52 protein-coding genes, 1 rRNA gene and 1 pseudogene (1 of these 54 only partly in view) are annotated in these 56,922 nt (G+C 72.2%); 21 read left to right on the top strand and 33 right to left on the bottom strand.

Annotated elements, in window-relative coordinates:
- From ADL15_RS22610 to ADL15_RS22595, 5 genes are all read left to right on the top strand, one after another.
- Window positions 1-343: the 3' portion of a LysR family transcriptional regulator gene (locus ADL15_RS22610; RefSeq protein ID WP_067694589.1), read on the top strand. It extends 551 nt beyond the left edge of the window; 343 of the gene's 894 nt are visible here — the last part of the coding sequence; its start codon lies off the left edge, out of view; the stop codon is at window positions 341-343.
- 71 nt (window positions 344-414) lie between these two features.
- Entirely contained in the window at window positions 415-1,644 is a 1,230-nt protein-coding gene (locus ADL15_RS22605; RefSeq protein ID WP_067694586.1) for an alpha/beta hydrolase family protein, read from the top strand.
- 144 nt (window positions 1,645-1,788) lie between these two features.
- A complete protein-coding gene (locus ADL15_RS53170) occupies window positions 1,789-1,935 on the top strand; it encodes a hypothetical protein (RefSeq protein ID WP_157441539.1) in 147 nt (48 codons plus the stop codon).
- A gap of 35 nt (window positions 1,936-1,970) precedes the next feature.
- A complete protein-coding gene (locus ADL15_RS22600) occupies window positions 1,971-2,627 on the top strand; it encodes a hypothetical protein (protein ID WP_067694583.1) in 657 nt (218 codons plus the stop codon).
- Between the two features lie 644 nt (window positions 2,628-3,271).
- Entirely contained in the window at window positions 3,272-3,949 is a 678-nt protein-coding gene (locus ADL15_RS22595) for a hypothetical protein (protein WP_067694580.1), read from the top strand.
- 48 nt (window positions 3,950-3,997) lie between these two features.
- Here the strand turns inward: ADL15_RS22595 and prfH are convergent, their stop codons facing one another.
- Together prfH and ADL15_RS22585 are read right to left on the bottom strand one after the other, a co-directional pair.
- Window positions 3,998-4,606 carry a peptide chain release factor H gene (prfH, locus tag ADL15_RS22590; RefSeq protein ID WP_067694576.1) on the bottom strand — a complete coding sequence of 203 codons (609 nt, stop codon included), beginning with the start codon at window positions 4,604-4,606 and terminating at the stop codon, window positions 3,998-4,000.
- Between the two features lie 119 nt (window positions 4,607-4,725).
- Window positions 4,726-5,844, bottom strand: a pseudogene (locus tag ADL15_RS22585) (RNA ligase RtcB family protein); the annotation flags it as partial.
- 162 nt (window positions 5,845-6,006) lie between these two features.
- Here ADL15_RS22585 and ADL15_RS22580 point away from each other — a divergent pair.
- From ADL15_RS22580 to ADL15_RS22560, 5 genes are all read left to right on the top strand, one after another.
- Window positions 6,007-6,495, top strand: coding sequence for a hypothetical protein (locus ADL15_RS22580; protein ID WP_067694572.1), 489 nt, complete (start codon window positions 6,007-6,009; stop codon window positions 6,493-6,495).
- 42 nt (window positions 6,496-6,537) lie between these two features.
- Entirely contained in the window at window positions 6,538-7,932 is a 1,395-nt protein-coding gene (locus ADL15_RS22575) for an AMP-binding protein (RefSeq protein ID WP_067694569.1), read from the top strand.
- 10 nt (window positions 7,933-7,942) lie between these two features.
- Window positions 7,943-9,862: a metallophosphoesterase gene (locus ADL15_RS22570; RefSeq protein WP_067694566.1), complete on the top strand. Its 1,920-nt coding sequence runs from the start codon at window positions 7,943-7,945 to the stop codon at window positions 9,860-9,862.
- A gap of 109 nt (window positions 9,863-9,971) precedes the next feature.
- Complete coding sequence (locus tag ADL15_RS22565) at window positions 9,972-10,769, top strand: alpha/beta fold hydrolase (protein ID WP_067694563.1); 798 nt, start codon at window positions 9,972-9,974, stop codon at window positions 10,767-10,769.
- 18 nt (window positions 10,770-10,787) lie between these two features.
- Window positions 10,788-11,276: a permease-like cell division protein FtsX gene (locus tag ADL15_RS22560; RefSeq protein WP_157441538.1), complete on the top strand. Its 489-nt coding sequence runs from the start codon at window positions 10,788-10,790 to the stop codon at window positions 11,274-11,276.
- A 55-nt stretch (window positions 11,277-11,331) separates the two neighbouring features.
- Here the strand turns inward: ADL15_RS22560 and ADL15_RS22555 are convergent, their stop codons facing one another.
- The 5 genes from ADL15_RS22555 to ADL15_RS22535 all read right to left on the bottom strand — a co-directional run bounded on the left by ADL15_RS22555 (window position 11,332) and on the right by ADL15_RS22535 (window position 17,443).
- The gene (locus ADL15_RS22555; RefSeq protein WP_067694558.1) at window positions 11,332-12,093 is read right to left on the bottom strand and encodes a pseudouridine synthase; all 762 of its coding nucleotides are present in this window, start codon (window positions 12,091-12,093) and stop codon (window positions 11,332-11,334) included.
- Window positions 12,062-13,096, bottom strand: a complete 1,035-nt coding sequence (gene scpB, locus ADL15_RS22550) for an SMC-Scp complex subunit ScpB (RefSeq protein WP_394326950.1) — start codon at window positions 13,094-13,096, stop codon at window positions 12,062-12,064. Before scpB ends, ADL15_RS22555 begins: the two co-directional genes overlap by 32 nt.
- A 32-nt stretch (window positions 13,097-13,128) precedes the next feature.
- Window positions 13,129-14,160: a segregation and condensation protein A gene (locus ADL15_RS22545; RefSeq protein WP_067694552.1), complete on the bottom strand. Its 1,032-nt coding sequence runs from the start codon at window positions 14,158-14,160 to the stop codon at window positions 13,129-13,131.
- A gap of 929 nt (window positions 14,161-15,089) precedes the next feature.
- The gene (locus ADL15_RS22540) at window positions 15,090-16,301 is read right to left on the bottom strand and encodes an adhesin (protein ID WP_157441537.1); all 1,212 of its coding nucleotides are present in this window, start codon (window positions 16,299-16,301) and stop codon (window positions 15,090-15,092) included.
- 17 nt (window positions 16,302-16,318) lie between these two features.
- On the bottom strand, window positions 16,319-17,443 hold the full coding sequence (locus tag ADL15_RS22535) for a zinc ribbon domain-containing protein (RefSeq protein ID WP_157441536.1): 1,125 nt from the start codon (window positions 17,441-17,443) through the stop codon (window positions 16,319-16,321).
- Window positions 17,444-17,566: 123 nt separating this feature from the next.
- On the opposite strand from ADL15_RS22535, the gene ADL15_RS22530 reads away from it, so the two are divergent.
- A complete protein-coding gene (locus ADL15_RS22530; RefSeq protein WP_067694543.1) occupies window positions 17,567-18,559 on the top strand; it encodes a GlxA family transcriptional regulator in 993 nt (330 codons plus the stop codon).
- 40 nt (window positions 18,560-18,599) lie between these two features.
- Window positions 18,600-19,280, top strand: coding sequence for a DJ-1/PfpI family protein (locus tag ADL15_RS22525; RefSeq protein WP_083971597.1), 681 nt, complete (start codon window positions 18,600-18,602; stop codon window positions 19,278-19,280).
- Here ADL15_RS22525 and ADL15_RS22520 read toward each other — a convergent pair.
- From ADL15_RS22520 to ald, 4 genes are all read right to left on the bottom strand, one after another.
- Window positions 19,228-19,902, bottom strand: coding sequence for a zinc metalloprotease (locus ADL15_RS22520; protein ID WP_067694541.1), 675 nt, complete (start codon window positions 19,900-19,902; stop codon window positions 19,228-19,230). The genes ADL15_RS22525 and ADL15_RS22520 overlap by 53 nt on opposite strands.
- A gap of 11 nt (window positions 19,903-19,913) precedes the next feature.
- Complete coding sequence (locus ADL15_RS22515) at window positions 19,914-20,846, bottom strand: ParA family protein (protein ID WP_067694538.1); 933 nt, start codon at window positions 20,844-20,846, stop codon at window positions 19,914-19,916.
- 113 nt (window positions 20,847-20,959) lie between these two features.
- Window positions 20,960-21,895 (bottom strand): site-specific tyrosine recombinase XerD, encoded by a 936-nt coding sequence (xerD, locus tag ADL15_RS22510; protein WP_067694535.1) that lies wholly within the window; start codon window positions 21,893-21,895, stop codon window positions 20,960-20,962.
- Entirely contained in the window at window positions 21,871-22,986 is a 1,116-nt protein-coding gene (gene ald / locus ADL15_RS22505; RefSeq protein ID WP_067694532.1) for an alanine dehydrogenase, read from the bottom strand. Before ald ends, xerD begins: the two co-directional genes overlap by 25 nt.
- 148 nt (window positions 22,987-23,134) lie before the next feature.
- Between ald and ADL15_RS22500 the strand changes: the two genes are divergently transcribed.
- Window positions 23,135-24,340, top strand: coding sequence for a barstar family protein (locus tag ADL15_RS22500; protein WP_067694692.1), 1,206 nt, complete (start codon window positions 23,135-23,137; stop codon window positions 24,338-24,340).
- Between the two features lie 21 nt (window positions 24,341-24,361).
- Complete coding sequence (locus ADL15_RS22495; RefSeq protein ID WP_083971595.1) at window positions 24,362-25,147, top strand: SAM-dependent methyltransferase; 786 nt, start codon at window positions 24,362-24,364, stop codon at window positions 25,145-25,147.
- A 387-nt stretch (window positions 25,148-25,534) separates the two neighbouring features.
- Here ADL15_RS22495 and ADL15_RS22490 read toward each other — a convergent pair whose 3' ends face one another.
- The 3 genes from ADL15_RS22490 to ADL15_RS22480 form a co-directional block, all read right to left on the bottom strand.
- Window positions 25,535-27,055 (bottom strand): cellulose binding domain-containing protein, encoded by a 1,521-nt coding sequence (locus ADL15_RS22490; protein WP_232344283.1) that lies wholly within the window; start codon window positions 27,053-27,055, stop codon window positions 25,535-25,537.
- 81 nt (window positions 27,056-27,136) lie between these two features.
- A complete protein-coding gene (locus ADL15_RS22485; protein ID WP_067694526.1) occupies window positions 27,137-27,766 on the bottom strand; it encodes a maleylpyruvate isomerase family mycothiol-dependent enzyme in 630 nt (209 codons plus the stop codon).
- 37 nt (window positions 27,767-27,803) lie between these two features.
- Entirely contained in the window at window positions 27,804-28,640 is an 837-nt protein-coding gene (locus tag ADL15_RS22480; protein ID WP_067694523.1) for an SDR family oxidoreductase, read from the bottom strand.
- A gap of 103 nt (window positions 28,641-28,743) precedes the next feature.
- Here ADL15_RS22480 and ADL15_RS22475 point away from each other — a divergent pair, with 103 nt between their 5' ends.
- The gene (locus ADL15_RS22475; RefSeq protein WP_198170962.1) at window positions 28,744-29,109 is read left to right on the top strand and encodes a winged helix-turn-helix transcriptional regulator; all 366 of its coding nucleotides are present in this window, start codon (window positions 28,744-28,746) and stop codon (window positions 29,107-29,109) included.
- Here ADL15_RS22475 and ADL15_RS22470 read toward each other — a convergent pair.
- Window positions 29,079-29,495, bottom strand: coding sequence for a VOC family protein (locus ADL15_RS22470; RefSeq protein WP_067694516.1), 417 nt, complete (start codon window positions 29,493-29,495; stop codon window positions 29,079-29,081). The two genes, ADL15_RS22475 and ADL15_RS22470, sit on opposite strands and share 31 nt — an antisense overlap.
- 62 nt (window positions 29,496-29,557) lie before the next feature.
- On the opposite strand from ADL15_RS22470, the gene ADL15_RS22465 reads away from it, so the two are divergent.
- A complete protein-coding gene (locus ADL15_RS22465) occupies window positions 29,558-30,046 on the top strand; it encodes a YdbC family protein (protein WP_067694514.1) in 489 nt (162 codons plus the stop codon).
- 6 nt (window positions 30,047-30,052) lie between these two features.
- On the opposite strand, the gene ADL15_RS22460 is transcribed toward ADL15_RS22465, so the two are convergent.
- The gene (locus ADL15_RS22460) at window positions 30,053-31,303 is read right to left on the bottom strand and encodes an MFS transporter (protein ID WP_198170961.1); all 1,251 of its coding nucleotides are present in this window, start codon (window positions 31,301-31,303) and stop codon (window positions 30,053-30,055) included.
- Window positions 31,304-31,489: 186 nt separating this feature from the next.
- Between ADL15_RS22460 and ADL15_RS22455 the strand changes: the two genes are divergently transcribed.
- A complete protein-coding gene (locus ADL15_RS22455) occupies window positions 31,490-33,271 on the top strand; it encodes a hypothetical protein (RefSeq protein WP_067694507.1) in 1,782 nt (593 codons plus the stop codon).
- Window positions 33,272-33,364: 93 nt separating this feature from the next.
- Here the strand turns inward: ADL15_RS22455 and ADL15_RS22450 are convergent, their stop codons facing one another.
- From ADL15_RS22450 to ADL15_RS56500, 13 genes are all read right to left on the bottom strand, one after another.
- Complete coding sequence (locus ADL15_RS22450) at window positions 33,365-33,922, bottom strand: NUDIX domain-containing protein (protein WP_067694504.1); 558 nt, start codon at window positions 33,920-33,922, stop codon at window positions 33,365-33,367.
- Window positions 33,922-35,610, bottom strand: a complete 1,689-nt coding sequence (locus ADL15_RS22445) for a CTP synthase (RefSeq protein WP_067694501.1) — start codon at window positions 35,608-35,610, stop codon at window positions 33,922-33,924. Before ADL15_RS22445 ends, ADL15_RS22450 begins: the two co-directional genes overlap by 1 nt.
- A 121-nt stretch (window positions 35,611-35,731) precedes the next feature.
- Complete coding sequence (locus tag ADL15_RS22440) at window positions 35,732-37,969, bottom strand: hypothetical protein (RefSeq protein ID WP_083971592.1); 2,238 nt, start codon at window positions 37,967-37,969, stop codon at window positions 35,732-35,734.
- Window positions 37,966-39,081, bottom strand: coding sequence for a glycosyltransferase family 4 protein (locus ADL15_RS22435; protein WP_067694498.1), 1,116 nt, complete (start codon window positions 39,079-39,081; stop codon window positions 37,966-37,968). The genes ADL15_RS22440 and ADL15_RS22435 overlap by 4 nt, the downstream gene beginning before the upstream one ends.
- A gap of 235 nt (window positions 39,082-39,316) precedes the next feature.
- A complete protein-coding gene (gene murJ, locus ADL15_RS22430) occupies window positions 39,317-40,990 on the bottom strand; it encodes a murein biosynthesis integral membrane protein MurJ (protein WP_083971590.1) in 1,674 nt (557 codons plus the stop codon).
- Window positions 40,987-41,820: a hypothetical protein gene (locus tag ADL15_RS22425; protein WP_067694495.1), complete on the bottom strand. Its 834-nt coding sequence runs from the start codon at window positions 41,818-41,820 to the stop codon at window positions 40,987-40,989. The genes murJ and ADL15_RS22425 overlap by 4 nt, the downstream gene beginning before the upstream one ends.
- A gap of 15 nt (window positions 41,821-41,835) precedes the next feature.
- Complete coding sequence (locus tag ADL15_RS22420) at window positions 41,836-42,777, bottom strand: copper transporter (protein ID WP_067694492.1); 942 nt, start codon at window positions 42,775-42,777, stop codon at window positions 41,836-41,838.
- Between the two features lie 7 nt (window positions 42,778-42,784).
- The gene (steA, locus tag ADL15_RS22415) at window positions 42,785-43,963 is read right to left on the bottom strand and encodes a putative cytokinetic ring protein SteA (RefSeq protein ID WP_067694489.1); all 1,179 of its coding nucleotides are present in this window, start codon (window positions 43,961-43,963) and stop codon (window positions 42,785-42,787) included.
- A 73-nt stretch (window positions 43,964-44,036) separates the two neighbouring features.
- Entirely contained in the window at window positions 44,037-45,794 is a 1,758-nt protein-coding gene (gene recN / locus ADL15_RS22410) for a DNA repair protein RecN (RefSeq protein WP_067694485.1), read from the bottom strand.
- A 53-nt stretch (window positions 45,795-45,847) separates the two neighbouring features.
- A complete protein-coding gene (locus ADL15_RS22405; RefSeq protein ID WP_067694482.1) occupies window positions 45,848-46,735 on the bottom strand; it encodes an NAD kinase in 888 nt (295 codons plus the stop codon).
- Between the two features lie 112 nt (window positions 46,736-46,847).
- Entirely contained in the window at window positions 46,848-47,783 is a 936-nt protein-coding gene (locus tag ADL15_RS22400) for a TlyA family RNA methyltransferase (protein ID WP_232344282.1), read from the bottom strand.
- 24 nt (window positions 47,784-47,807) lie between these two features.
- Window positions 47,808-48,017 (bottom strand): hypothetical protein, encoded by a 210-nt coding sequence (locus ADL15_RS54320; protein WP_198170960.1) that lies wholly within the window; start codon window positions 48,015-48,017, stop codon window positions 47,808-47,810.
- 220 nt (window positions 48,018-48,237) lie between these two features.
- Window positions 48,238-49,533: a hypothetical protein gene (locus ADL15_RS56500; RefSeq protein WP_198170959.1), complete on the bottom strand. Its 1,296-nt coding sequence runs from the start codon at window positions 49,531-49,533 to the stop codon at window positions 48,238-48,240.
- Window positions 49,534-49,628: 95 nt separating this feature from the next.
- Between ADL15_RS56500 and ADL15_RS22385 the strand changes: the two genes are divergently transcribed.
- Both ADL15_RS22385 and ADL15_RS22380 read left to right on the top strand, forming a co-directional pair.
- The gene (locus ADL15_RS22385; protein ID WP_067694678.1) at window positions 49,629-49,964 is read left to right on the top strand and encodes an SCP2 sterol-binding domain-containing protein; all 336 of its coding nucleotides are present in this window, start codon (window positions 49,629-49,631) and stop codon (window positions 49,962-49,964) included.
- A gap of 181 nt (window positions 49,965-50,145) precedes the next feature.
- Entirely contained in the window at window positions 50,146-50,682 is a 537-nt protein-coding gene (locus tag ADL15_RS22380; RefSeq protein WP_067694477.1) for a GNAT family N-acetyltransferase, read from the top strand.
- Here ADL15_RS22380 and ADL15_RS56495 read toward each other — a convergent pair.
- The gene (locus ADL15_RS56495) at window positions 50,679-51,959 is read right to left on the bottom strand and encodes a methyl-accepting chemotaxis protein (RefSeq protein WP_067694474.1); all 1,281 of its coding nucleotides are present in this window, start codon (window positions 51,957-51,959) and stop codon (window positions 50,679-50,681) included. The two genes, ADL15_RS22380 and ADL15_RS56495, sit on opposite strands and share 4 nt — an antisense overlap.
- A gap of 148 nt (window positions 51,960-52,107) precedes the next feature.
- Here ADL15_RS56495 and ADL15_RS22370 point away from each other — a divergent pair, with 148 nt between their 5' ends.
- On the top strand, window positions 52,108-52,320 hold the full coding sequence (locus ADL15_RS22370) for a hypothetical protein (RefSeq protein ID WP_067694471.1): 213 nt from the start codon (window positions 52,108-52,110) through the stop codon (window positions 52,318-52,320).
- 382 nt (window positions 52,321-52,702) lie between these two features.
- Here ADL15_RS22370 and ADL15_RS22365 read toward each other — a convergent pair whose 3' ends face one another.
- A complete protein-coding gene (locus ADL15_RS22365; RefSeq protein ID WP_067694468.1) occupies window positions 52,703-53,701 on the bottom strand; it encodes an HAD-IIA family hydrolase in 999 nt (332 codons plus the stop codon).
- Complete coding sequence (locus tag ADL15_RS22360) at window positions 53,698-54,693, bottom strand: tetratricopeptide repeat protein (protein WP_083971587.1); 996 nt, start codon at window positions 54,691-54,693, stop codon at window positions 53,698-53,700. The genes ADL15_RS22365 and ADL15_RS22360 overlap by 4 nt, the downstream gene beginning before the upstream one ends.
- Between ADL15_RS22360 and ADL15_RS56490 the strand changes: the two genes are divergently transcribed.
- Complete coding sequence (locus ADL15_RS56490; protein ID WP_067694464.1) at window positions 54,670-56,202, top strand: hypothetical protein; 1,533 nt, start codon at window positions 54,670-54,672, stop codon at window positions 56,200-56,202. The two genes, ADL15_RS22360 and ADL15_RS56490, sit on opposite strands and share 24 nt — an antisense overlap.
- Before the next feature lie 622 nt (window positions 56,203-56,824).
- On the opposite strand, the gene rrf is transcribed toward ADL15_RS56490, so the two are convergent.
- Window positions 56,825-56,922: ribosomal RNA gene (gene rrf / locus ADL15_RS22350) — 5S ribosomal RNA — on the bottom strand; the annotation flags it as partial.

Below are 56,922 nucleotides of genomic sequence, written 5' to 3'. Positions count from 1 at the left end.
GCCGATCTCCGAGCTGGAAGGGCTGGACTTCATCGACTCGCCGGTGGGGTTCGGGAACCGCGGGGTGGCGGATCGGGCGTTCGCGGCGGCAGGGGTGCGGCGGCGGGTGACGATCGAGATCAGTGACATCGGGACCGGGGTGGCCTATGCGGAGCACGGGCTGGGGATCGCGTTGCTTCCCGGGTTCCTGCTGGCCGAGGCGACCGGGGTGGCGGTGCTGTCGGTGACCGGGGCGGACCTGAGCTGGCCGCTGTCGCTGGCGATCCCGGCGGATCGGGCGGTGGGTGCGGCTACCCGCGCGCTGATCGATCTCGTGCTGGCGGTCTTTCAGGTCCGGGGGTAGCACTGGCACTACCTTGGGTTCTGAGGCTGGCAGGATCGAAGTTGACCTCTGGGGTGCCTAGCGTTTCTCCCATGCGGACACTTCGACGAATCATCGCGGCGGGCCTGCTCACCGCCGTCGCGGCAGCGGCCATCGGCGGGCCAGCCATCGCCGCACCACCCGCACCCACCCGAGGCTCACTCGTTGCGGAAAACCCGCTGGCGACGTATGCCACCCCGGGCGAGGTCGACACGCTGCTGGCGGACGGCAGGTTCGATCCGGCCACCGACCGCTACGGCGTCACCCTCCACCAGCTGATCTACCGCACCGTCGACACGCGCGGAAAACCCACCACCGCCAGCGGCCTGCTCGTGCTCCCGATCAACGGCGACCGCCGGCTGTCCACGGTCTCGTTCGCCCACGGCACCTCGGTCTACCGCGGCGATGCCCCGTCACTCGGCGAGGACACGTTCCTGACCGGTCCCGCGATCACCTTCGGCTCCGCCGGTTTCGCCGCGGTCGCCCCCGACTACCTGGGCCTCGGCGCCGGCACCGGGCCGCACCCGTGGATGGACGTGCCGAGCGAGACCAGCGCGTCGCTCGACCTGCTCCGGGCCGCGCGCACGTTCGCCGCCCGGCAGGGGCGCACGCTGGACCGGGACGTCTACGCCTCGGGGTTCTCGCAAGGGGCGTCGGCGGCGCTCGGCCTGGCCCGGGCACTGCAGGGGGGTGCCGACCCGTGGTTCCGGCCGGCCGCGGTCGCTCCGATCAGCGGGGCGTATGCGATCCGCCGCGCCGAGATCCCGGCCGTGTTCACCCCCGAGGTGCAGCCGAGGTTGGCGTCGATCTACATGGCGTATTTGCTGACGTCGTACGACCGGCTGCACGACATCTACCGCGACCCGGCGGACGTGTTCCAGAAGGACTACGTCGGGATCGGTGACCTGCTCGATGCCAGCCACCCCGGCGTGGAGGTGCTCGAGGGCGCGCCGGCGACGGTCGGTGACCTGCTCACCGAGCGGGGGCGGGAGCTGCTGTTCCACCCGACGCCCCGGTTCGCGGCCGCGCTGCGCGAGGCGGACAGCGTCTGCGAGTGGCGGCCGGGCGTGCCGGCTCGGCTGTACTTCAGCCCCGGCGACGAGCAGGCCGTGAACGCCAACACGACGGCCTGCCGGGACTCCTTCGCCACGCACGGCGTCCAGGTTCCGGTGGTGGACGTGGGGGTGGACACGTCGTACAGCGGCATGGTCCACGAAGGGTCGGAGCTGCTGGCCGTGCCCCGGATCACCCGTTGGTTCACCGAGCTGGCCGGCTCACGCTGACGGACTACCGGCTGTCCACCGGAGGGATTAGATCTCTCGGGTGGACAGCCCTATCGGCACCTTTAGCCACTAGACATCTCAATACGGACAGAACTAGCGTGATAGCTGAAAACGGAGATCCCGCTAGTTCTGAGGAAGAAGTTCATGCACCCCCGCAATCCGTCCTGCCCCGCCGCGACCCGGCGCCGGTGGGCGTTCGTCCTGCTGCTCGCCACCACCGCCCTGCTCGGCGACGTCCAGAACGCCGTGTCCACCCCGCGCACACCCCCGGCGACCAGCGCCGCCCCGTAATGTGAGTCCATTCCGGATTCGGGGTGGGGGCACGCATGGGTTACGACCTGCACATCAGTCGGGCGATCTTCGATCCGTACGCGGAGCGGTACCCGATCGCCATCGAGGAGGTCCGGCTCCTGGTCAGCCGGACCCCGTGGCTCTCCATGCCGAACAGCACGGTCATCGTGCCCGACGACAGCGACACGCTCTGGATGTTGTATTCCGGCGGCCTGATCTACGCCAAGAACCCGTCCGATCACCTCACGCGCCGGATGGTGGAGATGGCCGGTCTCCTCGACGCGTGGGTCACCGGCGACTACGGCGAACTCTACGAACTCCACGACGGCGAGATCATCACGCGGGAGGCGACCCCGGACGAGCGGTTCGGGCCGTCAGGCCGTCTCACCCGGCGCCCCGGCCAACCCGGCATCACCGAACAGGAGTGGCTGCGCCTGGTCGCCGAGCAGCCCGACTTCACGCTGATGACCACGATCACGGCTCGGCTGCCGTCCGGCCCGAAACAGATCCCCTGCCCACCGGTGCCCTGCTGGACCGCCCACCCGTCCGGCCAGCCGATCCCGTTCTTCTACGACGACCCCGACATCCAGGTCCACCGCCCGGACCCGCCGATCATCCGCCGCATGCGCGACCTGGCCACCCACCTGAACGCCCGCGCCGTCAACGACTGGGACCACGACCTCACCCCCTGACCGCTGTCACTCCTGGTCAACCCGTTTGGCGCCTGCCCGCAGGCCAAGCCCGCCCGTGAGGCCGCGCAACACCGCCCCCACTCACCGCCGCCACACGCCTCCCGCCAGGCCGGCTGGCTCCCAGCGGTGTCTCACCACACCGGACACACCCCTGACAACCAGCCCGGCGCCGGCGGCTGCCTACAGGCTCGGCGGCTGACGACCAGCTGACCACCGGCGGCTGGCTCCTGGGGGTGCCTCACGGGGGCGGAGGCACCCCTGACGACCAGCCAGCCACCGGCGGCTGGCTCCCAGCGGTGCTTCGAAGGCCCGGACACACCCCTGACGACCAGCCACCGAACGGCGGCTGGCTTCCAGAGGCCTGACGGGGCTGGAGGCACCCCCGATGGCCAGCTGGCTTACGGCGGCTGGCTCCCAGCGGTGTGTCACGAGGGCAGGGACGGGCCCGACCGGCCAGCCGGCTACCGGCGGCTGGCTTCTGGGGGTGTCTCACGGGGGCGGAAGCACCTCTGGCAGCCAGCTCGCGGGTGGGGGCTGGCTGCCAGGGGTGTGTCCGGCGTGGTGAGACACCCCTGGGGACCAGCCGGGGGAGGGAGACGGGAGCGGACGGTGGTCTGCGTGGCGGGCGGTGGTAGAACGGCTTGGTGGGTTATGAACTGCACATCTGCCGGTCGGTGAGTCACAGTCACTCGCTGCGTTATCCGATCTCGGCTGCCGAGGTGGAAGCCCTGGTCCAGCGGTCGCCGGATCTGGGATTCACCGACGACCGTCAGGCGATCACGGTGGCCGGGACCGACCGCGTGCTGCACTTCTGGGAGAACGCGCTGGAGGCCAAGCACCCGCCGGATCACCTGATCCGGCGAATGGTGGCGATCGGCGCGGAGCTGGACGCCTGGGTCACCGGGGACGAGGGCGAGATCTACTCCTGGAACGGGCAGGAGATCGAGACCCGGGATCCCGCCGAGGACGACGAGCCCGGCGAGGGCGCGGCTTGGATAACCCGGGGTTGCGCGGCGGCCGGGCGCAACGACTTCGCGCCGATCGTCGAGGCGGAGTGGCTGGCGTTCGCGGCCGGGTTGGACGGCTTCGAGGTGCGGAGCGAGATCGGGGCGCGGTTGCCTTCCGGGCCGCGCCCGATCCCCTGTCCGCCGATCGCGATCTGGACCGGTCACCCGTCCGGCGAGCCGGTGCCGTTCTGGTTCGACGAGGACCTGCTCGAGATCGACGTCCTGGACGAGCCCACCCTGCGCTGCATGCTGCTGGTCGCCGCCGGGCTCGACGCCGAGGTCCAGGACCGCGACGACCAGCCACTCACGGTCTGAACGCCGGTCGGCCGCAGGTCACGATCTGCGGACCGGCCGGGGGGCGGGTCATGGCCGGAACACGCGGGCGGGGTCGCCGCGGATCAGGTCGTCGTGGATTCGCCAGCGGGCGGTGACCGTCTCCTGGCCGGCCGCCGCGTCGCCGGCTTCCAGTTTGCGGCGGAGCAGCTGCATGGCCAGGCTGCGGTTCAGGGTCAGCTGGCGCTCGGTGTCGACCACCACCACCAGGCCGGACGGGCGATGCGTGGCCCGGACCGCGGTGCTCGCCTTGTTGCGGTGCTGGCCGCCCGGGCCACCGGTCCGCACCGCCACCACCTCCACGTCGGACTCGGCGAACGTGGTCCGCGGTGCACCGAACGAGCAGGGCTGTGCCGTCACATACCAGTTCTTGCGCCCCGGCCCGGTCCGATACGGGCTCGGCGCCTGCCAGCACAGCGTCCCGGTCCAGGACGCGGCGAACGCCTCCGCCTCGTCACCGGTGATTCGCACCAGCACGGAACGGAACGTGCCGGGCCGCTCCCCCGCGACGGTCTCCACCCGCTCGACCGTCACCGAGCGACCGCGGGCGTCCGCCTCCAGCCGCTTCGCCAGCTGGGCGAGCGCCCACGAGCACTCCTGCGGCCCCCGACCGGCCGACATCAGCAGATGCACGCTCATCGCCGACGCTTCCGATCCCGCGACGCGAGGTCACGCGGGGCGAGATCACGCGACGCAAGATCACGCGGCGCAAGATCACGCGACGCGAGGTCGGGCGACGCAAGACCGCGCGACGCAGGGCCGCGCGGGGCGAGGCCGCGCGACGCAGGGCCGCGCGGGGCGAGGTCGGCCGTTTTGTACGTGACCAGCGGGACCGTGCTGGCCACCCGGGTCGCCAGGCCGTGGTCGACCAGGTCACCGACCACCTGCTCGATCCGTTTGTACGCCGTCGGCGCCTCCTCGAACAGCAGCTGACGGTCCCCGCAGACGACCAGCGACCCCACCGGCGTACGACGAAGCTCCTCGACCGTGTGTTTGGCCTTGCCGCGCCGCAGGGCGTCGGACCGGGACATCTTGCGTCCGGCCCCGTGCGCGACCGAGAATCCGGCGTCCGAACCGGCGTGCCCGGCCACCAGGAACGACGGCGTGCCGCGGGTGCCGGCGATCAGCACGTCCCGCCCGTCGCCGTTCGCGGCGCCCTTGCGGTGCAGGTAGAAACCGTCCCGGATCTCCACCGAGTTGTGGCACTCGTCGACGATCGGCGCCTCGGCAGGAGCGCCCAGCGCGTCGGCGACCCGGGCGGCCATCAGCCGCCGGTTGAGCGAGCCCCAGCGGACCGCCTCGTCGTGCGCGGCCAGGTACGCCGCCGGGTCGGCGGCCGGCCCCGCGCCGTGCACTTCGGTGTGCGCGCGCAGGATCTGCTCGCCGAGACCGCGCGAGCCGCTGTGCACGATCAGCACGAGGTCACCGGCGCCGAGCCCGAGCCGCTCCGCGTGCGTGGAATCGAAAACGGTCGCGACCCGCGCCAACTCCACGAAGTGGTTGCCGCGGCCAACGGTGCCGAGGCTGTCGGTGTAACCAGCAGGGATATCGACGTCCAGCGCAGCCGGGTCCAGCGGGACGTCCAGATCGGGGAAGCGGGCGGCGATCTTCTCCGGTACCGCGCGCTTGAGACGGAAAGGGAAGACCGCGATGCCGCAGCCGATGTCCGAGCCGACCAGGAACGGGTACAGCACGGACGAGGTCATCGCCGCGCCGATCGGTGCGCCCTTGCCGGGGTGCAGGTCGGGCATGCCGGCGACGTGCCGCATGCCGGGCAGCGCGGCGACCTGGTGGCACTGGTCGAGCGCGCTGGACTCGATCCAGCTGGAGGGGGAGGCAAAAACGGACACAGTCGCGGAGGTGGACTGAGAAGACAAAACGAATGCTCCAGGGTGAACCGGCGGCGGGCACAAGCCATCGCCGACAGAGAGAAACAGGACCCGGGGTGGAGACATCAGTAATTCGTCATGCCCGGAAGCCTGCCGGACGGCCCCGATAATCGGCAACCGATTTAGCGCCCATGGGTCAGAATCGATCCCATGGAAAACGCCACCAGGTTCACCGACCCCGGCTACGGGCTGTGGCCATTCACCGCGGAGATCCTGGTGCGCTGCCCGGCCTGCGAAGGTCTCGCCACGGTCACCAAGGCGCCGGATTCCGAGAACGGCAGGACCCGCCGGCTGACCTGCACCGGCTGCGGCCACAACACGTCCTGGACCGCACCCACCCTGCCCGGCGGCAACAGCTGGTCGATACCAGGGGCGCGCGGCCCTTACGACCCGTACTTCCACCGGCCGGTGTGGCTGCGGGCCGGCTGCTGCGGCGGGCACTCGCTGTGGGCGTACAACGTCGCGCATCTGGACCTGCTGGACCGTTTCATCGGGGCTGAGCTGCGCGAGCGCGGTCAGTGGGCGAGCTGTGGCGAGTGGACACTCATCGAGGCGCTGCCGTTGTGGATGAAGGCGGCCAAGAACCGCGACGAGCTGGTGCGCACGATCCGGCGGCTGCGCGCCACACTCCCGGGGTGATCGATTCAGGTCGCGCTCAGCAATCCCTGGCATGATCCACACATGCCGTTGCTCGCAGCGCTGCTTCAGGACGCCGACCTGGCCGACTTCGTCGTCACCCCGGACCGGCGGATAGGCCGCCACGAACTGCTCGGCTGGGCCTGCGGGCTGGCCGCCGAGATAGCCGGGCGGCGGATCGTCGCGGTGCACGCCGCACCCGGGTTGCCGACGATCGTGGCGGTGACCGCCGCACTGCTGGCCGGGGTCCCGCTCGTCCCGATCCCGCCGGACGCGGGCGCGCTGGAACGGGCGCACATCCTCGACGACTCCCGCGCCGAGCTGGTCCTCACCGACGATCCCGCGCCGTATCGCGATCACGGCGTACCCATCATGAAAATCAGCGGAGTGCGGCCCGGCAGTGTGCCGCCGGACCCCGGCCCCGAGCGGCCCGGTCTGGTCCTCTACACCAGCGGCACCACCGGCGCACCGAAAGGCGTGGTGCTCTCCCGCGCCGCGCTCGCCGCCGACCTGGACGCGCTCGCCGCGGCCTGGCTCTGGACCCCGGACGACACGCTCGTGCACGGCCTGCCGCTCTACCACGTGCACGGCCTGGTGCTGGGGGTGCTCGGTCCGCTGCGGCTCGGTTCGCGGCTGGTGCACACCATCAAACCCACCCCTTCGGCGTACGCGGGGACTGCCGGCAGCATGTACTTCGGCGTGCCCACGGTCTGGTCCCGGATCGCCGCTGCCCCCGCCGAAGCCCGCGCACTGGCGCCGGCCCGGCTGCTCGTCTCCGGCAGCGCACCCTTGCCGGTACCGGTCTTCGACGCGATCGCCGAGCTGACCGGCCAGTCACCGGTCGAGCGCTACGGGATGACCGAAACCCTGATCACGGTCAGCGCCCGTGCCGACGGTGACCGCCGCGCCGGTCAGGTCGGCCTGCCCCTGGACGGTCTGCACACCCGGATCGTCGACGACATCGGCGACCCGCTGCCCGACGACGGGGTGAGCATCGGCAACCTGCAGGTCTGCGGCCCCACGCTGCTCTCCGGATACCTGCGCGACGGCGAGGTGCGCCCGCCTGAGCTGGTCGACGGCTGGTACCCGACCGGCGACGTGGCGACCATCGGCCCGGACGGCTGGCACCGGATCGTCGGCCGCGCCTCCACCGACCTGATCAAGAGTGGCGGGTACCGGATCGGCGCCGGCGAGGTCGAGGACGCGCTGCTGCTGCACCCCGCGGTGCACGAAGCGGCCGTGATCGGCACCCCGCACATGGATCTCGGTGAGCAGGTCACCGCGTTCGTGGTGGCCGACCCGGTCACCGCCGAGGAGCTGATCGCGTTCGTGGCCGAACGGCTGGCCGCGCACAAACGTCCCCGTCTGGTGCACCTCGTGCCCCGCCTGCCACGCAACGCCATGGGCAAGGTCCAGAAAAAGCTGCTCACCGCCGGTTAGCGTTTGGCCCGTGAGTCTTACGGTCGACGAGTTCAGCGAGTGGAACCAGAAGCTCCTCGCCAGGCAGCCGGTGACCCGGCGGTCGCTGCTGCTGGTGGCGATGGCGGCCGGCCTGGGCGGGTGTGCGGACCAGCAGCACCGGCTGGCCGAGCGGGCCTTCACCGCCGGTGGTGGCACACCCGGCAAGACCGGCGTGGTGATCTCCGGGCGGCACCTGTCGTTCGTGCCGGGCGCCCGTGACGTGCCCCGGCACGCGATGGCGGTGACCGCGCAGCTGGCCAGCAAGACCGGGTCGCTGCCGGCGAAGCTGCGCGCGTTCGTCGACGTCGGCGACGCGCCGGGCACGTACGGCACCCAGGTCGAAGCCGGCATCAAGCACCTGGTCGGGTTGTACGCGATCCCCGGGGGCCCGGCCGGCAGCCAGTTCTACGCCAAGGCGAAGCTCACCGGGCTCAAGCCGGACACCGTCTACCACTACCGGGTCCGGCTCTCCGACGGCACGGTCAGCGGCGACGCGCACTTCACCACCGCGCCGGAGGCCGCCAAGGCGTTCACGTTCACCGCGTTCGCCGACGTCGGCACGCACACCGCGCCGACCGACCCGAAGGCCGCCTGGCACGCCGACCCGGCCACGGTCACCAAGGCCGGCGGTAAGTGGCCGAAGGGGATCTTCGACAACAACGAGTACAGCGCGAGCGACCCGATCGGCGGCAAGGGCGGCACGGATCGCAAACCGGCGGCCAGCATGACCAAGCTGATGAGCACCCAGCGGCCGGCGTTCACCCTGCTCGCCGGGGACATCTGTTACGCCAACCCGTCCGGGACCGGGCTGCCGGCCGACGACACCACGGCGCTGACCACCGGGCGGGCGCCGGCCGGGAAGAACCTGTACAACCCGTACGTCTGGGATGTGTTCCTGAATCAGATCGAGCCGCAGGCGGCCTACACGCCGTGGATGTTCGCGACCGGCAACCACGACATGGAGCCGATCTACGGCGACACCGAGTACCTGGGCGGCAGCCCGGCACACGGGTACGGCGGGCACGTGCAGCGCCTGGACATGCCGGGCAACGGGCCGAAGGGCTGCCCGTCGGTCTACAAGTTCGCCTACGGCAACGTCGGGGTGATCTCGCTGGACGCCAACGAGCTGTCCTGGGAGCTGCAGTCCAACACCGGGTACTCCGGCGGGGCGCAGCTGACCTGGCTGACCGACACGCTGCGGGGCTGGCGGGCGGGCGGGTCCGGTGTCGACTTCATCGTGGTCTTCTTCCACCACTGCGCGTTCTCCACCGCGCACAACCACGCCTCGGACGGCGGTGTGCGCGCCGCGGTCGAGCCGCTGTTCACGAAATACCAGGTGGACCTGGCCGTGCAGGGGCACAACCACCTGTTCGAACGTACCGACCCGATCCGGCACGGCAAGCGCACCAAGGCCGCCCCGGACGGCGCGACCGTGCACCCGGCCGAGGACGGCGTGACCTACATCTGCGTCGGCTCCGGCGGCCGGCCCCGCTACCCGTTCCGCCCGGCCCCCGGCGCGGAGGCACCGGCGCCGGCCGGGGTGGTGCCGAAGGGTGAGCAGAAGCTGCGCGAGGGCCAGCGCTATCGCGGCTACCGGCCCGACGGCAAGGAGAACACCGGCTCGACCGTGGTGAACAGCTACTTCTGGGAGAAGGAGAAGGACAAGCCGAAGAAGGGCAAGGGCGCGCCGACCGGTCAGCGGGTGGCCGAGGCGGTGGAGTGGTCCCAGGTGCGCTACGACGGGTACGCGTTCATCGCCGTCGACGTGGCACCGGCGCTGGCGGCCGGGGGCAACACCACGATGACGGTCCGTACGCTCGCGGACGCGCTGCCCGGGAGCACCGAGCCGTACACCGAGATCGACCGGATCACGCTCAAGCGCCAGGCCGGGCTGATCGTCGCGCGCTGAGACCGGATCACGCTCAAGCGCCAGGCCGGGCTGATCGTCACGCGCTGAGATGGCCACAGCGGCGACATTGGATCTTCACAACCGCGTCCCGGATTCCTACCGTGTCAGCATGACGCGCACGGCAGAGGTCAACGGGATCACGGTCAGTTTCGACGACACGGGCGACGGGCCCGCGTTCGTGCTGGTGCACGGCCACCCGTTCGACCGTTCGATGTGGTGGCCGCAGGTGGCGGCGCTGACCGCCGAGGGCTACCGGGTGGTCACCGCCGACCTGCGCGGCTACGGCCGCAGCACGGTGGTGCCCGGGCTGACCACGCTGGAGACGTTCGCCCGGGACACGTTCGCCCTGGTCGACCACTTGGAGATCGACGACGAGGTGGTGCTGGCCGGCTTGTCGATGGGCGGGCAGATCGCGATGGAGTGCTACCGGCTGTTCCCGGAGCGGATCGCCGGGCTGGTGCTCGCCGACACGTTCCCGCAGGGCGAGACCCCGGCCGGGCACGCGCACCGCAACCAGGTCGCCGACCGGCTGCTCGCCGAGGGGATGGCCGGGTACGCGGCGGAGAACCTGCCGAAGATGATGGCCGCGTACAACGTCGAGAAGATGCCGCAGGTGGCCGAGCACGTGCACGCCATGATGGCGCACACCGCCCCGGAGGGTGCCGCGGCCGCGCTGCGCGGGCGGGCCGAGCGGCTCGACTACCGGGAGCTGCTGACCACGGTGGCGGTGCCGGCCCTGGTCGTGGTCGGCCGCGACGACGAGTTCACCCCGGTCGCCGACGCCGAGCTGATGCACGGGCTGATCCCGGGGTCGCAGCTGGCCGTGATCGACGGCGCCGGGCACCTGCCGAACCTGGAGCAGCCGGCCGCGTTCAACGCCGCCCTGCACGACTTCCTGGACCAATGACGGTATGGTCCCTCGATCATGAGCGAATCTCCTGACCAGCCGGCCGCACCCGCCCGCTCCCGCCGCGGTGTGCCGCCCGCCCTGGCCGCCGTGGTGGCGCTACTGGTCGGCGCGGGTGGCGCCGCCGGCGGGCTCTACCTGGCCGGCTGGCGGGAGGTCCCGGAACAGTCCTACAACGTGATGGTCATCCTCAAGCAGGAGGCCACCCCGGAGCAGAAGGCCGCGGTCAAGGCGGTGCTCGAGAAGCTGCCCACCCCGACCGGCCTGCACCTGGCGACCCGGGCCGAGGCGTACGCCGAGGCCAAGCAGGCCTACGCCGGTGTCGACTCGGACGCCGTGGACGCGCTCACCGAGGAGAGCATGCCGGAGTCGTATCGGGTGACCACCTCGAGCCGGGACTTCGACTGCGCGCCACTCAAGCCGCTGACCAGCCTGCAGGGCATCTCGAAGCTCTCGATCGTGCGGCCGAACACCGCGGACTCCCCCGGCGCTCAGATCATCTGCTGAGCCGGGGGATCGGCCCGGCGCGCCACCCCGGGCGCGCCGGTCAGATCACTTGCGGTCAGACCTCGTCGCCGACGGCCTTGAACAGGGCCGCCTTCTCCGCGTTCGACAGGTGCCGGAAACCGCCGGGACGCAGGTCACCGAGGCGGATCGGGCCCACCGACGTGCGGATCAGGCGGGTGACCGGGTGGCCGACCTCCTCCATCATCCGCCGCACGATGTGCTTGCGGCCCTCGTGCAGAGTGATCTCCACCTGCGCGGTCTTGCCGATCGCGTCGATCAGCTTGAACGTGTCGACCTTCGCCGGGCCGTCCTCCAGCTCGACGCCGCTCTGCAGCCGCCGGCCGACGGTGCGCGGCAGCGGGCCGACGACCTCGGCCAGGTAGGTCTTGGCGATCTCGTAGGACGGGTGCATCAGCTTGTGCGCCAGGGTGCCGTCGTTGGTGAGCAGCAGCAGACCCTCGGAGTCGGCGTCGAGCCGGCCGACGTGGAACAGCCGCTGCTCGAAGTTGACCTGCAGGAAGTCGGCGAGCTCGGAGCGGCCCTTCTCGTCGTCGAGGCTGGAGACGACCCCGCGCGGCTTGTTCAGCGCGACGTAGACGAGCTTGGTGTTGGTGATGATCCGTGAACCGTCGACGTAGATCTCGGCAGTGGCCGCGTCGACCTTGTCGCCGAGCTTGGCGACCCGGCCGTTGACCATCACGCGCTTGCGGAAGATCAGGTCTTCGCAGGCACGGCGGGATCCAACACCGGCCAAGGCCAGGACTTTCTGGAGGCGTTCGGCGGTGTCAGCCTGAGGCATCGAGTACTTCTTCCACATCGTCGGGCAGGAACGGAGCGAGCGGCGGCAGCTGATCGACCGAGTTGAGGCCGAGCTTCTCCAGGAACAGAGCGGTGGTCCGGTACAGGTATGCCCCGGTTTCCGGCTCGGTGCCACACTCCTCGATCAGGCCGCGAGTGACCAGCGTACGCATCACGCCGTCACAGTTCACACCGCGGATGGCCGAGATGCGCGACCTGGTGACCGGCTGCTTGTACGCGACCACGGCGAGTGTCTCCAGCGCGGCCTGGGTCAACCGCACCGACTGGCCGTCCAGGACGAACCGTTCGACGTACTCGGCGTACTCCGGACGGGTGTACAGCCGCCAGCCACCGGCCGCGCGCCGCAGATCGAAGCCGTGCCCGGCCGCGGTGTAGCGCGCGGAGATGTCGTCGAGCGCCCGCGCCACCCGCTCCACCGGCTGCTCCAGCACCTGAGCGAGCTGAAGCTCGCCGGTCGGCTCGTCGACGACCAGCAGGATCGCTTCCAGGGCCGCGGTCAGCTCGGCGTCGTCAAACACCTTTTCGGTACGGTCGGAGTCGTCCACGACCGGCTCCGCGGCGCGCTCCTTGGCGCGCTCCTTGGTGCGCGGGCGGACCGCCTGCACGGGCACCGCCGGGGCGGGCGGTTTCTCCGGCGTGACCTCCGCAACGTTCCCGCCGAGCGCGACGGCCGTGTCCGCGTAACCGGACAGATAGGCCGTCGTCTCGGCCTCGGTGCCCTGCTCGATCGGGGCGGGCTCGTCGATCGGGGCGGGGGCCTCCCCCGGCTCGACCGGCGCGGCCACCGGGGCTTCCTCGATCGGCTCGGGCAGCGGCACCTCCGGCTCGACGTCGAGCTCGGCCGGCTCCACGTCGTCACCCGGAATCTCGAGCGGGGCGTCGATCGCCTCCGGAGCGCGCTCGGCCGCCGCCGCCGTCTGCTCCTCGGCCTCCGCCGCGTCCTGGAACTCGCGGTCGGGCTCGTCGCGCTTGCGCTCCCACGGCGGCACCCACGCGCCCATCTGCGAGGCCAGGGACTCCGAACGCTCGTCGCTCACTGCTTCTCCTCCAGGTCCACCGGCTGACCAGCCGTCGCACCCTCGTCATCGTCGGACCCGGCACCCTCCGGACGGTCCGGTTTGTCGGTGATCTTCTCGGGGCTGCCCTCGTAGTCGTCGACCTCGATCTCGGCCGCCACGTCCTCGCCGCCGATCCACCGCACGGTCAGCTCGTCCAGCGACACCGGCTGCTCGAAGTCGATCAGGTCCTGCCGGTACAGCTCCAGCAGCGCCAGGAACCGGGCCACCACCTCGAGGGTGTTCTCACAATCCGCGATGAGCAGGCTGAACGTGGCGACACCGGCCCGGCGGATCCGCTCGCGCAGCAGCTCGGCGTGCTCGCGGACACTGACCCGGGTCTGGTGGATGTGCGCGATCGACACCTGCGGCGGCCCGGGCCGCGGGCTGAACTGCCGCAGCGCCAGCTTGAACAGTCGCTGCGGCCCGATGCCGAGGACCAGCTCGGGCAGCGCCTCCGCATACTGCGCCTCCAGGGTCACCAGCCGTGGCCAGCGGCGCGCGCCGGTCCCCTCCAGCTCGGAGAGGTGCGCGGCGGCCTCCTTGTAGGCCTTGTACTGCAGCAGGCGGGCGAAGAGCAGGTCACGGGCCTCCAGCAGGGCCAGGTCCTCCTCGTCCTCCACCTCGGCCGAGGGCAGCAACCGAGCCGCCTTGAGATCCAGCAGCGTCGCCGCGACCAGCAGGAACTCGCTCGTCTCGTCGAGATCCCAGTCGTCGCCCATGGCCCGGATGTAGGAGATGAACTCGTCGGTCACCTTGTGCAGCGCGACCTCGGTGACATCCAGCTTGTGCTTGCCGATCAGCTGCAGCAGCAGGTCGAACGGACCCTCGAAGTTGTGCAGCTTGACCTTGAACTTGCCGGAGTCGGCCTCCGCGGACGTGTCGGCCTCGGCCTGCACGGCCACGCCGACGGCCGCATCATCGGATGCGGCAGGCTCCAGCTCAGGCTGAAGGTCGTCGGCGAACCCCGGCTGGGCAGGCTCTTCAAGCACGTGCCGACCGTAGACCATGCCTATGACACCGTGCTCCGCGCTCACGCCCGTACCAACGGCACAAGTGATCAAGGGTTGCTGTCCGGACGGAGGGTCGACACCCGGGGTGCGTGCCCCGTCCGGCCCGCGGACCACCGGAATCCGCCAGATCCGCGGCCCTGATGATTATCGGTCAGATCTTTTACGGTACGAATGAGAGCACCCTGATCGATCGACCACGGCCATTGTCCCGCCGCCGCTCTCGCCGCCGCCCCGCCATTGTCCCGCCGCTGTCCCGCAGCCGCGACCGCCGATGTCCCGCAGCCGTCGCTCCGCGCATGGTGCAGCGCGTTGCCGCAGGAAGATCGGGCCGCCACGCTCGAAGCGTGGCGGCCCGGAAAGTCACTTCTTCTTGGCTTTCTTGGACTTCTTGTCCTTCTTGTCCTTCTTCGACTTCTTAGCCATAGCCGACCTCCCTCTCGTCAGTAACCGAGCCTGGACGCCCTAGACATTAGATGACCGGAGAGTGAATTCCCCGTTATCGGACCGTAATTGAGACGTTTACCATCAGTGAATCCGGGCATCCCCGAAAACCCCTCACCGCCCCGGCCCAAACGTAGATACCCGCCCAAAACCAGACACCACCCCAAGCGTGTGAAGTTTCGGCGCGCTCCGCACCCAAACTCCCCACGCAACGCTCAAAACCACCGTGTGTGTGAAGTTGTGGTGCGGAGCGCACCCAAACTCCCCACGCAACGCTCGAAAACACGATGCGTGTGGAGTTACGGCTCGCTCCGCACCCGAAGTCCCCACGCAACGCAACGGGGTGGCCGCGGGTCTCGGCACGTCTCGCGGGCGCCGCGACCAGCCGGGTCGGCGACCGGCGCCACGAACCGCGACCGGCCGGTTCCCTCGCCTGGCCAGCCAGCCCCGGCCAGCCATCAACCGCTACCGACCGGGGGGACCGGTCAGGCGCGCGGTTCGGGGTTGTCCGGATGTGACGGGGCGGCATCAGGAAGCGGCGCGGGAGCTTGCGTGCCCGGGGCGGGAGCTCCGGAGGTCGGCACGGTGGACGGGGAGCTGGGAGTGCTCGGCGGCGGCGCGAATGCGGTGGGCGCGTGGCCACCCGGCGCGGGCGGGGCCGAACTCGGCGGCGCGGACGCCGGCACCCCGCTGACCGGGCCGGTGGGCGCGTAGCCGGGCTGGGGGCCATACCCCGCCTGCGGGCCGCCGGGCGGCGGGCCGTAAGCGCCGCTCGGATCGGCGTAGCCGGTGGGCGGCGGGCCGTAAGCGTTCGGGTCGGCGTAGCCGGTGGGCGGCGGGCCGTAACCGGCGGGCGGGGGGCCGTAGCCCTGGTGGACCGCCTGCGCGCGCAGGTCCTGGACCGGGACCTCCTGGCCGAAGGCCGACGCCACCGGGACCACGATCCCCTGCGTGGCCACCTCGGCGCCCTCCCGGACCGCGGAGTGCACGGCTTCGCGCAACGCCCGCACCCGCTCGGTGCGCAGCATCGCGAGCGCCGGTGTCACGCGGCCGAACATCCCGCCGACCAGATCCTTCAGGAAGTGACCGATCAGGATCACGCCGCGCCGGCTGCGGGTCAGGGTCCAGCCCAGGTAGAGGCTGCTGCCGTACGGGAAAATGGTGATCTGGATCTGGTAGCCCCGCTCGTGGATCAGCAACCGGTTGTTGACCGCCTCCGGCGGGAGGAGGTCGCTGCGGAGCCGGCCCGCGGTCGTCTCCACCGGGACGCCGCGGCGGCGCAGCGTGCCGTAGACCGCGGCGTAGGCGGAGTCGGCGCCCTGCCAGCGGTCCTCGAGCAGGGTGTGCCAGCCGGCGACCGGCTCGTCGATCCGGGCGGCCAGCAGCACCACCCAGAAGACGATCACGCTGAGCAGCGAGCCGACCGAGAACACCCCGTCGCCGGGGGTGTCCGCGCTGAACAGGGTCGGCTCCGAGGCGGCGTGCACGAGCAGCGCCAGGAAAACGAAGAAGGCCCAGAGCACAAACGCCGGTACGGCCGCCCACAGCCACAGCCGGATCAGGGTGCTGACCGAAACCGACTCCTCCGCCCCGATCTCCTGCGGGCCGGCTTGCAGGCCCTGCATCCGGTAGGCGACGTCACCGTTGCCCGGCCCCATGGCCGCCCATTGTCGTTGCGGCTCGCCGGTCACGCTCATTCGTCCTCCATCGATCGTCAGGTCAGGGACACCTGGATGCCGTTCGGCGCCGCCTGGGCGCTTCCGTTGATCCGGAACGGGGTGTCGCCGCTCTGCGACTTCGTCGTCCCGCTGTAGTCGGTGTAGCCGGCGCTCCAGTGCACCCGCCCGGCACCGTCGTCGGTGAGCTGCACCGCGCCGGCACCGAACCACATGGTGCTGTCGGCGCGCGCGCTGACCGCCGGGTACGCCGTGATCGACCACCGCACGGTCACCCCCGTGCCGGGCACGTTGAGCCCGAACGGGCAGCCGGGCGGTTGCGCCTGGACACTCGTCGCGCACTGGTCCAGGGCGGCACGCACCTGGCCCTGAATGGCCTGCTCCGCCCCGGCGGCCAGCTCCGGCGCCCCGAACTGGAGGGACGCGGCATACCCGGAGAGCCCGTTCGGCTGGGCGACCGCCGTGGTGCGGCTCTCGGCCAGCAGGGTGTTGGCGGCCGCGGTGGCGTCGTACGTCCCGGGGAACGCCACGGTCGGCTGGGGCGCCGTGCCGAGCGAGACCCCGTTCACCCGGATCTCCCGGCCGCGCTGCCCGTCCACGCCGAGCACCACGAACGGCAGCCGCAGCCGGAACTCGCCGTCCTCGGGCAGCAGGATCACGTCCTGGCTGACCGTCTGGTCGCCGGTCCGGTACCGCACCTCGACCCGCTGGGCCTGGGAGCCGTACTGCACGGCGCTGCCGGCGTCGCCGACCCGCACGTCCCGCGGCCGCCACCGGTCCTCGGCCAGGGCCGCCGCGGTGAGCAGCGGGTACGGTGAGGGGTCGAAGTGGTCGGCGGTGGCGATCAGCTTCAGGGCCGCGGCGGCGTCGCCGTCGGTGAGCGCGCCGAAGTAGTCCTCGGTGGCCGACTCCGGGGTGCTGCGGGTCAGCCGGGCCACCCCGGCGACCACCCCGGCGGAGAGCAGCAGCAGGCCGACCACGGCGGCCGCGATCAGCGCGGGGCCACGGCGGTGTGCCGGTGCGGGTGGCGGTTCCCAGGGCGGCGGCGGACTTGCCGGCTGCACCCGTGGCGGGGCGCCGACGACCGGCGTGCCGCAGTAGGGACACCACTCCTGGGCTGCGGGGATGTCACCCCCACAGCGGAAGCAGAGGCCGTTCTCCATATCCGCAACTCCTGGGACGGTCACCGCAAGACACCGGAACGGTACCCGAATCGGCGGGTACCGGATACCAGGATCAAGATCGCTCAACCGTACGGGAACCGCCCGCTCCCTACACTGGCGGGCATGCCCGAGCGTGTGTTCCTGGTCGTCGCGTACGACGGCGCGGAGCTGCTCGACATCGCGTGTGTCACGTCGGCGCTGGACATCGCGAACCGGATCGGCGCCGACCCGCCGTACCGGACCGTGCTGGCCACCCTGGGCCGCCGCACCGTGGCCTGCGACTCCGGTCTGCGCCTGGAGTCCGGTGCCGCGCTGGAACGGGTGAACGAGCCGCTGGACACCGTGCTGGTCACCGGCGGCCTCGGTCACGAGCGGGCGGCCGCGAACGTGCACCTGGTCGGGCACGTCCGGCGGCTCGCCCCGCTGGCCCGCCGGGTCGCCTCGGTCTGCACCGGCTCAACGGTCCTGGCCGAGGCCGGCCTGCTCACCGGCCGCCGCGCCACCACCCACTGGCTGCACGCCGCGGCGCTGGCCGAGCGGTATCCGGACGTGCTCGTCGACGCGGAGCCGGTGTGGATCCGGGACGGTCACGTGATCACCTCCGGCGGCGTGACCAGCGCCCTCGACCTGACCCTGGCCCTGATCGAGGAGGACAACGGCCCGGCGGTGGCCCGCGGGGTGGCCCTGGGCACGGTCGCCTACCTACAGCGGCCCAGCGGGCAGGCGCAGATCAGCATGTTCCTGGCCCGTCGCGGCACCGACGACTTCGTGGTCCGCCGGGCCACCGACCACATCGCCGGGCACCTCACCGACGACCTGACCGGCAGCGCGCTGGCGCACCGGTTCGGGGTCAGCGAACGGCACCTGTCCCGATTGTTCCGCACGTACGTGCAGCTGACGCCGGCCCGGTACGTGCGCCGGGCGCGCACCGAGGCGGCCGCCCACCTGCTCACCACGACCGTGCTGCCGCTGCCGGCGGTGGCCCGGCGCTGCGGGTTCGGCTCCACCGAGTCGCTGCGGCAGGGGTTCCTGGAGCGGTTCGGGGTGCCGCCGTCGACGTACCGATCGCAGGGATCCGGCACGGCTGCCCACGGTTCCGGACCGGTGGCCCGCTAGGCGGTGCCCGGGGCGCGTCACGGGCGGCAGCATCGGCGCCATGCAGATCGCGATCGTCCTCTATCCCGATGTGACCGCCCTGGACGCGGTCGGCCCGTACGAAATCCTGCGTTTCCTGCCGGAGGCCGAGGTGCGCTTCGTCGGCGCGGTGACCGGGCCGCTGCTGACCGACAGCGGGGTGCTGACCCTCGGCGTCACCCACACGTTCGCCCGGACGCCCCGGCCCGATCTGGTGCTGGTGCCCGGTTCCGGGCCCGGCACCGCCGCCGCGATGGCCGACCGGGAGCTCACCGGCTGGCTGGCCCGGGTGCACGACACCACCACCTGGACCACCTCGGTCTGCTCCGGCGCGCTGATCCTGGCCGCCGCCGGCCTGCTCGGCGGACGGCCGGCCACCACGCACTGGATCGCCCAGGACACCCTCGGCCGGCTCGGCGCTCAGCCGCGCCGGGACGAGCGGATCGTGCGCTCCGGGAGGATCGTCACGGCGGCCGGGGTGGCGGCCGGGCTGGACCTGGCGCTGTGGCTCAGCGGTGAGATCGCCGGCCGCGACCACGCCGAGGCGATCCAGCTGTGGACCGAGTACGACCCGCAGCCGCCGTTCGACGCCGGCCACCCGGCCAAGGCCCGCCCGGAGATCCTCGACCGGGCGAAAGGACTCGCCCCGGTCAGCCCCACACGCGCAGGAAGAAGTTCCCCAGGACGTCCAGGATCAGCGTGATCAGCGGGTAGCCGCCCGGGAACAGGCTGAAGAGCAGCAGCAACAGCACGCCGATGTTCTTGTCCTCGAACCACAGCCGCATCCACTGCATGCCCGCGCCGGGCTTGCGCAGCGCGCAGTAGAGGATGCCGAAACCGTCAAGCGGCGGGATCGGGATCAGCGCGAGCAGCCCGAACGCGAGCAGCCCGCCACCGAAGGCGAGCAGCGCCTGCTCCCAGTACGGCTCGATGGCCACCCCGTGCAGCACGTCGCCGACCCGGATCGCCTGGAACACGTCGGCGTACGGCTCGGTCAGCGCCAGCGCCGCCAGCATCAGCTCACCGGCGAGGATGCAGGCCACCGGCCCGGCGGCGAAGACCGCGGCGGCCCGGCCCCGGCCCCGCCAGCGCGGCACGTCGTCGACACTGAGCTGCTTGCCCCAGCCCATCCCGCCGAGCGCGGCGCCGACCGCGCCGAACGGGTCGATGTCGTTGCGCAGGGTGGGCCGCAGGGACTCGTTGCGCTCGGCCAGGCCGACCGTCCGTGCGGTGAACCGGATGGCGACCGCGCGCAGGAGCAGGCCACAGAGGAAGGAGACGACCAGCGCGACGAACGCGACCGGTGTCCCGAGCGCGAAGAGCACGGAGCCGGAACCTACCCTCGTTCAACCTTGGCGGCGATGACCTCGCGAGCGAGCTGACGGTAGTTGCGGGCGCCGGACGACGCCGGGTCCAGCGTAGTGATCGGCGCACCGGCCACGGTCGACTCCGGGAACTTCACCGTCTTCGTGATCACCGTCTGGTACACCTTGTCGCCGAACGCCTCGACCACCCGCTGCAGTACCTGGCGGCAGTGCGTGGTGCGGGAGTCGTACATGGTGGCCAGGATGCCTTCGAGCTCGAGGTCGAAGTTGAGCCGCTCGCGCACCTTGTCGATCGTGTCCAGCAGCAGGGCGACACCGCGCAGCGAGAAGAACTCGCACTCCAGCGGGATCAGCACCGCGTTCGCGATGGTCAGCGCGTTGATCGCCAGCAGGCCCAGCGAGGGCTGGCAGTCGATCAGGATGAAGTCGTACTCCTTGCGGACCGAGCGCAGCGCCCGGGCCAGCGCCATCTCCCGGGCGACCTCGTTGACCAGCTGGATCTCGGCCGCGGAGAGGTCGATGTTGGCCGGCAGCAGGTGCAGCCCGGCGATGTTGGTCTTGATGATGACGTCCTCGGTGGCGACGTCGTCCTGCATCAGCAGGTTGTAGACGCTCAGGTCGAGGTTGTGCGGGTTCACACCCAGGCCGACCGAGCAGGCGCCCTGCGGGTCGAAGTCGACGAGCAGCACCTTGCGGCCGTACTCCGCCAGCGCGGCACCCAGGTTGATCGTGGTGGTCGTCTTGCCGACGCCACCTTTCTGGTTGGCCAGCGCGATGATCCGCGCCGGGCCGTGCCGATCGGTCGGCATCGGCTCGGGGATCGGGCGGCGCATCGTGTACGCCGTGGGGTCGGCCGGACCCAGTTCGGCGCCGAGGTCGAGGGAGTTCTGCTGGTCGCGGAGCGCGGTGGTCCAAGCCTCCGCACGCTGGCCGTGCCCTGACATCGCCCTCGCCCCCCATCCGACTCTAAGTCGGAACCGAAGCCCGACTGTACGCCACCCACGCCGCGCCAACGGGGTCAGCCGTTCGGCGTGTCGCACCTAGGGATGCGTACCTTCTAACGAGCGCGCGGGTGAGAAGTCGCGTAGACCTCCCGCAGACGCTCGACGGTCACCAGCGTATACACCTGCGTCGTGGTGACCGAGGCGTGTCCCAGCAGTTCCTGCACCACCCGCACATCGGCCCCGCCGTCGAGCAGATGCGTGGCGTACGAGTGACGCAGCGTATGTGGACTGACCGCGTACGGGCCGTCGATCGGCAGGCCGGCCACCGTGGCGCAGCGGTGCAGGACGGTCCACGCGCTCTGCCGGGAGAGCCGGCCACCACGGGCGTTCAGGAAGATCGCCGGGGTGCCCCGGCCGGCCTCCGCGAGGGTCGGCCGTGCTCGTACCAGATAGGTCTGCACGGCGGTCCGGGCGTAACCGCCGACCGGGACCAGCCGGGTCCGCCCGCCCTTGCCGCGCAGCAGCGCGGCGCTCTGCTCGCCCAGGTCGAGGTCGTCGATGTCGGCGCCGACCGCCTCGGAGATCCGCGCACCGGTGCCGTAGAGGAACTCCAGCAGCGCCCGGTCGCGCAACCCCAGCGGGTTGTCCGCGGCCGGCACCGCGAGCAGGCGGCTGACCTGGTCGACGTCGAGCGCCTTGGGCAGGCGTTTCGGCGGGCTGGGCGGGCGCACCTCGGCGGCCGCGTCGTGGGTCACCAGCCGTTCGCGCAGCGCGAACCGGTGCAGCCCGCGCACCGCGCTGATCGCCCGGGCTGCCGACGACGACGCCAGGCCCTCGGCCCGCAGCGCCGCCAGGTGCCCCGTCACGTCCTTCGGGCGCACCTGCGCCAGCTCGGCGATCCCGGCGGCGGTCAGCTGCCCGGCGTAGCGGTCCAGGTCGCGGCGGTAGGAGGCGAGCGTGTTGCGGGACAGGCCCCGCTCCACGCTCAGATGGTCCAGGTAGGCCTGGATCGTCCGGTCGAGACTCAGCTCAGGACCTCCTCCAGCGATGTCGCCGTCATGCCGTGCGCCTCGGCGACCGGGCCGTAGATCACCTGCCCGCCGTGCGTGTTCAGGCCGGCGGCGAGCGCCGGATCACGCCGCAGGGCGTCGCGCCAGCCGCGGTTGGCCAGTTCCAGAGCGTACGGGAGTGTCACGTTGGTGAGCGCGTAGGTGCTGGTGTGCGGCACCGCGCCGGGCATGTTCGCGACGCAGTAGAACATCGATCCGTGCACCCGGTAGGTCGGATCGTCGTGGGTGGTCGGCCGGGACGCCTCGAAGCAGCCACCCTGGTCGATCGAGATGTCCACCAGCACACTGCCGGGTTTCATCCGGGACACCAGGTCGTTGGAGATCAGCCGGGGCGCTTTCGCGCCGGGCACCAGGACCGCGCCCACCACCAGGTCCGCGTCGAGCACGGCACGTTCGATTTCGTACGCGTTGGAAGCGATCGTCTGCAGGTGCCCGCGGTAGTCCTCGTCGGCCGCGCGCAACCGGGCGATGTTCTTGTCCAGCAGCAGCACCTCGGACTGCATGCCGAGCGCGATCGCGGCTGCGTTCATCCCGGACACGCCCGCGCCGATCACCACGGTCTTGGCCGCGTACACCCCGGGCACCCCGCCCATCAGCACGCCGCGGCCACCGCCCTGGCGCATCAGGTGGTACGCGCCGACCTGTGGCGCGAGCCGGCCGGCCACCTCGGACATCGGGGCCAGCAGCGGCAGCGAGCGGTCCGGCAGCTCGACCGTCTCGTACGCGATCCCGGTGACCTTGTGGTCGACCAGCGCGTCGGTGCACTCCTTGGACGCGGCGAGGTGCAGGTAGGTGAAGAGCACCTGACCCGGGCGCATCCGGTGGTACTCGCTGGCCACCGGCTCCTTGACCTTGAGGATCAGCTCGGCGGCGGCCCACACCGCGTCGCCGTCCGGCAGGATGGTGGCGCCCGCGTCCCGATAGTCGGCGTCGGTGATCGACGATCCGAGCCCGGCGCTGCTCTGCACGAACACCTGATGTCCCGCGCGGTCGAACTCGAACACGCCGGCCGGGGTGATCGCGACCCGGAACTCGTTGTTCTTGACCTCGCTGGGAATGCCGACCTTCACATCATTCTCCCTGCGTCACCGCGACGTTGCGCTGCGCGATATGTCCCTATCTGCCGCAGACTACCGCTGAGCAGCGCATCTTTCCCGTCTGATGGGGCCTGATCCCCTCAATGTCGGCGCAATGCCGACTTACCGGTACGGTCGCCCGATGACCGGCTTCCCCTGGCTTCTCGTCGACCAGAACGTCGACGACGACGACGCGGTGGTGGCGGCCTGCACCGACATCGACGGCCTGTTCACCGACCCGGGCGAACCGCCGGTCGAGCGGTACACGCTGCACGGATGCGCGCCGGCCGGGCTGCTGCGCGCGGCCTGCGACGGCTTCGGCCCGCCGTGGCTGGGCAATATCGGTCTCGAAGCGATCCACCGGCCGGAGTCCAAGCACCCCCGCGAGTGCTGGGAGTGCACCGAGGAGCTGCTCGACCTGACCGTGGTGGAGGCCCGCCCGGCCGGGTTCGGCGTGTTCGACGTGACCGTCGAGGGCCGGCTGCGGATCGACCCGGAGCACCGCAAGCGCCGCCGCCGGCCGTCCCGCGCCCCGGAGGCCGACGGGTACGTGCTGACCGGCATCACCGGCGAGGGCGAGGAGAAGTTCGGCACCTGCCAGGACGTGTCCGGCGTGTTCCGGCCCCGGCCCGAGCCGATGCCGAAGCCGGCCACGCTGATCGGCTGCCGGCCCGAGCCACGGCTGCAGCGGGCCATCGACGCGCTGCAGCGGGGCGCCGCCAAGCACCGCCGCATGATCATCGCGTCGATATACAGCGTCGCGCACGACGGCACCGCCACGCACATGCTGGACAGCGGGCTGGGCGCCGAGGTGTCCGGGGTGCAGCCCTCGGTGCTCGGCGACGGGCTGGTCGACGTGACGTTCGAGAGTTCGTACGGCGACGCGATCAAAGGCGGCCGCTCGACCGGGGCCCGGGAGATCTGGGAGCACTGGCGGGCCGGGCGGCCGACCGAGTCCGGGCTGTGGGCGGCGTACCCGCCCGCGCTGCGGCACGAGTGGGCCGGCGCGGCGCTGGCGCACCACCGGCCGGGACCGGACCGGGCCGCCGGCACGACGTACCACCTGGACGGGCGGCACGTCACCGACGAGGACAGCTTCTACTGCGCGATCGGCGAGGCGATCAACGGGCCCGGCGGGTACTTCGGCTGGAACGCCGGTGCGCTGCACGACTGCCTGCTCGGCGACTGGGGCGCGGCGACCGGGTTCCGGCTGGTCTGGCACGACGCCGAGGTGGCCGCGCGGCACCTGGTGCCCGGTTACGATCAGCGCGACTGGTGCCCGGCGGTGACCATGGACCATCTGCTCGCCTGGCTCGCCGAGGACGGGGTCGAGGTCGAACTCCGTTGATCCGCTGACTACATTGCACCCATGGCCGTCGAGCTGAACACCGCCGTCCCGCACTCCGCCCGCATCTATGACCACCTGCTGGGCGGCAAGGACAACTTCGAGGCGGACCGCGCCGCCGCCGCCGAGATCGTGAAGTCCTCCCCCAGCCTGCCGATCTCGATGCGCGCGAACCGCAACTACCTGGCGCGGACGGCTCGCTATCTGGCCGCGGACCTGGGCATCCGGCAGTTCCTGGACATCGGCGCCGGGCTGCCCACCGCACCCAACCTGCACGAGGTGGTGCAGGGCGTCGACCCCACCTCGCGGGTGGTCTACGTGGACAACGACCCGATAGTGCTGGTGCACGCCCGGGCGCTGCTCACCTCGGCGCCGGGGGGCTCGACCGCCTATCTGGACGCCGACCTGAACAACGCCGAGCTGATCATCAACGCGCCGGAGGTACGGGCGCTCGACTTCAGCCGGCCGATCGCGATCAGCCTGATCGCGGTCCTGCAGTTCGTCACCGACGAGGACCGGGCGCACCGGATCATCGACACGCTGATGGCGCCGCTCGCGCCGGGCAGCGCGCTGGCGATCTCCACGGTCACGGCGCACAACGAGCAGGCGGTGCAGGGCGCGAAGGTCTACACGTCCCGCGGCATCCCGGCCAAGCCGCGCACCGACGACGAGGTGGCCGGCCTGTTCCGCGGCCTGGAGCTCGTCGACCCGGGTGTCACGCTGGTCAACCGGTGGCGCCCGGACCCCGCCGCCCCGCCCGTCGACGACTCCCACGTCCAGATGTCCGGCGGCGTAGCCCTCAAACGCTGACCCCACCACCCCGCAGACTCCGCACCCAAACCCCCCACGCAGCAGGCAGAACAACCGAGTGTGGGGACTTTCGGCGCGCTCCGCACCACAACTCCCCACACAACGCTCGGAACGGCGGAGTGTGGGGACTTTCGGCGCGCTCCGCACCCAAAAACCCCACGCAACGCTCGGAACGGCCGAGTGTGGGGACTTTCGGCGCGCTCCGCACCACAACTCCCCACGCAACGCTCGCAACGACCGAGCGCCGGCCGGACCTGCGGGTCGAGAGGGAGCTGAGTGCTCCGCGAGGGAACCGGCCGTGGGGTGCCGTCTCCCCACGGCCGGCCGTCTCCCCTTCGGGGCGTGTTCCGGACGCCGGTCGGGGCTCCGTCCGGCGTCCGGAAAGCCCTAGTCGGACACCCGAGCCAGGCGGTCCTTGAGGCCCTGACCGAAAACGGTCGGAGTGCCGTTGTGGTTGCTGATCAGGGACGGGCCGGTGGCGCAGTCCCAGGTGTTCCAGGTCCAGCCCAGGTAGCCGACCCGGTTCGCGTCCGCCCAGTCCATCAGGCCGTCGATGAAGCCGTGCGCGCAGTCGTTCTCACCGATCTCGCTGAGCGTCAGCGGCACCTGCGCGGCGACCGGCGCCAGCTGGCTGGTCCAGCAGGACGTGTTCGCGCAGGTGTTGAAGTTGTAGATGTGCGCGAACGCGGCCAGGTTGTTCAGCGGGTCGCTCGGCTTGTAGGTGAGCCACTGGCTGAGGTCGTTCGAGTAGGCCAGCCCGCCGATCATGATGATGTTGGTGGCGCCGGTGGCCCGCACGGTGTTCACCAGGCCCTGGAACCCGGCCACCTGGTACCCGATGCCGGCGCAGGTGCCGCCGTCGCGCCAGCACTTCCAGCCGCTCGTCGCGTCGCCGGTGGCCCGCTCCGGGTAGGGCTCGTTGAACAGGTCGAGGATGACCGCGTCGTTGCCCTTGAAGGCGGTCGCCACGCCGGTCCAGAACGCCGGGGCGTACTGGGCGTCGGGCATCGGCTTCTGGCAGGTGGCCTTGACGTCGGCGCAGCCGGACGAGGTCCCGGTGTAGAGGCCGTAGTTCCAGTGCATCTCCACGATCGGGGTGATGCCGTTCTTGACCAGCAGGTTCACGTAGTCCTTGACCGCGGCCTGGTAGACGGCGCCACCGTAGGCGGCCGGCACGTCGGCGGTGCCGAGCCAGCACTCCTCGTTGAGCGGCACCCGGACGGTGCGGATCTTCCAGGAGCGCATGGCGGTGATCGAGGCCTGGTCCATCGGGCCGTCCCAGATGCCGTTGCCCTGGATGCAGGCGAACTCGCCGCCGGAGCGGTTCACGCCGTAGAGCCGGTGCTCGGCGCCGGCCGTGGTGACGAACTTGTTGCCGGACACCCGCAGGACGGGCGCGGCACCGGTGGGCGCCGGGGTCGGCGAGGACGTCGGCGAGACCGTGGGGGACACGGTCGGCGACGAGGTCGGCGCTGACGTCGGTGCGGACGTCGCCACCGCGCCGGTGCAGGTCACGCCGTTGAGGGTGAAGGCGGCCGGCACCGGGTTGGCGCCGGTCCAGGCGCCGGTGAAGCCGAGCCCGGCCGAGGCGTTCGTGGCGAGCGCGCCGTTCCAGCTCATGCTCGCCGCGGTGACCCGGGTGCCGGACTGGCTCCAGGTGGCGCTCCAGCCCTGGGTGACCTTCTGCCCGGCGTCGGCGAAGTCGAAGCCGAGGGTCCAGGAGCTGAGCGGGTCACCGAGGTTCTTCACGGTGACGTCGCCCTGGAAGCCGCCCTGCCACTGGCTCGCGACCTTGTACGTGACGGTGCAGCCGGCACTGGCCGCGGACGCCGGGGGCAGCGCCGTGACCAGCGTGCCCGCGGCGGCGAGGGAACCGGCCGCGAGCAGCGCCATGGTGCGAAGTCTCATGGGGATGACCAATCGAGGGAAATGGATTGGGAGCGCTCCCATTCTGTCCGCCGGTCACACCCGTGTAAAGAGCCGGAAACATCAGCCGGTCAGTCGCGCCCGCAGCACCGCCACGCCACTGCCCTCGAGCTCGGCCAGCACCACCGGGCGGCCGGTCAGCGCCAGCAGCAGCGCCTCACCGGTCCCGCGCACGGTCAGCCCCTGCCCGCCCTCCCAGTCCAGGTCGGTGGCGATGAACCGCAGCCCGTCCAGCCTGCCACGCGGCACGAACGAGCCGCGGGCCTTCGGGCTGACCAGGAAATCCAGCGACAGCAGCACCCGCGCACCGACCAGCTCGCGGGTCAGCCCGAGCGGTCGGCGGATGTCCTGACCGTGCACCTGCAGGTCGGTGAGCTGCCCGAACAGACCGACCACCGGCGGCGAGAACGGGAACTCGGCGCGCGCCCGCAGCTCCTGGCCGATCTCGGCGGCGCTCAGCTCGACGGCCAGGTCCTGCACCAGCTCGGCGTTCGCCCGGTGCACCCGGAAACCGTGCCGGATCAGCGCCGGCACGATCCGGCCGGCGCCCATCATCCACGGCGAGCACAGGTGCGCCGCGACGTCGTGCACCGTCCAGCCCCGGCACAGGCTGGGCGTCTCCAGCTGGGCCGGTGTCAACGACTCGATCAGCTCCGCCATGCCGCGGCGCTCGTCAGCGATCATCGACAGCATGTCCACGATGGACAAGTTACCGCGCGGAACCGCCCGGCTACCGGAATGCGGCCAGATTGCGTTCCAGCCAGCCGTCGAAGCCGCCCGCCGGCCGGCCCAGCACCCGCGCGACGTCCGGGCTGACCCGCTCCTCGGCCGGGGTGGGCGTGCCGATGATGTCCAGCGTGCCGTCGGCCACCGGCGCCGGCATGAACCCCAGCAGCTGCTCCCGGGCCTGCGCGCGGGTCTGCTCGGTGAAGCGCACCGGCTCACCCAGCGCCGCCGCGATCCGGGCCGCCCGCTGCCGGGGCGTGCTCGGCTCGGGGCCGGTCAGCTCGTAGACGCGGCCGGCGTGGGCCGGGTCGCGCAGCGCCACCGCGGCCACCGCGGCGATGTCCGCCGGGTCGACGAGCGGCAGGCCGACGTCACCGAACGGCGCCGCCACCGCGCGCCGCACCCGCACCGGCTCCGCCCAGGCGAACGTGTTGGACATGAACCCGCCGGGCCGCAGCACCGTCCAGCCCAGGCCGGAATCCCGCACGGTCCGCTCCAGGGCGCGCAGCGGGGCGTGCGACGCCGCGTCCGGCCGGGTGCCGGCCGCCTGCGAGGAGAGCAGCACCACCCGGCGCACCCCGCCGGCCCGCACCACGTCCAGGATCGCCGGGCCGTCCAGGTGCGCGCCGGCCCCCGCGACCAGCAGGAAGAACGCCTCGGCGCCGGCCACCACCGGGCGCAGGCTCACCGGGTCGGCCAGGTCGGCCCGGTGATGTCGCGCCCCGGGCAGCTCCCGCCCGGGATCGGTGCGCGACACCGCCCGCACCTCGGCGCCCGCCGCCGCCAGTGCCGCCACCAGCGACCGTCCGACGTTGCCGGTCGCACCCGTCACCACGTACATGCCGTCTCCCTCCGGGTCCCTTCCGGACCGCTCGGGGAGACGCTAGTTTCCTGAAGACAGTAGGTACCTAGAGGAAAGTGACTCACTTGTGAGGAGTGCCACCATGACGGATCCGGAACAGGCCTGCCCGATCGCGCCGGCCGTCGACATCGTCTTCAGCCGGTGGACCACGCCGATCCTCTGGGCGCTGCACGAGCACGGCCGGCAGCGCTTCGTCGAGTTGCAGCGCCGGCTGCCCTCGATCACGCCGAAGGTGCTCACCGAGCGGCTGCGCCGGATGGAACGCGACGGCCTGCTCACCCGCACCTGGTACGCCGAGGTGCCACCCCGGGTGGAGTACGAGATCAGCGACCTCGGCCGCAGCCTCAGCCCGGTCTTCGCCCAGCTGGCCACGTGGGCCGGTGACCACCTGGACGACGTGACGAAGGCGCGCGACGCCTACGACGCGACGAAGATGCAGAACGTGTGACCGGCCGGGTCGGCATAGACCCGCAGCGGCTCCTCCGGGTCGTGGCTGCGGTCGGAGCGCAGGGTCGCGCCGAGGCTGAGCGCCCGCTCGTGCTGCCGGTCCAGCTCCTCGACCGAGGGCACCGTGGTGTCCAGGTGCAGCTGCTGCGGCACCTCCGGGTCGGGCCAGGTGGTCGGTTTCAGCTTCGGCTCCTGCTGGAACGCCAGCCGGACACCGCCGTCACCGACCAGGACCAGCCAGTCGGCGCCGTTCACGTCGGGCTCACTGGCGGCCGGCGGCTCGTCGCCGGGGCGATATGTCAGCCCGAGCAACTGGCGATAGAACTCGGCCAGGCCACGCGCGTCCGGCGTGTCCAGCACGATCGATTGCAGCTTCGGGAAACTCACGATCCCTCCTCCACTTTCAGGGCGTCGTCACGCTACTACCGGGGTCCGACAGAATTGCTGCCGTGCTGCTCAAGTGGGTGATCTGCGAGGTCGGCGACGCGACGCGGTTCACCGCCGGGCAGTCCGGCTGGGGCTCGCTGCGACGGTGGCCGGGCTTTCTCGGGCAGGCCGGCGGCTGGAGCACGCGGGTTCCGGGCCGGGCGCACATCCTGGGCTGCTGGCGCGACCGGGCCGATTACGGCGCGTTCATGGCCGCCGGGCACGACCGGATCGCGGCCGGTCAGGCGGGCAGCTATCACGGCATCGAGGTGCGCCTGTGCGACGACGCGCGCTCGGTCGGCCGGTCGATTCCGGAGGCGTTCGCTGCGGCCGAGGTGGTGCGGTTGGCGCACGGTCCAGCCCACGAACACACTGCTTATTTCGTACGAAATGAGCAGTCGACCCCGGACGACCGCCTCGTCTGGCGAAGCGCGGACCCGGACCCGAGCGGACCTGGTGACGACATGTTCGCGCTGGTCCCGGAGTGGACCGTGGTGCCGCGCACGGACTGACCGCTGTCAGACAGCGCTGCTGCGGGCCTGCAGCGCGGCGGTACGCGGGGTGCGCTCGATCCACGCCATCACCGGGCCGACCGCGAACCCGCACGCGGCGAAGATCCCGGCGAGCACCCACCAGCCCCAGCCACCGGTCTCGATCACCAGGAACGTCAGGCCCGCCGGACCGGCCAGCCGGGTCACGCCCTGCACCGACTTGTCCAGTCCGACGTAGAGGCCACGCTGGGCCGGCGGCGGGATCTCGGCCTGCACGAACCACTGCCCCGCGGAGATCCACAACTCGGTGCCGGTGAACAGGGCGACGGCCACGAACAGCAGCACCACGGTGAGCCAGCCGTGGGTCATCCCGGTGGCCGCGGCGACCGGGCAGGCCAGCGCGGCGCTCACCGCCGCGGCCCGGGTCAGCCGCACCACACCGGGCAGCGAGTCGGCGCCGCGGGTGGCCCGGACCTGGAACACCACGGCCAGCACGGTGTTCAGCGCGACCAGGCCGCCGAGCACCGGCTTCGGCACGTCGGTACGGGTGATCACCCAGAGCTGCAGCACGTCGTTCCACGCGAACATGTGCAGCCAGAGCACCCCGAACACGGTCGAACCCGCGGTGTACGGCAGGTCGCGCAGCACCCCCCACGGGCTCGGGCGCGGGCCGTCCGCCGCACTCCGCACCGCGGGCAGCCGGGTGACGTACCAGCCGTTGACCGCGGAGGCCCCCGCCGCGACGAAGACCAGCCACAGCAGGCCCGGACGGGAGTCGAGGGCCAGCGCACCGGCGCCGAGCCCGGCACCGACGGTCCAGCCCACGTTCAGGTACGCCCGGCTGAACGCCATCACCCGGACCCGGTCCCGCGCCGGCACCGCGGCGGCGGTGTAGACCACCCGGCCGCTGGTCGACAAAGTCTCCGCGGCCGTCTGAACGCACATCAGCAGCACGAACACCCAGAACTCCCGGCCCAGCGGGTACGCCGCGAACGCCGCCGCCCGCACCAGCGCGCCGATCGTCCAGGCCCGCCGCCCGCCGATCCGGTCGGTCAGGTGCCCGAGCGGCAACGACCCGACCAGCGCGGCGAACCCGGCGCAGGAGAGACCGATACCGATCTGCACCGGGCTCAACCCGACGTAGAGGCTGTAGAAGACCACGCTGCCGGCCAGGAACGTGCCGGTGCCGACACCCCACAGCGCGTTCTGGGCAGCGAGCATCCGGGGCAGTCCGGGCGCCGGCAGGATCTTTCCGAGGACACCCCGCATATCGATCATCGTGATACATCGGACCATCAAGCGCCCAACGGATCAATGGCTACCACGTTGCGCCAAATATCACCAGATGGGGGCCGCCCGGCCCCGTGGATTCGTGTACCGGCCGCAGGTCCCCTGTACTTTCGTTCCTGTGCTGAACGATCTTGCTTTGGTGGACCCTTTCCTGTGTTGAACGATCTTGCGTTGGTGGACTGGGCGGCACTGACCGCGGAGAACGTCCCGGACCTGCTCCGGTCGGTCGCCGCGGGTGACTCCGCCGCGTTCGACGACCTCTTCGGCGAGCTGTGCGACCAGGGCACGCTCGGCGACGCGACGGCGTCGTCGGTGCCGTTCCTGATCCGGATCCTGGACGCGCCGGCCGCCGACCCGCAGAGCCTGCTGGTGCTGCTGACCGACATCGCGAGCGCCAGCTCCCCCCGCGGGCAGCACCTGACGGCCGCCGCCCGGACCGCGGTCACCGTCGGCCTGCCCAGCTACCTGCGACTGCTCGCCGTGCACCCGGACGACGAGGTGCGTGCCGCCGCCGCCACCCTGATCGGCGCGCTCGGCCCGGCGGTCGCCGGTGGCGCGTCCGCGGCGCTGCGCACGGCCTCGGTCACCGACCGGGCCGACCGGGTGCGTGCCGGTGCCGTGATGGCCCTCGGCAGCCGCGGTGACACCGCCGACGACCGGCTGGCCGACCCCGCGCCGCTGGTCCGGCTCGCGGCCGCGTTGGTGCTGGCCGCGGCGGACACCGCGACGCCGCTGCCCGGCCCGGTGGTGCAGATCCTGGAACGGGACGCGCCGGACGCGCTGGAGCTGATCGAGCAGCTGGCCGGAGCCGACTACGACGACGCGCTGGTCTGGGTGCTGCGCCGGCTGCGGCCACGCTGGGAGCTGCAGGTCCGGCTGGTCACCGGCTGGCTGCGGCACCCGGTGGAAGCGGTCCGGGAGGCCGCCGCATACGCCGCCGACGAGCCGCTGCTGCTCTGGCGACCGGCCGCGGCGCTGCTGGCCGGGCCGCTCGCCGACGCCCTCGACGACCCGGCCGGCAAGGTCAGGTACTGGGCCCGGCAGCACGTGGCGGCGGCCGGCTCGGCCACCGCGGTAATCGCCGACCGGCTGTGGGCGGCGCTGCCCAGCGACGAGTACACCGGCCTGCTGACCGCGCTCTGCGCCCTGCACGACCCGCGCGCCGACGCGCACCTCGCGCAGCGGATCGCCGACGGACGCCTCGACCGGCTGGGCGACGCCCTCAAGGAGCTCGGCCCCTGGGCGACCGCCTGCCGCGGCGTGCTCGCCGCGGCGATCGAGGCCACCCCGCCGGGCCACCGGCGGAGCTCGCTGATCGAGGCGGCCGGGCGGACCGGCACCCCGGCCGGCGAGCTGATCCCGGTGCTGCGGCGGCAGGCGGCCACCCACCCGGACGCGGTCTGCCAGGTCCTCGGCGACCTCGGGCCGGGCGCCGCGGCGGCGCTGCCCGAGCTGGCCGCGCTGCGGGCCGGTGACAACCACCGGACCCGGTTCCAGGCGGCCCGGGCGATCTGGCGGATCACCGGCGAGCCGGCCGGCGCGCTCGAGTTGCTGCGGGCCGACGCGCACGGCGCCGACGCCAGGGCGCTGATCGGTGACCTGGGGCCGGCCGGGGCGGAGTTCGCCGGGGCGCTGCGTGCGCTGTTCGGCTCGGAGGACTATTGGGAGCCGACCGAGGCGGCGATCGCGTACTGGGCGGTCACCGGGGACGCCGGACCGGTCGTCCCGGTGCTGCTGCCCCACCTGGAGTGCAACCCGCGCGGGCGCAAGGCGCTGGCCTGCCTGGCCGAGATCGGCCCGGACGCGGCGGCCGCGATCCCGGTGCTGCGCGCCGCGGTCGACGCACCCCTGCGCCAGTGGAAGACGTCGGCGGGCAACAACGGGGTGCGGCAGGACGAGGCGTGGCAGGCGGCCTGTGCGGCCGCCCTTCGCTCGTTAGAGGCGGATCGCTCTTAGAGACAGTGCCGCCGCCGGGCACCTCGTGCCCGGCGGCGTCTTTCAGCCGGCGTCACTTCTCAGCCGGCGCCGCTTCTCAGCCGGCATTGCTTCTCAGGCGGCGTCGCGGAACCGGGCCGCGGCGAGCAGGCCGGCCACCGCGGCCGCATTCGTGATCTCGCCCCGCAGCGCCATGGCGACCGCCTCGTCCAGGTCGACCCGGACCACCTCGAGGTCGGCCTCCTCCTCGGTGCGCCGGTGCCGGTCGGGCGCCGGGACCTCGGTCAGGTCCCGGGCCAGGTAGATCAGGACGTGCTCGGTGCTGAACCCGGGCGACGTGTGCAGCTCGACCAGCTTGTCGAAGCGGCCGGCCGCCAGGTCCACCTCCTCGGCCAGCTCGCGGGCCGCGGTCAGCGCCGGCTCCTCGTCCTCGACGTCGCGCAGCCCGGCCGGCAGCTCCCAGATCTTGGCGCCGAGCGGGTGCCGGTACTGCTTGATCAGCACCACCCGGCCGTCCTCGTCGAGCGCCACCACGACGACCGCGCCGCGGTTGCGCACCACGTCGCGCTTGGCCGTGCCGCCGTCCGACATGGTCACCTCGTCGGTGAACACGTCGAAGATCGGACCCCGGTACCGCTCGGTCCGGGTGACCGTCTCGTGCTCGAACGCCATCAAGAGGCCTCGACCGGCTCGACCGGCAGCTCGTCGGCGGCGGCGTAGACCACGGCGGCCCGGACCAGGCCGTCGAAGAGCGGGTGCGGGCGGGTCGGGCGGCTCTTCAGCTCCGGGTGCGCCTGGGTGGCCACGAAGTACGGGTGCACGGCCCGGTCCAGCTCGATGAACTCGACCAGCCGGCCGTCCGGCGAGGTGCCGGAGAAGATCAGGCCGGACTGGGCCAGCTTGTCCCGGTAGTCGTTGTTGACCTCGTACCGGTGCCGGTGCCGCTCGGAGATGTCGGTCGAGCCGTAGACCTCGGCCACGATCGAACCCTCGGTGAGCGTCGCCGGGTAGGCGCCCAGCCGCATGGTGCCGCCCATGTCGCCCTTGCCCGCGACGATGTCCTCCTGGTCGGCCATCGTGGAGATCACCGGGTACGTCGCGGTCTCGTCGAACTCCAGCGAGTTCGCGCCGGCCAGCCCGGCCAGGTTGCGCGCCGCGTCGATGGTCATGCACTGCAGGCCGAGACAGAGGCCGAGGATCGGGATGCCGTTCTCCCGGGCGTACCGGGAGGTGTTGACCTTGCCCTCGATCCCGCGGACGCCGAAGCCGCCCGGGATGACGATGCCGTCGACGCCCTTGAGCGCGGTCGCGGCGCCGGCCGGCGTCACGCAGTCGTCGCTCGGCACCCAGCGGATCTGGATCTTCACGGTGTTGCCGAAGCCGGCCGCCCGGATCGCCTCGGTGACCGAGAGGTACGCGTCCGGCAGGTCGACGTACTTGCCGACCAGCGCGATGGTGATCGTCCGCTTCGGGTGGTGCACCCGCTCCAGCAGGTCGTTCCAGGTCTTCCAGTTCACGTCGCGGAACGACAGGCCGAGCCGGCGCACCACGTAGGCGTCCAGGCCGCCGTCGTGCAGCACCTTCGGGATGTCGTAGATGCTCGGCGCGTCCGGGCAGGCGATGACGGCTTCGACGTCCACGTCGGTGTAGAGCGACAGCTTCTGCCGCATCTTCTCCGGGATCTCCCGGTCGCTGCGGCAGATCAGCGCGTCCGGCTGGATACCGATGTTGCGCAGCGCCGCCACCGAGTGCTGGGTCGGCTTGGTCTTCAGCTCACCCGACGGCGCGAGGTACGGGATCAGCGACACGTGCAGGTAGAACACGTGATCGCGGCCCACCTCGTGGCGGACCTGCCGGATCGCCTCGAGGAACGGCAGCGACTCCATGTCGCCGACGGTGCCACCGACCTCGGTGATCACCACGTCCGGGACGTTGCCGTTCTCGTCCGGATCCGCCATCGCGAAGATCCGGCTCTTGATCTCGTTGGTGATGTGCGGGATGACCTGGACGGTGTCGCCGAGGTACTCACCCCGCCGCTCCCGCGCGATGACCGCCGAGTACACCTGGCCGGTCGTCACGTTCGCCTTGCCGGACAGATCCCGGTCCAGGAAGCGCTCGTAGTGGCCGACGTCCAGGTCGGTCTCCGCGCCGTCCTCGGTGACGAAGACCTCACCGTGCTGGAACGGGTTCATCGTGCCCGGGTCGACGTTCAGGTAAGGGTCGAGCTTCTGCATCACGACGCGGAGTCCGCGGGCGGTGAGCAGATTGCCGAGGCTAGAGGCGGTGAGGCCCTTGCCCAGCGAGGAGGCGACGCCCCCGGTGACAAAGATGTGCCGAGTGTCGCGCACTGTTGAGGCCAAGGCCCGCTCCCGTGGTCGCCGTATTCCGGTTCGTGCAGACCGGGCGTCAGCGCCCATCCACGGGAATTCACCGTAACACTGATTGCCGGGCGTGCGGCGTTCGGGCTGGTCGGCGCGCGTGTCAGCCGGCCGATTCGGTCACTGTCAGTTCACCCTCGTCGGCTTTGCGCAACAACGGGCCGCCCGGACCGTCGCTCTCGCCGGGTGGCGTGGTTCGATCCGCGGCATGCAGCAATACCCGCAAAGCGGTCAAAACTGCCACCGGGACCGCTGTCGCGGCTGCCGCGCCGGCCACCCCGAGGGCGGTGCCGCCGAGGATCCCGGCCGTGATCGACGCCACCGCGGTGCCGGAGATCGCCGCCCGGACCGCCGGGTGCAGCCCGTAGACCCGGTTCAGGCCGCCCCACGGGGAGAACTGGCAGAAAGCCAGCATCACCGCTCCGGCTATGGCCAGCAGGCTCAGCGGGCTGTCCAGCAGGGCCTGCCCGTTCGCCGCGGCGGCGCGCTGCATGGCCGGACCGGCCGTACCGCTGCCCAGCGCGGACAGGAACCGGCCCAGGGTGCCCTGCTCCAGGGGCGCCCGGTTCAGGTCGAGCACCGCGAACCCGGCGGTCACCGCCAGCCCGGCGACGGCCGACCAGGCGAACCGCGGGAACGTCAGCCAGCCCCCCGAGCTGATCGCGGCCGCCACGCACACCCCGGCGGTCACCGCGATCGCGCCGACCGGGTCGGCGCCCAGGTACGGACTGCCCACCATCACCACACCCAGCCCGCCGAGCAGCACCACCACCACCGGCCGCCAGGTCCGGCCCACGTACTGGGCGACGGAGCCGGCGGTCAGCAGCAGCCCGGCCACGAACACGCCCAGGCCGACACCACCCAGGCCGGTGTAGCGCACCCCGTGCGTCGCCGAGTAGCCGGCCACGCCGTTGAGCTGCAGCCGCGCCCCGGTCAGCAGATCCACCACGATCACGATGGCGCTGATCGCGGCCACCGCGCCCATCGGCCACAACGTCATCCGGTACCGCGGCGCCAGCCGCACCGCCAGGGTGCCGGCCAGCATCAGCCCGAACGTCGCGCCACCGAACATCCAGGCCGGATGCGCGCTGCTCCACCACGGCGCCACGTCGGCGACCAGCGCCGCCGGGATGGCCAGCGCGGCCGCGATCAGGGCCGCCTCGGCGACCGCCACCAGCCGCGCCGGCGGGCCGGGCGGTGCGGCCGGACCGGCGTGCCGGCGGGCCCGCATCAGCAGGGGCACGATCGCCAGGAACAGCAGCACCTCGATGCCGGCCAGCACGGCGAAGAAGATCGACGCCACGCCCCGCTGGGCGATCGCCCGCTGGTCCGCGTCGTTGCGCCCCTGCATCGCGGTGGCCACGTCGGCCGGGCGGCCGGTCGAGACGCTCGCCGCGTACCCGGCGAACAGCTTCTCCGGCGCGGACCGGCTCAGCGCCGCCAGCACGGTCGGCGCCAGGTCGACCAGTTGCAGGTAACCGTCCCGGCCGGTGCCGGCCGAGGTGAGCCAGCCGCCCTCCCAGCCGTCGCCCTCGGCGATCGCCACGTGCAGCCGCGAGGTGCTCTCGGTGTCGGCCACCCCGGCGATCAGCATCAGCGACCGGTCCGGGCGGGCCGCGAGGATCCGGGCCAGGGTGGCGTCGGCGGCGGCGACCGCGGCCTGCCGTTCCGCGCCGGAACCGGTGATGGTGCCCAGGTCGACGAAGCTCAGCACGCACTCGGAGAGCAGCTTCTTCGGGTCGGCGGGCAGCGTCTCGGCATACTGGTCGACCCGGCCGAACGGGCGGGCCGCCGCGATCGCCGCGTTCGCGCCGATCGCCACCGTGCAGCGGACCGACTCGGCCAGGGCGCCCGGGGTCGTACCGTAGGGAAGCTTGTCCTGATTGGTGCGCACCACGGCGCGCTGCGCGGTCACGTTCGCGCCGATGGCGTCCGGGCGGGTCACCTCCGGCACGGCGGCCGGGCACTTGCCGTGCACCGCCTGGGTGTCCCAGGCCGCGTAGTTGCCGGCGCCCAGCGTCAGCCAGCCGTCCGACGGGCAGGTCACCTGGTGCGCCGAGCGCACCGACAGCCAGCCGGTCGAGCCCTTGCCGGCCTCCGCCCAGAGTGCCGGGGTGCGCTGCGGGTCGAGGTCGTCCCAGCGCAGACCGGCCGCGGCGGCGACCACCACGAAGTCCGCGGTGCCACGCTTCGTCTCGCCGGTCGGGCGGATCGTCAGCCCGATCAGGCTGGCCACCGCGACCAGCACGACGAGCAGGTAGGGCACCCAGTCCGCGGCGCGACGATCACGCGGGGCACCCGGCGGGCGGACCCGCTTGATCCGATCGAGGCGGCCGGTCACGACGCGGTCACTTCGGCGTACGCGACCCGGACCGCGGTCACCACGGCCTGCTCGTCCGGCCAGGTCGCGGCCTGCACGGGACCGCGGGCGGCCAGGTCCGCGCGACGCTGCGGATCGTTCAGCAGATCGCGTACGGCCCGGTCCAGCGCGTCCAGGTCCTTCGGTGGGATCAGCACCGCGGCGTCACCGACCAGCCCGGGCAACCCGCCCACGGCGGTGGTGACCAGCGGCACGCCGGCCCGCAACGCCTCCTGGGCGAACAGCTGCCGGGCCTCCCAGTCGCTGGTGACCACCGCGAGGTCGGCGCCGAGCAGCAGGTCGGGTACGTCCCCCCGGTGCCCGAGCAGGTGGAACGGGGCGTGTTCGCGCGACGCCCGCTGCGCCAGCGGCATGTAGCTCGGCCCGGAGCCGGCCACCACGACCACCGGCGACGGGTCCAGGTCACGCCACCGCGCAGCCGCGTCGACGAGCAGGTCGTAGTGCTTCTGCGGGTGCAGCCGGCCGACCGACAGGATCAGCGGGGTGTTCCCCTTGATCCGGAACTCGGCGCGGACCGCCTGCCGGGTGCGCTTCGGCGAGCGCAGCTCGGGTGCGGCCACCGGGCCGAGCCGGGCGTTCTTCGCGCCCATCAGCACGGCCCGCTCGACCAGGTCCTCGGAGGCGCCCAGGGTGAGATCGGCGTTGCGCGCCACGATCCGTTCGACCAGCGCGCCGGCCTGACCCCGAAGACCCTTCGCCAGTACGGCGTTGTGCCAGGTCACCACGAGCGGCACCCCGGTGCGGGCCAGGGACACCACGAAGGCGGCGCGCAGCCCGTGCGCGTGGATGACGTCGGCGTCCCGCCCGGCGATCGCGCGGCGCAGCGCCCGGATCGCGCCGGAGTCCTGCGGGCCGGGGTCGGCCGGGATCTCCAGCGGTGAGTACTCCACTCCGGCCGTGGTGAAGCCGTAGTGTTCGTCGTTGGCGGCCGGGCCGCAGACCAGCACCCGGCAGCCGGCCGCGACCAGTCCGCGGGCCAGCGAGAGGACGTGCCCGCCGGTGCCGCCGGTGGCGGAGCCGAGCACCAGCACGACCGAACCGCTCCAGCCGTCGTCGCTGCTCACGAACGTCATACCCCTCTCTGGGCGGATTTCCGCGTCCCGGCAATCCGTCGGACAACCCTCACACGTCCCCGTCCCCGGCCGTTCCCCCGGGGTCCGTCAACCAGCCCACCCACCGCTAGCCGGCCGGCTCCCAGGGGTGTCTCGACCGCTGTGACACACCCCTGACAACCAGCCCGCCCACCGCTCGCCGGCTGGCTCTCAGGTGTCTATCACGGGCGGGAAAGACCTCTGGAAGCCAGCCGGATCATCTGCGCAACCGTCTCGTCAGCGTGCCGGCCAGCGGGCTGAGGTCCCGCCGGTCCAGCAGGAAAGCCACCGCGACGAAGACCACGACGACCGCGAGGCCGCCCAGCACACCCTCGACCAGGCTGCCGAGGATGCCCGCCGCGGGCCAGAAGGCCGCGGTCAGCCCGGCCACCACACCCCACCCGGCCAGACCGGCCGCAGCGGCTGCGACGACAGCGGCGACGAGCGCGCGCGGCAACCCGGCCAGCGCGGCTGTTCCCGCGTGCCGGCGCACCGCGACGACGAGCAGCACCGCGAGGACGGTCATGCCGATCGCGTTGGCCAGCCCCAGGCCGAACATCTGCCGGGCCGCACCGGACTGCCCGAGCAGCAGCCCGGCCACCGCGGCCACCGCCCAACCGATCGCTGTCGAATACGCCGCGGAGGCCGTCGCGCCACGCGCGTAGAGCGCCCGGGACAGCAGGGCGAACAGGGCGTAGCCGAACAGCCCGGGCGCGAACCCGACGATCCCGGCCGCAGCCGGCCTGGCGCCGAGCAGAACCGTCGCCGGCACGGCAAGCGCGACCAGGGCAGCGGCACCGAGCCCGGCCAGCAGCACGACGGTCCGGGCGGTGCCGGACAACGCGGCGCGGAAGCCATCCTCGTCGCCCTGGGCCGCCGAGGCCGAGAGCCGGGGATAGACCGCGGTCGCCAGCGGGACCGCCAGCACCGCCCACGGCAGCAGGAAGACCGTCTGCGCGGCGGTGTAGTTGGTCAGCCCGGCGCTCGCCGTCAGCAGGACCACGACCAGCGTCATCACCTGTTGCGATCCGACGGTGACCGCGCCCGCCCAGCCGAGCCGGACCGCCTGCCGGCCCTCGCCGCCCGGGAACCGGAACGCCGGGCGCAACCGCAGGCCCACCCGCCGGAGTGGGATCACCAGGCAGAGCGAGAGCACCACCACACCGAACGTGGTCCCCGCCGACAGTGCCAGCTCGCCCGGCGTGCTCAGCCCGGCGAAATCGGTCTTGGCACCGTCGATCACGGCGTAGGCCAGGTAGGCGCCCATCACGGTGACGCTGGACAGCAACGGCGCGATCACCGGCCAGGCGAACCGGTGGTGCGCCTGCAGCACACCGGTGAGCACGATGCCGACGCCATAGAGCGGGAGCTGCGGCGCGAACACCCGCAGCATGCTCGCGGCGACCTCCTGATGGTCCGGCGGCACCTTGGGCAGCAGCCCGGCGATCGGACCAGCCAGCAGCATGACCAGCACGGCCGCCGGGATGAGCAGCGCGAGCACCCAGGTGAGCAGCGCGGAGGCGACCTCGTTGACCCGGCGCCGGTCGCCCGCCGCGACGTGCCCGGCCAACAGGGGTACCACGAGGCTGGCCAGGGCGCCGCCGGCCACCAGCTCGAACACGATGTTCGGGATGGTGTTGGCCGCGTTGTAGATGTCGGCGAGGTTCTTGTTGCCGACCGTGTGCAGGAAGACGAACGTGCGGCCGAACCCCGCGATCCGCGCGACGGCGGTCAGGACAGTGATCAGGACGGCTGCGCCGGCGACTTTGGCCGCCGTACCGGAAACGGAGCGGCCGGGAGCGGCATCGGACCTGGCACCGGGCGACGAACCGGGAGTGGCGGGTTCGGCCGGCGTCGCGGGGGCGGCGTCGGCGTCGTTCGGGGACGTCACGCCTGCGGAGGCCGGCGGCCGAGCTCGTCGAGGCGCCGCAGCCACGGCGTGTCCTGGATGACCTTGGTGAAGCTGACCTTCTCGCTGGCCGCGGTGAGCGCGGCGAGGGCCGCGAGCGCGGTCAGCCGGCCGAGTGTGCCGGTGCGGGCGGTGAACGCGACGCCGAGCAGCGCGCCGAGGGCGTTCGCCCCGGAGTCGCCGAGCATGATCTCTTCGTTCAGGTCGGCCGGGAGCAGGGCGGCGCTCGCGCCGAGCGTGCCGGCGGTCATCGACGCGCCCCGGCCCACCGCGAGCGGCGCGCCGAGCAGCAGACCGGCCTTGATCGCCCGGCCGGGGCGCAGGTCGAGCAGGTTGAGCAGGTTCGCCGTCCCGGCGATCACACCGGCGCCGAGCAGCACGTCGGCGCCGCGGCCGAACCGGCCGGTGCGACGGCTGCCGATCAGCGCGGAGGCCACGAGACCGGCCGCGCCCACCCCGCCGATCTTGACGAGGCCGCTGGTGACCCGGCCGTCGCGGAGCGCGCCGAAGTGACCGGCGAAACCCTTCGCGGTCTTCTGCTCCGGGCGGTTGCCGACGATGTCGTCGTAGAGGCCGACCGCGCCGCTGACCGCGCCGGCCGTCACCGCGGCGGCCGCGAGCCGGCCGGTCGGTGCGCCGGCCGCCGCGCCGAGGGTGGCGCCGGCCGCCAGGGCCGGACCGCCGGCCAGGGTGACCGTCCGCCCGTGGAAGTTGGTCCGGCGCAGGTCACCGGCGTTCGGGTCACGACGCACCCAGCCGAGCACGGCACGTGCCACGAGCGCGCCGGTCCCGAGCGAGCGGAGGAAGGCCATGGCTGGAAGTCTGCCCTACGGGCCCGCCGACGGCACCACCGAGGTGGCTCCCGCGGCGAGGCCGTACTGACCGATCCGGCTCAGCACCAGCCGCTCGTGAGTGGCCATCGCGGTCACCACCTGACCCTGCACGGTGCTCACGTTGTCCACCGTGGAGATCTCCTTGACCAGCGTCGGGTCGCTGCGGACCGCGGCGACCAGGTTGCTGTCCCCGGCGCTGTCCCCGGCCACCACGAGCGGGCGGTGGTTCTTGCTGAACTGGTCGGCCACCTTGACGTTGTTGGCCGCCTTCTTCGAGGCGTCCTGGTCGGTCGCCGGAGCGCCGGCGACCAGCACGACCACCTCGGCGCCGCCGACCGCGTCGTCGTCCACCGAGATGTAACCGGCCTTGGTGAACGCGGTCAGCACCGCGGTCACGTCACCCGGTGCGGCAGGTGTCGCCGGCGCCGTGCTGCTCTGCAGGGTCAGCGCGAGCAGCGCGCTGGCGGTCTCCACGCCGTCGCTGTTCTGCGGCAGGCCCACCGCGCCGATGGTCGGCTGCGACGACTGGTCGGCCAGGTCGAGCAGTTCGTTGGCGAAGTTCGGGTCGATCAGCTTGTCCTCGAAGGTGACCCGCGCGGTGATCGTCGCACCGGCCACGTTGAGCATCTTCACGACGCCCTCGACCGAGTCCTTGGCGCCGGGCAGCCCCACCACCGCGACCTTGCGGGCGGTCAGCTTGCCGGCCAGCACGTACGGTGCGATCCCGCCGGCGAACTCCTGGTTCCGGCTGAGCTCGTCCTTGTACTGGTTGACCTGGTCGCGCTTGACGTTGTTGTCCTTGTTGAGCTCGGTGAGCCGGTTCTTCAGGTTCTCCGAGACCGGACCGTTGAGCGCGGCGGTGCCGACCACCAGGCCGATCGCCAGGGCGAGGAATACCGCGGTGAGTGACACCACGTGGTACCGGAAGTTGATCACGACGCCCTCAGAAAAGATTGCCCAGCTGGAAGACGAGATTGTCCCACCACTCGGACACCACGGTCAGGTAGGCCTTTCCCACCGTGGAGACCGCCACCGCCGAGGCCATCGCGGCCATCGCCGAGAGGACCAGCAGCAGCAGCGCCGAGCCGGAGATGTTCTGCCGGTAGAGCCGGCTGACGCCCTTGGCGTCGACCAGCTTGCCACCGACCTTGAGCCGGGTCAGGAACGTCGACGCCATGCCGCCACGGCCCTTGTCGAGGAACTCGACCAGGTTGGCGTGCGTACCGACGGCCACGATCAGCGACGCGCCCTTCTCGTCGGCGAGCAGCATCGCGAGGTCCTCGCTGGTCGCCGCGGCCGGGAAGGTGAGCGCGTCGACGCCCAGGTTGCTGACCCGCTCCAGACCCGGCGCGCGCCCGTCCGGGTACGCGTGGACGACCACTTCGGCGCCGCAGCGCAGCACGTCGTCGGTGACCGAGTCCATGTCCCCGATGATCATGTCGGGGGTGTAGCCGTTCTCCACCAGCGCGTCGGCGCCGCCGTCGACACCGATCAGCACCGGCTTGTACTCCCGGATGTACGGCCGGAGGACGTCGAGGTCCTCCTTGTAGTCGTACCCCCGGACCACGATCAGCACGTGCCGCCCGGCGATCCGGGTCTCCACGTCGGGCACGCCGACCCCGTCGAGGAGCAGGTCACGCTCCTGCTTGAGGTAGTCCATGGTGTTCGCGGCGAACGCCTCGAGCTGCACCGACAGGCCCTCGCGCGCCTCGGCCATCGACGCCGCCACGGTCTCCGCGTCCTGCCGGATGCCGGTGGCGACCGGCTTGCCGTCGAGCAGCACCTGGTCGCCCTCGATGCCGATCACCTGGCCCTCGCGCAACCCGGCGAAGACCTCCTCGCCGAGGTTGTCGAGCAGCACCACGCCGCCCTGGATCAACACCTCGGGGCCCAGGTTCGGGTACCGCCCGGAGATCGACGGCTTGGCGTTGAGCACCGCGATCACCCCGGACGCGACGAGCGAGTCGGCCGCGACGCGGTCCAGGTCGACATGGTCGATCACGGCGATCTCGCCGGGCCGCAGCCGCCCGGTCAGCCGTTTGGTGCGCCGGTCGAGCCGGGCAACGCCGGAAACCCGGCCCGGCTCGCTGGTGCGCACACGGCGCAAGGTGGGAAGTCGCATCCCGGCCATCCTGACACGCCGCTTCACACGGCCCCCGTTAGACATGCTCTAGCTCATTGACAAAACGGTCTTTTCAACCACGTTTCTCGCGCCCGGCGACGGCCAGCAACTCCTCCGCATGGGCGATACCCAGGTCCGAATCCGGCAGGCCGGCCAGCATCCGGGACAACTCCCGCGCTCGCTCGGTCTCCTCAACGATCCGGACACCGCTCGTGGTGATCGCGCCACCGGTGTCCTTCGCCACCACCAGGTGCCGGTCGGCGAACGCGGCGACCTGCGGGAGGTGCGTGACAACAAGGACCTGATGCGTACGGGCGAGCCGCGCCAGCCGCCGGCCGATCTCCACCGCGGCCGTGCCACCGACCCCGGAGTCGACCTCGTCGAAGACCAGCGTGGGCGGCCCACCGGCCCCGGCGAACACCACCTCGATGGCGAGCATCACCCGGGACAGCTCACCACCGGAAGCGCCCTTCTGCAAGGGCAGCGACGGCGCGCCCGGATGGGCCAGCAACCGCAGCTCCACCTCGTCGGCGCCGTCCGCGCCGGCGGCCAGCTCCTGCCCGTCGACCGTCACCGACGGCTCGTCCCGGCTCGGCGCGCGGGTGATGACCGCCACCTCGACCCGGGAGTGCGGCATCGCCAGCCCGGCCAGCTCCACGCTGACCGCCTCGGAGAACCGGACCGCGGCGTCACGCCGGGCCGCGGTCAACCGGCCGGCCAGCTCGCCGACCGTGGCGGCCAGCCGCTGGCGCTCCTTGTCCAGCTCCTCGAGCAGCTCGTCGGAGTTGTCCAGGTCGGCCAGCTTGGTCTTCGCGTTCTCCGCCCAGACGATCACGCCGTCGATGTCGTCGGCGTACTTGCGGGTCAGGCCGCGCAGCGCGGCCCGGCGCTCGTAGATCGCCTCGAGCCGGGCCGGGTCGGCGTCCAGCTCGCTCAGATACGCCGAGAGCTCCGAGGAGACGTCGCCGACCAGGGTGGCCGCCTCCTCGATCCGCAGGGCCAGCTCGCCCAGTTTCGGGTCGACGCCGGACTGCCCCTCCAGCGTGCGCCGGGCGGTGCCGAGCAGGGTGGTGGCATCCGGGGTGTCATCGGCCGACTCCACGCCGCCGGCGAGCGCCTGAGCGGCCAGGGCGGCGGCAGTGCGCAGCCCCTCGGCGTGCTCCAGCCGCTGCACCTCGGCGCGCAGGTCCTCGTCCTCGTTCGGCTGCGGGTCGACCCGGGTGATCTCGTCGAGCCCGAGTTTCAGCAGGTCGGCCTCCTGCGAGCGCTGCCGGGCGTTACGCCGGCGGTCGGCCAGGTCGTCGACCACCCGGCGCCAGCGGCTGAACGCCTCGCGATAGCTCTCCAGCAGCTTCTCGTGCCCGGCACCGGCGAACCGGTCCAGCGCGGACCGCTGCTCGCTCGGGCGCAGCAGACGCAACTGGTCGGACTGGCCGTGCACGGCCAGCACCTGCTCGCCCAGCTCGGCGAGCGTGGACACCGGCATGCTCCGGCCGCCGACGTGCGCCCGGGACCGCCCCTCGGCGGTCACCGTACGGCTCAGCAGCAGCGACCCGTCCTCGTCGGTCTCACCCCCGGCGTCGGTGATCCGGGTGCGGACCGCGTCGCCGAGGGTGCCGCGCAGTTTGAGCCGGCCCTCGACGACGGCCCGCCCCGGATCGGCACGGACCCGACCGGCGTCGGCCCGGCCACCGAACAACAGTCCGAGACCGGTCACCACCATCGTCTTACCGGCGCCGGTCTCGCCGGTGATCACGTTCATACCCGACGTCAGCCGCAGCGTCGTGTCGTCGATGACGCCCAGTCCGGTGATACGCAGTTCCTCCAGCACAGGGCAGAGGGTAGTGGTGCCCCCCGACAATTGCCCAGCGTGGGTGTTTCTGATCAGCGTCGATTACCCCGCCAGCCGACCACCGGCAGCTCGAACTTCGCCACCAGGGTGTCCGTGAAGGGACGCGGGGCCAGGCGGACCAGCCGAACGGGCAGCTGGCCCCGCTCGACGGTCACCCGCGAGCCCGGCGGCAGGTCCCAGGTGCGTCGGCCGTCACAGCAGAGCACGGCAAAAGACGTGTACGGGTCGACGGTGAGCACGAACGTGGACGTGGGCGCGGTCACCAGCGGCTTGCTGAACAACGCGTGCGCGCTGATCGGCACCAGCAGCAGCGCCTCCACCCCCGGCCAGACGACCGGGCCACCGGCCGAGAACGCGTACGCCGTCGACCCCGTCGGTGTGGCACACACCACACCGTCGCAGCCGTAACGGGACAGCGGCCGGCCGTCCACGTCGACGAGCAGCTCGAGCATCTGCGCGCGCTGCCCCTTCTCCACGGTGACCTCGTTGAGCGCCCAGGACTCGGCGATCAGCCGGCCGTCGTATTCGGCGCGCACGTCCAGGGTGAGCCGCTCGTCCACGTCGTAGCCACCGGCGATGATGTCGGCGATCACCTCGTCGATGTGCTCGACCTCGGCCTCGGCCAGGAAGCCGACCTTGCCGAGGTTGATGCCGAGCAGGGGTGCCTTGGCCGGGCGGGCCACCTCGGCGGCGCGCAGGAACGTGCCGTCACCGCCGAGCGCCAGCACGATCTCCACGCCCTCGGCCGCGTCCGGTCCCTCGACCGCGATCACCTCGTCGGGCAACGCCAGGTCAGCCGCCTCGTCGGCGATGACCCGGACGTCGAAGCCCGCCGCGATCAGGTCGAGAGCGACCGTACGGGCGTGCTGCGTACTCTGCCGGCGCCCGGTGTGCGTCACCAGCAGGGCCGAGCGGGTCATGTCTCCTCCAAGGTGGCCACCACCGGCTGCTCCGTGCCCGGCTCCACTGCCGGCACCGGCTGATCAATGTGCGCCGCGGGCGCGGGCACGGTCCTCCGACCGGCGGGCGCGGTCACGCCGCGGGCTCCGGGCCGGCGGTCGCCGCGGCGGCAGGCTCCGTGCCCGCGGACGCAACCGCTTCGACGGCGCCGGGGCTGCCAGGGGCGGCCTCGGCGGACGGCCCGCCTTCCGGGGTCTCCTCGCCGGACGGGCCGGCGGCGACCACCGCTTCCACGCGTTCCCGGTCGGCGGGCGGGGCGTCCCGGCGGAACCAGACGAAGAACTCGACGTTGCCGCTCGGGCCGGGCAGCGGGCTCGCGGTCACGTCCACCACGCCCAGGCCCAGCCCGGCGGCGACGGCCGCGACGTCCAGCACGGCCTCGGCGCGCAGCCGCCAGTCGCGCACCACGCCACCCGTGCCGACGCGCTCCTTGCCGACCTCGAACTGCGGCTTCACCATCAGCGCCAGGTCACCCTCCGGCCCGGTGCAGGCGGCCAGGGCCGGCAGCACGAGGCGCAGCGAGATGAACGACAGGTCGGCCACGGTCAGGTCGACCGTTCCGCCGATCTTGTCGGGGGTGAGGGTCCGCACGTTGGTCCGCTCGTGCACGTCGACCCGCTCGTCGGTACGGATCGGCCAGGCCAGCTGGCCGTACCCGACGTCGACAGCGACCACCCGCTCGGCGCCGGCGCGCAGCAGCACGTCGGTGAACCCGCCGGTGGACGCGCCGGCGTCCAGGCAGCGCCGCCCCTCGACGGTCAGCCCCTTACGGCCGAACGCGGCGAGCGCGCCGGCCAGTTTGTGACCGCCCCGGGAGACGTATTCGGTCTGCGGGTCCTCCCCGGTGACGAGCACCGGGTCGGCCGGGTCGACCATGGCCGCCACCTTGTGGGCCACGGTCCCCCGGACCTGCACCCGGCCGGCCGCCACGAGCTGGGCAGCCTGTTCCCGGGAGCGGGCGAGCTTACGACGGACGAGCTCGGCGTCGAGACGCGCACGGCGGGCCATCAAGATCCTTTTTTGGTACGTCGGTCAGCGATCGATGCTGGCCAGAGTCTCCTGGAGCACCTGGTGCGCGGCCTCGTATTCGGCGATCTGCTCGCCCGGTACCAGCCGCGCGGCATTGGCGAGCGAACTTAACACCGCGTCCACGGCCGGGTGACCGGTCTCCTCCACCAAGCCGTCCGCGCCGATGCGGTATTGCGGCCCCGGAGCCACCGCCTCAGCCGGCGCATGCGGCATCGGCGGCCGCTGCCCACCCTGCGGCGGACCAGGCCGGAACCCACCACCCGGCTGCCCCGGCCGCACGCCTCCGGGCTGCTGCCCCGGGTGTTGCCCCGGCTGCTGCCCGGGCCGCATGCCACCCGGTTGCGGGCCGGGCCGCGCCCCGCCCGGCTGCGGTCCGGGGTAAGGACCGCCCGGGCGCGGCGCGCCGGGCACGGCGTTCGGGAACGTCACAGGATCACGCCTCCGTGCTCTCGGTCCGGCCGGCGTTCTCCGCCACCGGTTGCGCCTCGGCGGGTTGCGCCTGACTCGGCACCTGAGCTGCCCTCTTGGCCGCCCGCCGAACCGGCACCGCCTTGCTCGGCGCAACCGGCGCGGCCTTGCTCGGCGCGGCCTTGCTCGGCGTCGCCTTGGCCGCCGCTGCCTTGCCCGGCGCAGCCTTGCGCCGGGTCGGCTGGCTCGGCGCCGCCTTGCCCGCCGTGGGCGACGACTCCGTCGCGGCCGCCGCCTCCTTGACCGCCGTGGGCGGCAGCTCGGTCGCGGCCGCCGCCTCCTTGACCTCGCTCACCGGTGACGCCGCGGTCCCCGCCGGAAGCGAGCTGCCCACCGGACCCGGTGAATCCGGAACGCTGGAACCGGCCCGCTGGGCCGCTGTCTTCCGCGGCGCCCGCTTCGCCGGAGCCTTCTCGGCCGGAGTCTCCGCAGCCGATGTGGATCCCGGCGCAGGCGCCTTCACCGACGGACGCGGAGCCGCACTCTTCTTGACCGGCGCAGGCCGCACAGCCTCACCAACCGGCGCAGCCTTCTTGACCGGCGCAGCCTTCTTGATGGGTGCGGCCTTCTTCACCGGTGCGGCCTTCTTCACCGGCGCGCTCGACAGCGCCGCAGAGCCCACCCCAGCAACCGACGCCGCCGCGTTCCCGGGCGGTCCGGCCTGCAACGTCCCGGCCGACGGCATCGCATTAGGCGTCGCCTTCACAGCCTTCTTAGCGATCGCCTTCTTGGCCACCGCCTTCTTAGCAGGCCCAGCCGAAGCGGCACGCCCAGCCGAAGCGGCACGCCCACCCGAAGCGGCACGCCCACCCGAAGCGGCACGCCCACCCGAAGCGGCACGCCCACTCGAAGAGACAGCGCCACCCGACGACACAGAGCCGCCCGACGAGGCCGGAGACGCGGAGGCACCAGGCGACGCGGGAGCGATCGGACCACCGAGCCCACCCCCGTCCACGCGAGCCTGAGCCTCCCGCAGCCGCTTCTCCAGATCGTGGAGGCGCGTGGTCAGCTCGGCCACCTCGTCCGCGGTCGCCAGGCCGACCCGCCCGAGAGCGCGGTCCACCTCGTACCGCACGATGTTGGTCAGCGCCTCACGGTTGGCGATGCCCGCCGAGAGCAGGTCCTCGACCAGCCCCTGCACCTGCGCCGCGGTCGCACCGCCCCGGTTGAGCAACTCACCGGCGACCTTCTGCGCCTTCTTCCGGGGCGTCTCGGTCAGCCCGAGGGCCAGGTCCAGATAAGCCCGCCATGCATCCGGCATGATCTCTCCTCCTCTCGCCACGTCGGGTGCCACGCTACCGGGAGCTCCCGACAACTTCCTGGGGTACGGTGCTGGTGTCGCGAGGGGAGATGCCGATGGCCACCGTGGACGAGTGCCGCCAGGCGTTGCACGACCTGGCCGCCAAGCTCGCGGCGAATGCCGAGGCTCGCGGCCGGCTCGACCTCGATCGCACCCTCGCCTGCCGGGTCACCGACCTGGACACCGCCTTCCACGCCCGGATCTCCGGCGGCCTGCTGGTCGACATCGCCGACGGCGACGACCCCAAGGCGAAGATCGCCCTGATCGCCGGCGGCGACGACCTGATCGCGCTGATCCAGGGCAAGCTGGACGTCACCCGCGCGATCGCGTCCCGCCAGGTCACCGTCAAGGCGAACCCGTTCGACCTGCTCAAGCTCCGCAAACTCCTCTGATCACATCTGCGGAGCTCACTCCGCCGATCGCATCCACGGAGCTCACTCCGCTGATCACATCTGCGGATACGAGCCGAGACCGCAGATCGTTCAGATCAGGAACGGACACCCCGAAATGATCGGGAACGAGGCCCCGGAAATTCGGCTGCCCGCCACGCCCCTCGCCCCATAATCTCGCGGAATGCTGATACGCCCCGAGACCCCCGCCGACCACGCCGCCGTCGACCACCTCGTCGCCCGCGCCTTCGGCCATCGGGGCCGAGTCGTCGCCGACCTGGTCACCGCCCTGCGCCGCGACGACCCGGAGTTTCACGCTTTGGTGGCCGACGACGACGGCGACCTGATCGGGCACGTGATGTTCACCCGCAGCATCCTGGACGCGCCGGACCAGCTCGTCCCGGTGCAGGTGCTCAGCCCGCTCTCGGTCCTCCCGGAGCGGCAGCGCCAGGGTGTCGGCACCGCCCTGATCCGGCACGGGGCCGCCGACATGGACAAGCGCGACGTCCCGCTGGTCTTCCTCGAGGGCGACCCGGCGTACTACGCGAGGCAGGGTTTCGTCGCCGGCGACGGCCTCGGCTTCCGCAAGCCGTCGCTGCGCATCCCGGACCCCGGCTTTCAGGTCATGCCACTCGCCGCACACCGCCCGGAACTCACCGGCACCCTGGTCTACCTGCACACTTTCTGGGACCTGGACTGCGTCGGGCTGCGTGCCGACTAGCCGGCCTTGGCCGCCAGCGCCTCCAGCCCCACCAGCACCTGATCCGCCGACGCCGTCGCCGTGGAGAGCTGCTTGGTCACCTCGGCCAGCACCGCCGCCTGCTCCTCCACCGACGATGCGATGTTCAGCTGCAGCGCGTGGATGCCGTCCACCGACCCGGTCGTCGCGGCGAACGTCTGCGCCACGTCGTCGGTCTCCGCCACGATCGCGCTGATCACCGTGTTCACCCGTTCCACCGACGTCGCGGTCTCCCGGGCCAGGTCCTTGACCTCGCCGGCCACCACCGCGAACCCCTTGCCGACCTCGCCGGCCCGGGCCGCCTCGATGGTGGCGTTCAGCGCGAGCAGGTTCGTCTGGTCGGCGAGCGACGCGATGATCGCGTTCACCGCGGCGATCTCACCGACCGAGCGCTCGAGCGCCCGGACCTTCTCCCCCGCGGACGCCGCCGCGTCCTTGCCGGCCGACGCGGTGCCGGCCGCGGCCGCCGACCGGGCCGCGATGTCCTGAACAGAAGCGGTCAGCGCGGCCATCTCCCGGTCCACCGCGGCGACCGCGGAGATCGCCGCGTGCGCCTCGGCGCTGATCGACGCCACGTCCGCGTTCATCTGCCGGGCCTGCTCGGCCGCCTCCTCCGACCGGATCCGCAGATCCTCGGCGGCCCGCTCGCTCGCCGCCCGCTCGGCCCGTTCGGTCGCCGTCCGGGCCTGCTCGGCGTCCGCAGCGAGTTGCTCGTTCTCCCGCTCCGCCTGCTCCGCGAAGTGCCAGAAGATCACGATGCCGACCACCTCGACGGCGGCCAGCCCGGCGTGCACCGCGACCTGCTCGATCGCCGCGGGCACCCCCATGTGGTGCATGCCGAACACCCGTTCCGGCGCGAGCAGGCCGAGCACCCCGTGGTGCACCACCACGACCACCACGGCCGAGATCAGCGGCGCCCACATCTGATAAAGCGCCACGTAGATCAGGATCGCGTACAGATGGATGTGCGCGGTCATCGAGCCGCCGGACAGCTCGATCGCCACGAACGTGCAGGCGATCAACCCGACGCTGGTGTGCGAGGCCTTCGCCGTTGTGCTGGGCAGCACCGGGATCAGCGCCGCCCAGCCGGCCACCGCCGCGGTGAGCAGCACGACCTCCCAGCGCGGCCGCGGCCCGATCATCCCCACCACCAGGAACGCCGGCACGTGGAACCAGAGCAGTCGACTGATGATGCGGTGCCGGGCACGCCACGACCCCTCGGAGAGCCGGGCACCGCGCGGCAACGTAATTGAGCTCACACCACACCCTTCGACCGGGACCCGGCCTGATTGACCTTTCCTACGCCAATCGCATCATTGCTGGCCTCGCCGCTTCGGCCGGTGCGACGATGGAGGGACAGCGAGCGACCGCCGGACGACGGCCGCCCCGGGCAACTGGGAGGCGATCATGATTCACGTCCGCCCCGACGTCCCGTGCATCGACGGCACGGTCACCGCCGCGAACGTTCACCAACGCGCTGAACGCGTCGCGGTGCCCGATTTTGATTACATGAGCTCCACCATGGTGGCGATGGTCGACGGCATCTTCCACATCGACCCGGAAGCACCCTTGCTCCCCCGTCGCCGCCACCAGCCCGACCACCGGCGCTACCACCACTGAGCCCGCCCCCGGAAGGCGGCCCGCCTCCCGCTTCACCCTTTTCCGGTACGAATACGGAGCGCCCGCCCGCAGGCTACGAGCCACGTCCCGCCCGTGAGGCAGACGCAAGACCGTGCCACCCCGGACCGCCACGCGCCCCCAGACCCCGGCTGGCTCTCCGGGGTGCCTCCGGCACCCCGAGACACCCCTCACGCCCAGCCGACACCAGCCCGGACCGCAGCGCGCGCCCGGGTTCCGGCTGGTGCTCAGGGGTGCCTCCGGCACCCTGAGGCACCCCTGAGGACCAGCCGAGTCCGGCGTGCGCTGGCCGGGTGTGGTGGCCGGAAATGGACGTAGCCCCGGCCGAAGGCCGGGGCTACGTTGTCACGCTTGAGAGAACTGGTCAGAGACCCCAGCCGTTCAGCACCTTGGTGGCCTCGTCCGAGTCCGCCGCGATGTTGGCCACCGGGACGCCGTCCCAGGTGACCCCGCACAGCAGCCGCAGGGCGTCGACCGGGTCACCGGACCCGGTCAGCACCGCACGGTCACCGTCGCGGGTGACCTGCCAGCCGTCGACCTCCGCGGCCGGCACCCGAGCCTGGTCCGCCGGGCGGAACAGGCCGGACAGGTCGGCGGACACGAAGGTCGGCCGCCGCTCGGCGGACGCGGCCAGCAGATCGGCCGGGCCGCTGACGCCGGTCAGCACCAGCAGGCTGTCCATCCCGGCGCCGACGGCGCCCTGGATGTCGGTGTCCAGCCGGTCCCCGATCGCCAGAGGCTTCTCCGCCTTGGCGAGCGAGGCCGCCGTGGTGAACAGCGCCGGTTGCGGCTTGCCGACCACCACGTCCGGTTCCCGGTCCAGGGCGGTCCGCAGCACCGCGACCAGCGAGCCGTTCCCCGGCAGCGGGCCGCGCGGGCTCGGCAGGGTGCGGTCGGTGTTGGTGGCGTACCAGGTGGCGCCCGCACGAACCGCGAGCGCCGCCTCGGACAGGATCTTCCAGCCCACCTCGGGCCCGTACCCCTGAACCACCGCGACCGGCGCGTCGTCCGCCGATTCCACCGGGGTGAGCCCGGCGTCGCGCACCTCGCCGCGCAGTGCCTCCGCGCCCACCACCAGCACCGGCGAACCGGCCGGTACGTGTTCGGCGATCAGCGCGGCGGCCGCGCCGGCCGAGGTCAGGACCTCGGCCGACTCGGCGCTCACACCCATGCCGTTGAGCAGCGTGGCCACATCGGCGGCGCGACGGGACGCGTTGTTCGTCGCGTACGCGATCGACGTCCCGTCCGCGCGCAGCCGCTCGACCGCTTCGGCCGCGCCCGGGATCGGCTTGTCGATCAGGAAGACGACGCCGTCCAGATCGAAGACGGCCAGGTCGTAACCGCCGGCGAGGTGGTCACTCACGCCTGCGACCGGTCGTCCGCACCGCCGATGACCTCATCGGCGGCCTTCTCGTCCGTGGCCGGCTCGGCCTTCGCCTTCTTCGACTTCGCCTTCACGGGCTCGGCCTCGACGGCCTCGTCCTCGTCAGCGTCGTCCTCGTCAGCGTCGTCCTCGTCAGCGTCGAACGTGCCGGCGTCGACCTTCTCGACGGTCAGAGCGTCGGTGTTGACGTCGGTCTCGGCCACCGCGGCCGGCACCTCGTCGTCCTCGTCCTCATCGTCTTCGTCGTCGTCGTCGAAGTCCTCGTCGTCCTCTTCGTCCTCGAGGTCGTCTTCGTCTTCGTCGTCCGCGTCGGCGGCGGCAGCGGGCTGGTCGCCCTCGGCCTTGGCCTCGTCGTCCTGCTCCTCGTCCTCGTCGTCGTCACCCTCGATGGTGACGCCGTCGAGCTCGAGCACCCGGTCCGCCGCGTCGGTGAGCTGGTCCTCGTCGACCGTGGCCGTACGGACGAACCACTCACGCGCCTCGTCCCGACGACCCGCCGCGAGCAGAGCGTCCGCGTAGGCATACCGCAGTCGCGCCGCCCACTCGGCAGTCTCCTCCGCGGTCAGTTCCTTGACCTGGAGCATCGCGACGGCCGCCTCGTGCTGACCGAGGTCACCCCGCGCACCGGCCGCCACGATCAGCAGCTCGATCGCACCGGCCTTCTCCAGCTTCGCCACGTCGGCGCCGCGGAACAGGTCGATCGCCCGCTCCGGCCGGCCCAGGGCCCGCTCGCAGTCGGCCAGCTCGGCCAGGTGCGTCTGCTTGCCACTCATCCGGTGGTACGTGCGGAGTTCGGCGATCGCCGTCGTCCAGTCGCCGGCCGCGTACGCCGCGAGGCCGACAGCTTCCCGGACCACAGCGATCCGCGAGGCCAGCCGCCGCGCCGCGAGGGCGTGCTGCAGAGCCAGCTCGGAGTCCTCGTCGATGATCTGACCGGCCGCCACCAGGTGCCGGGCGACGGACTCGGCCATCTCCCGGGAGAGGCTCACCAGCTCGGCGCGCACGTCCTGGTCCAGGTCGGTCGCGACGATGTCGTCCGGGATCCGCGGGGCCTGGAACGAAGGCTGTCCGCTCTCGTCCTGCACACGCTCGGTCTCCCGGCCCTGCGGCGCGGAACCCTGGTAGCCGCCACGGTCACGGTCGCCACCACGGGAAGCCCCGCGGTCGCCGCCACCCTGGTACGCCGGACGGTCACCGGTCGGCCGGTCACCAGTGGGACGGTCACCGGTGGGACGGTCACGGTATCCACCGCGGTCGCCACCACCCTGGTAACCGGGACGGTCGCCGGACGGACGGTCGCCACCGCTGCGGAAGCCGCCGCGGTCGCCACCACCCTGGTAGCCCGGACGGTCACCGGACGGACGGTCCCGGTCGCCACCACGGAAGCCACCGCTCTGCGGACGGTCGCCACGGTCCCGGTAGCCGCCACCACTACGGTCGCCGCCACCCTGGAAGCTCTCCCGCGGGCCACCGGTCCGGTCGCCACCACGGAAGCCGCCGCTCTGCGGGCGGTCGCTGCTGCCACCCTGGTAGCCGCCACGAGAACCCCCGCGGTCGCCACCACCCTGGTAGCCCGGGCGGTCGCCCGACGGACGGTCGCCACCACTGCGGAAGCCGCCACGGTCACCACCACCCTGGTAACCGGGACGGTCACCACCGCGCGAGCCGCCACCCTGGTAACCCGGACGGTCGCCACCGCTGCGGAAGCCACCGCGGTCGCCACCACCCTGGTAACCGGGACGGTCACCGGTGGGACGGTCGCCACCACGGTATCCACCGCGGTCCCCGCCACCCTGGTAACCGGGACGGTCACCGGACGGACGGTCGCCACCGCTGCGGAAGCCGCCACCCTGCGGCCGGTCGCCACCACCCTGGTAGCCGCCACGGGAACCCCCGCGGTCGCCGCCACCCTGGTAACCCGGACGGTCACCCGACGGACGGTCGCCACCACTACGGAAGCCGCCACGGTCGCCACCACCCTGGTAACCGGGACGGTCACCGGTGGGACGGTCGCCACCACGGTATCCACCGCGGTCCCCGCCACCCTGGTAACCCGGACGGTCACCGGACGGACGGTCGCCACCACTGCGGAAACCACCGCGGTCGCCACCACCCTGGTAACCCGGACGGTCACCACCACGCGAGCCGCCACCCTGGTAACCCGGACGGTCGCCCGACGGACGGTCGCCACCACTACGGAAACCACCGCGGTCGCCACCACCCTGGTAGCCCGGACGGTCACCGGACGGACGGTCACGGAACCCGCCACCCTGCGGCCGGTCGCCACCACCCTGGTAGCCGCCACGGGAACCCCCGCGGTCGCCACCACCCTGGTAACCACCGGTCGACGGACGGTCGCCACCGCTGCGGAAACCGCCACGGTCGCCACCACCCTGGTAACCGGGACGGTCACCACCGCGCGAGCCGCCACCCTGGTAACCCGGACGGTCGCCACCGCTGCGGAAACCCCCGCCCTGTGAACCGCCACGGTCGTCACGCGGAGCGAAGCTGCGCCGCTCGCCACCGCCGGCCGAGCTGCCCCGGTCGCGGTCGCCGCCACGGAAGCCGCCGCCCTGCGGACGGTCACCGCCGCCGCCCTGGTAGCCGCCACGGGAACCCCCGCGGTCGCCGCCACCCTGGTAACCGGGGCGATCTCCACCACGGGAGCCGCCACCCTGGTAACCCGGACGGTCGCCACCACGCGCGCCGCCACCCTGGTAACCCCCGCGGGAGCCACCACGGTCGCCGCCGCCGGTCGGACGGTCGCCACCACGGAATCCACCCCGGTCGCCACCACCCTGGTAGCCACCACGGTCACGGTCGCCGGACCGGTTCGCGCCCCGGTCGCCGCCCTGGTATCCGCCTCCGTCGCCGCGGCGGGCGTCGCCGCCATCGCGACTGCGGCCACTCCGGCCGTCGTCGTCGCGGTTGCTGGAGCCGCCGTCCTGCGGTCCTGTAGTCACGGATCAATTCCTTCCAAGTACGGCGGCGGCCTCTCGGTGCGGGCGGCCTTACCTCTAAACACAAAGTTACTAGGGCACAGAGTCTTAAACGCAGTCGAGGGCCGACCCCGTGTGGGGCGGCCCTCGACCGTTACGTTGAGTCCGGCGGCGTCCTACTCTCCCACACCCTCCCGAGTGCAGTACCATCGGCGCTGGAGGGCTTAGCTACCGGGTTCGGAATGTAACCGGGCGTTTCCC

It is taken from the genome of Actinoplanes awajinensis subsp. mycoplanecinus, from assembly GCF_001509495.1.
GTDB lineage: Bacteria > Actinomycetota > Actinomycetes > Mycobacteriales > Micromonosporaceae > Actinoplanes > Actinoplanes palleronii.
This window is presented reverse-complemented; position numbering and strand designations above follow the sequence as displayed.

Bases quoted from the DNA above. Each gene is read 5' to 3' on its own strand.
- ADL15_RS22405 (WP_067694482.1), bottom strand. From the start codon at position 46,735: ATGACCCGCTCGGCCCTGCTGGTGACGCACACCGGGCGCCGGCAGAGT.
- ADL15_RS22490 (WP_232344283.1), bottom strand. From the start codon at position 27,055: ATGAGACTTCGCACCATGGCGCTGCTCGCGGCCGGTTCCCTCGCCGCC.
- ADL15_RS22500 (WP_067694692.1), top strand. From the start codon at position 23,135: ATGACCGGCTTCCCCTGGCTTCTCGTCGACCAGAACGTCGACGACGAC.
- ADL15_RS22535 (WP_157441536.1), bottom strand. From the start codon at position 17,443: ATGGAGAACGGCCTCTGCTTCCGCTGTGGGGGTGACATCCCCGCAGCC.
- ADL15_RS22480 (WP_067694523.1), bottom strand. From the start codon at position 28,640: ATGTACGTGGTGACGGGTGCGACCGGCAACGTCGGACGGTCGCTGGTG.
- ADL15_RS22575 (WP_067694569.1), top strand. From the start codon at position 6,538: ATGCCGTTGCTCGCAGCGCTGCTTCAGGACGCCGACCTGGCCGACTTC.
- ADL15_RS22565 (WP_067694563.1), top strand. From the start codon at position 9,972: ATGACGCGCACGGCAGAGGTCAACGGGATCACGGTCAGTTTCGACGAC.
- ADL15_RS22450 (WP_067694504.1), bottom strand. From the start codon at position 33,922: ATGGCGTTCGAGCACGAGACGGTCACCCGGACCGAGCGGTACCGGGGT.
- ADL15_RS53170 (WP_157441539.1), top strand. From the start codon at position 1,789: ATGCACCCCCGCAATCCGTCCTGCCCCGCCGCGACCCGGCGCCGGTGG.
- ADL15_RS22435 (WP_067694498.1), bottom strand. From the start codon at position 39,081: ATGACGTTCGTGAGCAGCGACGACGGCTGGAGCGGTTCGGTCGTGCTG.
- ADL15_RS22515 (WP_067694538.1), bottom strand. From the start codon at position 20,846: ATGTCAGGGCACGGCCAGCGTGCGGAGGCTTGGACCACCGCGCTCCGC.
- ADL15_RS22530 (WP_067694543.1), top strand. From the start codon at position 17,567: ATGCCCGAGCGTGTGTTCCTGGTCGTCGCGTACGACGGCGCGGAGCTG.
- ADL15_RS22495 (WP_083971595.1), top strand. From the start codon at position 24,362: ATGGCCGTCGAGCTGAACACCGCCGTCCCGCACTCCGCCCGCATCTAT.
- ADL15_RS22425 (WP_067694495.1), bottom strand. From the start codon at position 41,820: ATGGCCTTCCTCCGCTCGCTCGGGACCGGCGCGCTCGTGGCACGTGCC.
- ADL15_RS22580 (WP_067694572.1), top strand. From the start codon at position 6,007: ATGGAAAACGCCACCAGGTTCACCGACCCCGGCTACGGGCTGTGGCCA.
- ADL15_RS22360 (WP_083971587.1), bottom strand. From the start codon at position 54,693: ATGGCCGAGTCCGTCGCCCGGCACCTGGTGGCGGCCGGTCAGATCATC.
- ADL15_RS22605 (WP_067694586.1), top strand. From the start codon at position 415: ATGCGGACACTTCGACGAATCATCGCGGCGGGCCTGCTCACCGCCGTC.
- ADL15_RS22380 (WP_067694477.1), top strand. From the start codon at position 50,146: ATGCTGATACGCCCCGAGACCCCCGCCGACCACGCCGCCGTCGACCAC.
- ADL15_RS22460 (WP_198170961.1), bottom strand. From the start codon at position 31,303: ATGATCGATATGCGGGGTGTCCTCGGAAAGATCCTGCCGGCGCCCGGA.
- scpB (WP_394326950.1), bottom strand. From the start codon at position 13,096: ATGGGCGCGTGGGTGCCGCCGTGGGAGCGCAAGCGCGACGAGCCCGAC.
- ADL15_RS22485 (WP_067694526.1), bottom strand. From the start codon at position 27,766: ATGCTGTCGATGATCGCTGACGAGCGCCGCGGCATGGCGGAGCTGATC.
- steA (WP_067694489.1), bottom strand. From the start codon at position 43,963: ATGCGACTTCCCACCTTGCGCCGTGTGCGCACCAGCGAGCCGGGCCGG.
- ADL15_RS56500 (WP_198170959.1), bottom strand. From the start codon at position 49,533: ATGCCGGATGCATGGCGGGCTTATCTGGACCTGGCCCTCGGGCTGACC.
- ADL15_RS22545 (WP_067694552.1), bottom strand. From the start codon at position 14,160: ATGGTCTACGGTCGGCACGTGCTTGAAGAGCCTGCCCAGCCGGGGTTC.
- ADL15_RS22385 (WP_067694678.1), top strand. From the start codon at position 49,629: ATGGCCACCGTGGACGAGTGCCGCCAGGCGTTGCACGACCTGGCCGCC.
- ADL15_RS22600 (WP_067694583.1), top strand. From the start codon at position 1,971: ATGGGTTACGACCTGCACATCAGTCGGGCGATCTTCGATCCGTACGCG.
- ADL15_RS22555 (WP_067694558.1), bottom strand. From the start codon at position 12,093: ATGTGGAAGAAGTACTCGATGCCTCAGGCTGACACCGCCGAACGCCTC.
- ADL15_RS54320 (WP_198170960.1), bottom strand. From the start codon at position 48,017: ATGCCGCATGCGCCGGCTGAGGCGGTGGCTCCGGGGCCGCAATACCGC.
- prfH (WP_067694576.1), bottom strand. From the start codon at position 4,606: ATGAGCGTGCATCTGCTGATGTCGGCCGGTCGGGGGCCGCAGGAGTGC.
- ADL15_RS22400 (WP_232344282.1), bottom strand. From the start codon at position 47,783: ATGGCCCGCCGTGCGCGTCTCGACGCCGAGCTCGTCCGTCGTAAGCTC.
- ADL15_RS22560 (WP_157441538.1), top strand. From the start codon at position 10,788: ATGAGCGAATCTCCTGACCAGCCGGCCGCACCCGCCCGCTCCCGCCGC.
- ADL15_RS22370 (WP_067694471.1), top strand. From the start codon at position 52,108: ATGATTCACGTCCGCCCCGACGTCCCGTGCATCGACGGCACGGTCACC.
- ADL15_RS22540 (WP_157441537.1), bottom strand. From the start codon at position 16,301: ATGAGCGTGACCGGCGAGCCGCAACGACAATGGGCGGCCATGGGGCCG.
- ADL15_RS22475 (WP_198170962.1), top strand. From the start codon at position 28,744: ATGACGGATCCGGAACAGGCCTGCCCGATCGCGCCGGCCGTCGACATC.
- ADL15_RS22525 (WP_083971597.1), top strand. From the start codon at position 18,600: ATGCAGATCGCGATCGTCCTCTATCCCGATGTGACCGCCCTGGACGCG.